A 57,671-nucleotide genomic window follows, 5' to 3' on the forward strand; every position below is an offset into this window, starting at 1 on the left:
GGCACCATGTACTCCGGCATCGCCGCGGCGACCGTGGCGCGCAGCTCGGCCGGCTGCGGACTCCGGCCGGGGGTCGGTACGACGTACCCGACCAGCCGCTGGTCGCCGGGGCGGTCCTCGCGGACGATCACCGCGCAGCGGGCCACGTCGTCGTGGCCGGCCAGCACCGCCTCGATCTCGCCCAGCTCGATCCGGAACCCGCGCAGCTTGACCTGGTCGTCGACCCGGCGCAGGAACATCAGTTCGCCGGTGTCGGTCCACCGCACGATGTCGCCGGTGCGGTACATCCGGGTGCCGGGCGCGCCGAACGGGTCGGCCACGAACTTCCCGGCGGTCTGGCCCGGGCGGGCCAGGTAGCCGCGGGCCAGGCCGCCACCGGCGACGTACAGCTCACCGGGCACGCCGGGCGGCACCGGCCGCAGCCGGGCGTCGAGCACGTACAGCCGGGTGTTGGCCAGCGGGCCGCCGATCGGCAGCGGGCCGGGCGGGATCACCGCACCCGGTGCGATCCGGTACTCGGTGCAGTTGACCGTGGTCTCGGTCGGGCCGTACATGTTGTACACCGCCACGCCCGGGTGCTCCCGGCGCCACTCGTCGACCACCTCGCCGAGCAGCAGCTCCCCACCGAGCAGCAGCTCAGCGGTCGGGGCGTAGTCGTCCGGCAGCGCGGCCAGCAGCGGCAGGTGGCTGGGAGTGGCCTTCAGGAAGGTGCAGGCGTGCCGGCCCAGGCGTTCCCGGGTCGCGGGGTCGTCGTCCAGGCCGGCGACGTGCACCGTGCCGCCGACGGTCAGCGGCACCCACATGCCGGTGACGCTGAGGTCGAACGAGATCGACGAGTGCAGCAGCGCGCTGCCGCGTACGCCCTGGTAGTCGCCGCCGGCGAAGGTGAGGTAATCGGTCAGCGAGCGGTGCTCGATCACCACCCCCTTGGGCCGGCCGGTCGAGCCGGAGGTGTAGATGACGTACGCGGGGTTGTTGAGCCGCAGCGGCGCGACCCGGTCGGTGTCGGTGACCGGTTCGGCCGGGAAGCCGTCCGGGTCGCAGTCGTCCACCAGCAGCCGCGGCACCCCGCCCGGCAGCTCGGCGGCCGTGGCCGTGTCGGTGAGCAGCAGCGCGGGCGCGGTGTCGGCGAGCATGAAGGCGATCCGGTCCGCCGGGTAGGCCGGGTCGACCGGCACGTACGCGCCGCCGGCCTTGAGCACCGCGAGCAGCCAGCCGATCAACCGGGCCGAGCGGGGCAGGGCCACCGCGACGAACCGCTCCGGACCGACGCCGCGCGCGATCAGCAGCCGGGCCAGCCGGTTGCTGTGCGCGTCCAGCTCGGCGTAGCTCAGCTCGGTGTCCGCGTCGACCAGGGCCGGCGCGTCCGGGGTACGGGCGACCTGCGCGGCGAGCAGCTCCGGCAGGGTGGCCGCCGGCACCGGGGCGGCGGTGTCGTTCCAGGTCACCAGCACCTGCTCGCGTTCCGGCCCGGTGAGCAGGTCCACCGCGCCGATCGGCTGGTCCGGGTCGGCGGCGAGCGCGGCGAGCATGGCGCGCAGCCGGTCGGCGATCCGCTCGACGGTGCCGTGGTCGAACAGGTCGGCGCTGTACTCGATCCGGCCGGCCAGCCCGGCCGGGGCGCCGGCGTCGTCCACCTGCTCGGCGAGGCTGACGTTCAGGTCGAACTTGGCCCCGCCGGTGCCCGCCGGCAGCCCGGACACCCGCAGGCCGGGCAGCGTCACGTCGAGGCGGGCGTGGTTGTGCACCGCCAGCACGACCTGGAACAGCGGGTGGCGGGCCACCGACCGGGCCGGGTTCAGCACCTCGACCAGCCGCTCGAACGGCACGTCCGCGTGGGCGTACCCGGCCAGGTCGGTGGCCCGGACCCGGTCCAGCAGTTCACCGAAGGTCGGGTCGCCGGAGGTGTCGGTGCGCAGCACCAGGGTGTTGACGAAGAACCCGATCAGCCCGTCGACGGCCTCGTCGACCCGGCCGGCGATCGGGGTGCCCAGCGGCACGTCGTCCCCCGCGCCGAGCCGGGTGAGCAGGGCGGCCAGGGCGGCCTGGGCCACCATGAACAGGCTCGCCTGCCGCTGTCGGGCCAGGTCGGTCAGCCGGGCGTGCAGGTCGGCCGGCACCTCGAAGGTGACGCTGCCACCGCGCCGGCTGGACACCGCCGGGCGGGGCCGGTCGACCGGCAGCTCCAGCTGCTCGGGCAGCCCGGCGAGGGTCTGCGCCCAGTAGCCGGTCTGCCGGCTGACCAGGCTGTCCGGGTCGGTCTCCGCGCCCAGCACGGCACGCTGCCAGAGCGCGAAGTCCGCGTACTGGACCGGCAGGGCGGGCAGGTCGGGCGCCCGGCCGGCCCTCCGGGCGGTGTACGCGGCGGCCAGGTCGGCCGAGAGCGGCCCGGCCGACTGCCCGTCGCTGGCGATGTGGTGCATGAGCAGCAGCAGGACGTGCTCGTCGGCGGCGAGCCGGAACAGGTCGGCGCGCAGCGGCGGCTCGCCGGCCAGGTCGAACCGGTGCCCGATCGCGGCGGCCAGCGCGGCGGGCAGGTCCACCTCGGCGACGTCGTGCTCGGCCAGCGTGGGCACCGCCGCCGCCGGGTCGAGGACCCGCTGGTACGGCTCGCCGTCGACCTCGACGAAGACGGTGCGCAGCGTCTCGTGCCGGGCCGTCACGTCGGCCAGCGCGGCCTGCAGCGCGGCCCGGTCCAGGTCGCCGTGCAGCCGCAGCGCCAGCGGCACGTTGTAGCTGACGTCGGAGTCGTCGAAGCGGTTGAGGAACCACAGCCGCCGCTGGGCGTAGGACACCGGCACCAGCTCCGGACGCGGCCCGGGGCGCAGCGGCGGGCGGCTCTCCCCGCCGGCCAGCAGCCGCGCGGCGAGGCCGGCGACGGTCGGGGTCTCGAAGACCGCCCGGATCGGCAGCTCCACGCCGAAGACCGCGCGGATCCGGTTGACGATCCGGGTGGCCAGCAGCGAGTGGCCGCCAAGGGCGAAGAAGTCGTCGTCCACGCCGACCCGGGCCACCCCGAGCACGTCGGCGAAGACACCGCAGAGCAGCTCCTCCTGCGGGGTGCGGGCGGCCCGCCCGCCGGCCGAGCCGAAGTCCACCGAAGGCAGCGCCTTGCGGTCGACCTTGCCGTTGGCGCTCAGCGGCAGCGCGTCCAGCCGGACCACCACCGAGGGCACCATGGCGTCCGGCAGCCGGGCGGCCACGTGGTCACGGACCGCCTCCGGGTCGGTGTCGCCGACGACGTACCCGACGAGGCGGTTGGTGCCGGCCGGGTCGGTGTTCACCGCAACGGCGGCGGCGGTCACCCCGGCCGCGGCCCGCAGCGCCGCCTCGACCTCGCCCAGCTCGATCCGCTGGCCGCGGATCTTGACCTGGTCGTCGTTGCGGCCGAGGAACTCCAGCTGCCCGTCGGGGCGGTAGCGGACCCGGTCGCCCGTGCGGTAGAGGCGGGCGCCGGGCCGGTCGGCGAACGGGTCGGCGACGAACACCGCGGCGGTGCGGCGCGGGTCGCCCAGGTAGCCGAAACCGACCCCGACGCCGCCGACGCACAGCTCGCCCGGCACCCCAGGCGGCACCGGCTGCAGGTTGGCGTCGAGCACGTACAGCTGGGTGTTGCGGATGGCCCGGCCGATCGGCACCCGGTCCGCGTCGGCGTCGGCCGGGGTGGCGATGACCGCGTGCGTCACGTCGTCGGAGCACTCGGTCGGCCCGTACGCGTTGAGCAGCGGGATCCCCGGGAATCGGGCGAGCCAGCGGTGGCACAGCTGCGGCGGCAGCGCCTCGCCGGTGACCAGCAGCCAGCGCAGCTTCGGCAGCTCGGGCACCGGGGCGCCGGCGTCCCAGGCGTCCAGCGCGGTGCGCAGCAGCGACGGCACCACCTCGAGGATGGTCACCCCGTGCCGCTGGACCCGGCCGAACAGGGCGCCCGGGTCGAGTGCGGTGTCGTCGTCGACCACGTCGACGCTGCCGCCGGTGAGCAGCGAGGAGAGCATCTGCCAGACCGAGACGTCGAAGGTGAGCGCGGCATTCTGCACCACCACGTCCGCCTCGGTGAGGTCCAGGTCCTCCACCTTGGCCAGCAGGTGGTTGAGCATCCCCCGCCGGTGCACCATGGCGCCCTTGGGCCGGCCGGTGGAGCCGGAGGTGAAGATGACGTACGCCAGGTCGGCCAGGCCGGCGGCCAGCGGCGCGGACCCGACCGGCGGGCCGGCCTGGGCCAGCGGCAGGACGGTGACCGGGACACCGGCGGCGGCGACCACCTCGGCGGCCAGCGCCTCGTGCGCCTGGTCGACCAGCAGCCAGCGGGTGCCGCTGTCGACCAGCAGGTCAGCGTTGCGGGCCACCGGCGAGCGCGGATCCAGCGGCAGGTAGGCGCCGTCGGCGGTGAGCGCGGCCAGCACCCCGGTGATCGCGTCGGCGCCCCGGTCGGTCAGCAGCGCGACCAGGGAGCCCCGCCCGGCGTCGGCGGCGCGCAGCCGGGCGGCCAGCTCGTCGGCGCGGGCGATCAGCCCGGCGTAGGTGAGGGTCTGCCGCGGGTCGGTCACCGCGACCGCGTCGGGCCGCGCGGCGGCCACCGCCCGGATCAGGGTCATCGGGTCCTCGCCGGGCACCGGCCGGCCGGTGGCGTTCCAGTCGACGAGCATCCGCTGCCGTTCGGCCGGGCCGACCACGTCGACGGCGCCGATCGGCGCGTCCGGGGTGGCGACGGCGGCCTCCAGCATGCGGAGGAACCCGGCGAGGATCCGCTCGGCGGTGGTCTCGTCGAACAGGTCGCGGCTGTAGTCCAGCCGGCCGTCGATGCCGCCGGCGCCCGCCGGCCGTTCGGTGAGGTCGATGGACAGGTCGAACTGGGCGGCGTGCGCCCCGACGTTGTCCACCACGACCCGCAGGCCGGGCAGGTCCAGGTCCACCGTGGCGTTGTTCTGCAGCACCAGCATGACCTGGAACAGCGGGTTGCGGGCCATCGACCGGGGCGGGTTGAGCACCTCGACCAGCCGCTCGAACGGGGTGTCCTGGTGCGAGTACGCGGCCAGGTCGGCCTCGCGGACCCGGTCCAGCAGCTGCCGGAAGGTGGGGTTGCCGGTGGTGTCGGTGCGCAGCACCAGCGTGTTGACGAACATGCCGACCAGCTCGTCGACGGCGTCGTCGGTGCGGCCGGCGATCGGGCTGCCGATCGGCACGTCGGTGCCGGCGCCGAGCCGGGTGAGCAGCGCGGCCAGGGCCGCCTGGAACACCATGAACAGGCTGGCCCCGGTGGCGTGCACCAGCGCGTTGAGCCGCTCGTGCAGCGCCGGTTCGACGACGAAGCCGAGCATCCCGCCCTGGTGGCTGGCGACCGGCGGGCGCGGCCGGTCGGCCGGCAGGGTCAGCTCGTCCGGCGCGCCGGCCAGCGTGTCCCGCCAGAACCGCACCTGCTCCGCGATGGCGCTGTCGGGGTCGGACTCGTCGCCGAGCACCGCGCGCTGCCAGAGGGCGTAGTCGGCGTACTGCACGGGCAGCGGGGGGAACTCCGGCGCCCGCCCGGCGACCCGCGCGGCGTACGCGGCGGAGAAGTCCCGGCCCAGCGGGGCCATCGACCAGCCGTCACCGGCGATGTGGTGCAGCACGAGCAGCAGGAAGTACTCGCCGCCGCCGAGGTCGAACAGCCGGGCCCGCAGCGGCGGGTCGACGGCCAGGTCGAACCCGCGCCGGGTCTCGGCGAGCATCAGCTCGCGTACCTCGGCCGGGTCGACGGCCTCCACGGTGATCGGCGGGCAGGCCGCGTCGGCGGTCAGGATCACCTGGTACGGGTCGCCGTCGGCGTCCGGGTAGATCGTGCGCAGGCTCTCGTGGCGTTCGAGCACGTCGCGCAGGGCGGCGCGCAGCGCGGCCACGTCCAGGTCGCCGGTCAGCCGCAGCAGGATCGGGATCTTGTACGGGGAGTCGGCGCCGGAGAGCCGGTTGATGAACCAGAGCCGGTTCTGCGCGTACGACAGCGGGATCCGCTCCGGCCGGGGCATCGGCGCCAACGCCCGGCGGGCCTGCTTCGCGCCGCCGAGCCGGGCGGCGAGCCCCGCCACGGTGGGCGACTCGAACAGGTCCCGGATGGCCAGTTCCGCGCCGAGCGCGGTGCGGATCCGGCTGACCAGGCGGGTGGCCAGCAGGGAGTGGCCGCCCAGGGCGAAGAAGCTGTCCTCGATGCCGACCTCGGGCAGGCCGAGCACGTCGGCGAAGAGCCCGCAGAGCACCTCCTCCTGCGGGGTGCGCGGCGCCCGCCGGGTGGAGCCGGCCGCGTAGTCGGGCGCCGGCAGGGCCCGCCGGTCCACCTTGCCGTTGCCGGTCAGCGGCAGGGCGGCCAGCACCACCACGGCGGCGGGAACCATGTACTCCGGCAGCACCGCGGCGGCGTGCGCGCGGAGCACGGCCGGGTCCGGCGGCGCCGCGCCGGCGGCCGGTACGACATAGGCGACCAGCCGCTTGTCGCCTGGCCGGTCCTCGCGGACCACCACGGCCACCTGCCCCAGGCCGGGGTCGCGGGCCAGCACCGCCTCGATCTCGCCGAGCTCGATCCGGAAGCCACGGATCTTCACCTGCTCGTCGGCGCGGCCGACGAACTCCAGGCTGCCGTCGGGCCGCCAGCGGACCACGTCTCCCGTCCGGTACATGCGGGAGCCGAGGTCACCGGTGCCGGCGGTGCCGAACGGGTTCGCCACGAACCGCTCCGCGGTCAGCCGCGGCCGGTTCAGGTAGCCGCGGGCCAGCCCGGCGCCGGCGATGTACAGCTCACCGGCCACCCCGGGTGGGGTGGGGCGCAGGTAGTCGTCCAGCACGTACAGCCGCATGTTGTCCAGCGGCCGGCCGATCGGCACCGAGTCCGGCACCTCGGCCACGGCGTGCATCAGGTGGTGCGAGGCGAACGTGGTGGTCTCGGTCGGGCCGTAGCCGTCGCCGACCACGAGGCCCGGGCAGGCGGCAAGCACCCGGCGCACCATCGGCGCGGGCACCACGTCGCCGCCGGTCCAGACCTCACGGACCTTGGCGAACGCCTCCGGGGTCTCCTCGGCCAGCAGCCGGAACAGGCCGGCCGTCAGCCACAGCGCGGTCACCTGGCCGCCGGTGAGGACGGCTCGCAGGTCGTCCATGCTCAGCTCACCGGGCGGGGCCACGACCAGTTCACCGCCGTTCAGCAGCGGCACCCACAGCTCGTACGTCGAGGCGTCGAAGGCCAGCGGTGAGTGCAGCAGCACCCGGCGCTGCCGGTCGGTCCGCCAGCACCGGTCGGCGGCGAGGCTGAGCACGTCGTACTGGGTGACCGCGACGCCCTTGGGGGTGCCGGTCGACCCGGATGTGTACATGACGTAGGCGAGCTGCCGGGGGTGGGCGGGCCGGTCCGGGTCGGCGTCCGGCCGGGCGGCGATCTCGGCGGCGGCGTCGCCGTCGACGGTCACCACGGTCAGGTCGTGGTCGAACCGCAGGCCGGCCATGGCCCGGTCGGTGAGCAGCACCGAGCTGGCGGTGTCGGCGGCGATGTGGGTCAACCGGTGGGCCGGGTAGCGCGGGTCCAGCGGCACGTACGCGGCGCCGGCCTTGAGGATGGCCAGCACGGACACCACCTGGTCGACCGAGCGTTCCTGGAGCAGGGCGACCCGGTGCTCGGCGGCGACGCCGAGCGCCAGCAGGTGCTGGGCCAGCCGGTTGGCCCGGGCGTCGAGTTCCCGGTAGGTCAGCGTGGCGCCGTCGGCGGCGCGGACGGCGACCTGGTCCGGGGTGCGGGCGGCCTGCGCGGCGAACCGGGCGGCCACCCCGCCGGTCAGCGCCGGCTCGGGCCGGGTGGTGTCGTTCCAGTCGGCCAGCACCAGCCGCCGCTCGGCCGGGTCGAGGACGTCGAGCCGGCCGGCCGGGGTGTCCAGGTCGGCGGCGACGGTGGTGAGCAGCCGCAGCAGCCGGTCGGCGAGGCGCTGCGCCGCGTCGGCCGGGAACAGGTCGGTGCGGTGGTCCAGCTGCAGCCGCAGCCGCTCGCCGGGGATCGCGGTGACGGTAAGCGGGTAGTGGGTGGCGTCCCGGCCGGAGACCCCGGTCAGCCGCAGCCCGGTGCCGGGCAGGGTCAGCAGCTTCGGGTCGAGCGGGTAGTTCTCGAAGACCACCAGGGTGTCGAAGAGTTCCCCGTGCCCGGCCAGCCGCTGCACCTCGGTGAGCGGCAGGTGCTGGTGGGCCATCAGCGCGGACTGCTGGTCCTGCAGGCGTAGCAGCATTCGGGCGACCGGCTCGGCCGGGTCCAGCCGCAGCCGGACTGGCAGGGTGTTGATGAAGAGCCCGACCATGGTCTCCACGCCGGCGATCTCCGGCGGGCGGCCGGAGACCGTGCCGCCGAACACCACGTCGCCACGTCCTGTCAGCGCGCCGAGCAGCACCCCCCAGGCGCCCTGCAGGATGGTGTTGAGGGTGACGCCGTGCCGCCGGGCCTGCGCCTGCAGGTCGGCGGTCAGCTCGGCCGGCAGGTCGAGGACAAGCCGGTCGGGCAGCTCCGGGGCCCGGGCCGGGTCGGCCGGGGCGAGCAGGGTCGGCTCGGCCAGGCCCGCGAGGGCCTCGGCCCAGGCCCGTTCCGCGGTCGCCCGGTCCTGCGCGCCGAGCCAGGCCAGGTAGTCGCGGTAGGGCGCCACCCGGGGCAGCTGCCGGTCGTCGCCGCCGGCGGCGTACAGGGCCAGCAGCTCCCGCATCAGCGTCGGCACCGACCAGCCGTCGAGCAGGATGTGGTGGTTGGTGAGCACCAGCCGGTGTGCGGTGTCGGCCAGCCGCAGCAGGGTGAACCGCAGCAGCGGCGGGCGGGTCAGGTCGAAGCCCTCGGCCCGGTCGGCGGCGAGCAGCTCGCGGACCCGGTCGGCCTGCTCCGCGCCGGCCAACTCCCGCAGGTCGTGCGCCCGCCAGCCGGCCCGGAGCCCGTCCACCACGACTTGCACCGACTCGCCGGACGGGCGCTGGCGGAACGCGGCCCGCAGGTTGGCGTGCCGGGCCAGCAGGGCGTCGGCGGCACCGCGCAGGGCTGCCGTGTCCAGCTCACCGGCCAGGTCGAAGCAGAGCTGCACGGTGTAGACGTCGCGGTCCGGCCCGTCGTACAGGGCGTGGAAGAGCAGCCCCTCCTGCAGGGTGGACAGCGGCAGCAGGTCGCTGGCGGCCGGTTGGGCCGCCTCGATCGCCTCGATCTCCTCCTGGGACAGGGGCAGCAGCAGGTCGGACGGGGTGTGCCCGCCGGCGCCGGGGGTGGCGGCGTGGGTGACCAGGGCGTCCAGCGCGGCCAGCCAGTCGTCGGCCAGCTCGCGGACGTCCGCCTCGCCGAGCAGGGTCTGCGGCCAGGAGAAGGTCGCCGACAGCCGGGGACCGTCGGCGTGGTCCCGGGTGACCGCGTTGACCTCGATGGCGTGCGGCACCGGCAGGGCACCGTCCGCACCGCCGCCGAGGGCCCGAGCGTCCGACGCGACCGTCCAGGCGGTGTCCCCGTCGTCGGCGGTGGCGAACCGGCCGAGGTAGTTGAAGCCGATCTGCGCGGCCGGCCGGTCGGCCAGCTGCCGGGCGGTGTCGGCGTTGAGGTAGCGGAGCAGGCCGTACCCGATGCCGTTGTCGGGCACCGCGCGGAGCTGTTCCTTGACCCGCTTGACCGCGCGCCCGGCGGCGGCGCCGCCGGCGAACGCCTCGGCCAGGTCGAGCCGGCCGAGGTCGAGCCGGACCGGGTACATGGTGGTGAACCAGCCGACGGTCCGGGACAGGTCCAGGCCGGCGGCGAGTTCCTCCCGGCCGTGGCCCTCCAGGTCGACCAGCAGGCCGGCCTCCTGGCTGCCGCGCCGGCGCCGCCACCGGGTGACCGCGAGGGTGAGCGCGGTGAGCAGCACGTCGTTGACCCGGCCGTGGAACGCCGCCGGCACCCGGGTCAGCAGCGGCGTGGTGCGCTCCGCGGGCAGGGTGACGGTCAGCAGCCGGCCGGCGTCCACAATGTCCCGGGCCGGGTCGAGCGGCCGCCCCGCGAGCGGGGTCTCGGCGACGCCGAGCCGGTCCAGCCAGCCGGCCAGCTCGGCGGTCCGCTCCGGGCGCGCGGCCTCGGCGACCAGGTGCTCCGCGAAGCGGCGCAGCGAGGTCCGCACCGGTTCCAGTTCGGGGGTACGCCCGGCGGCGACGGCCTGCGCGGCGGCGGCCAGGTCGGGCAGCAGGATCCGCCAGGACACCCCGTCGACCACCAGGTGGTGCAGGGCCAGCAGCAGCCGGCCGGGCCGGTCGGCCCCGGCGTCGAACCACAGCGCCTGCAGGACCCGCCCCTCACCCGGGGCCAGCCGGGCCTGCACCGCCTTGGCCTGCTCCTCGACCAGCCCGCGCAGCTCGTCGGCGTCCAGCCCGGCCGCGTCGATCCGGGTCACCACCTCGGCCGCGGCCACGCTGCCGCGCGGGCCGATCTCCTGCCGCCAGCCGCCCGCCGCGTCGCGGACCAGCCGCAGCCGCAGCGCGTCATGGTGGTCGACCAGCGCCTGCACCGCGGCGACCAGCTGCTCGGGCCGCAGCCCGGCCGGGCTGGTCACCAGCATCGACTGGTGAAAGCCGTCGATCGGGCCGCCCCGCTCGCGCAGCCAGTGCACGATCGGGGTCAGCGGCACCTCACCCGTACCGTCGTCGGTGGGCACCGGCACGGCGTCGTCCGCGGCGGCGGCGGCGAGGCCGGCCACCGTCCGGTGCACGAAGACGTCCCGGGGGCTGAACGACAGCCCCGCCTTGCGGGCCCGGCTGACCAACTGGATCGACACGATACTGTCACCGCCGAGGTCGAAGAAGCTCTCGTCGACGCCCACCGCGTCCAGCCCGAGCACCTCGGCGAACAGCCCGGCGAGCAGGGCCTCGCGGCCGTTGGCCGGGACCCGGCCGCCAGCGGAGCCGGTGAACCCGGGGGCCGGCAGCGCCCGCCGGTCCAGCTTCCCGCTCGGGGTCAGCGGCAGCGCCGGCAGGCCGACCACGGCCGCCGGCACCATGTACTCGGGCAGGCTGGCACCGACGTGCGCCCGCAGCGCGGCCGGGTCGACCAACGCGCCGGCGGCCGGGACCACGTACCCGACCAGGCGCTTCACGCCCGGCTGGTCCTCCCGCGCGATGACCGCGACCTGCGCGACGGCCGGGTGGCGGGACAGCACCGCCTCGATCTCGCCCGGCTCGACCCGGAAGCCCCGGATCTTCACCTGGGCGTCGGCCCGGCCGACGAACTCCAGCGTCCCGTCGGCGCGCCAGCGCACCAGGTCGCCGGTGCGGTACATCCGCCCGCCCGGCTCGGCGGCGAACGGGTCCGCCACGAACCGCTCGGCGGTCAGCGCCGACCGGTCCAGGTAGCCACGGGCCAGCCCGGCCCCGGCGATGTACAGCTCCCCGGGCACGCCGGGCGGCACCGGGCGCAGGAACCGGTCGAGGACGTAGGCGCGGGCACCGGCGACCGGGGCGCCGATCGGCGGGGCGCCGGCGCCGGGGACCAGCGGCGCGCTGAGCGTGGCGGCCACGGTGATCTCGGTCGGCCCGTACGCGTTGACCATGCGCCGGCCGGGGGCGAACCGGGCGACCAGGTCCTCGCCGCAGGCGTCGCCGCCAACCACCAGGGTGCGCAGCACCGGCGGCGCCACGGTGGGCAGGCCGGCGAGCGCGGCCGGCGGGATGAGCGCGTGGGTCACCTGCTGGCCGGTCAGCACGGCCGCCAGGTCGTCGCCGACGAGCGGCCCCGGCGGCGGTACGACCAGCGCCGCCCCGGCGCCGAAGGCGGCGCAGAGTTCCAGGACCGACGCGTCGAAGCTGGGCGAGGAGAACTGCAGCACCCGGCTCGTGGGGTCGACGTCGAAGCCGGCCACGATCGCGGCGGTGAAGCTGGACAGGCCGGCGTGGGTGACCACCACCCCCTTCGGCCGGCCGGTGGAACCGGAGGTGTAGATGAGGTAGGCGGGGTGCCCGGGCTGCACCGCTGCGCCGCGCTCGGCGTCGGTGACCGGGCCGGTGGGCCGGGCCGCCCAGTCCGCCACGGTGGCCGGTTCGTCGAGTAGCAGCCGGGGCACGCCGGTGTCGGGCAGGTCGATCCCGGTCCGCGTGGCCAGCAGCACCGGCCGGGCGTCGGTGAGCATGAACGCGATCCGGTCCGCCGGGTAGTCCGGGTCGACCGGCAGCCAGGCGCCGCCGGCCTTGCTCACCGCGAGCGCGGCGGTGACCAGTTCCGGGCTGCGCGGCAGGGCGAGGGCGACCACACGCTCCGGGCCGACGCCGCGGTCGACGAGCAGCCGGGCCAGCCGGTCGGCGGCGGCGTCCAGTTCGGCGTACGACATGGTGTCGTCGCCGATCAGGGCCGGCGCCTGCGGTCGGGCCGCGACCTGGGCGGCGAACAGTTCAGGGAAGGTGCGCGGCGGGACGGGCGGCGGTCCGGCGGCCCAGTCGCCGAGCACGGCGGCGCGCTCGGCGCCGTCGAGCACGTCGAGCGCGGCGACCGGGGTCTGCGGTGCGTCGACGACCTGGCTGAGCAGGCGGACCAGGCGGTCGGCGATGCGCCGGGCGGCCGCCGCGTCCAGCAGGTCCGGCCGGTGGTCCAGGCGCAGGGTGAGCTGTTCCCCGGGCAGCACGGCCAGGGTCAACGGGTAGTGCGTGGCGTCGTGCCCGGTGACCGCGGTGACCCGCAGGCCGGTGCCGGGCAGGTCCAGCGCGGCCGGATCGAGGGGGTAGTTCTCGAACACGGTCAGCGTGTCGAACAGGTCGCCGTCGCCGGTGCCGGCCAGCCGGCGGATGTCGGCGAGGCCGAGGTGCTGGTGCGCCATCAGCGCCGACTGCTCGTCCTGCACCCGGGCCAGCAGGGCGGCCAGCGACTCGGCCGGGTCGAGCCGGATCCGCACCGGCACCGTGTTGATGAACAGGCCGAGCATCGACTCGACACCGGGCAGCTCCGGCGGCCGGCCGGCGACGGTGGCGCCGAAGACCAGGTCGTCGTCGCCGGTGAGGATGCCGAGCAGCAGCGCCCAGGCGCCCTGGACCACGGTGTTGAGGGTGACGCCGAGCTTGCGGGCCGCGGCGGTCAGCCCGGCGGTGAGTTCGGCGGGCAGGGCCACGGTGAGCTGTTCGGGAGTGGCCGGCGGGCGCGCCGGGTCGGCCGGCGCGAGCAGGGTCGGCCCGGTCAGCCCGCGCAGCGCGTCTCGCCAGGCCCGCTCGGCGGCGGCCCGGTCCTGCCGCTCGAGCCAGCCGAGGTAGTCGCGGTAGGGGGTGACCGGTGGCAGGGTGCGGTCGTGCCCGCCGGCGACGTAGTGCGCGAAGAGTTCCCTGGCCAGCAGCGGCATCGACCAGCCGTCGAGCAGGACGTGGTGGTTGGTGAGCACCAGCTTGGCCCGCTCCGGTCCGGTCCGGATCAGCGCGGCGCGCAGCAGCGGTGGGCGGGCCAGGTCGAATCCGGCGGCCCGGTCGGCGGTGAGCAGCCGGGCCACTTCGTCGTCCCGGTCCGCCGCGGCGTGGCCGGTCAGGTCGTGCTCCTGCCAGGCCGGGGTGATCTCGCGCGGCACCACGGCGACCGACTCCCCGGTCTTGCGCTGCCGGATGCCGGCCCGCAGGTTGGCGTGCCGGGCCAGGATCGCGGCGAGCGCGCGGCGCATCCGGTCGCCGTCGACCGGACCGGTCAGGTCCAGGGCGAACTGGACGGTGTAGAGGTCCGACGCCGCTCCGTCGTACAGCGCGTGGAACAGCAGTCCCTGCTGCAACGGTGACAGCGGCAGGATGTCCTCGACGCGTGACTGCTTCACCACGTTACCCCCACTCCGCTTCCAGTTCGTCCTCGAACTCGTCGATCTCGTCCTGGGACAGCGAGGCCAGCGTCAGGTCGGACGGGGTGTGCCCACCGATTCCGCCCGCCGCGGCGTACGCCACGATCCCGGCCAGGGCCGTCCGCCAGTCGTCGGCGAGCTGACGGACGTCGTTGTCATCCAGCAGCCCGCCCGGCCAGCGCCACACCGCGGTGAGTCGCGGCCCGTCGGTGCCGTCGACGGTCCAGCTCGTGACCTCGATCGGGTACGCCACGGGCTGCTCCGGGTCCGCGCCGCCGCCGATCCGCGCACCGCCGCCCTCGGCGCCGCCCAGCCGGCCGAGGTGGTTGAACATGATCTGCGGCTCGGCCAGGTCCGCCAGCACGCCCGCGGTCTCGCTGTTCAGGTGTCGAAGCAGGCCGTAGCCGAGGCCGTCGTCGGGTGCGGCCCGCAGCTGCTCCTTGACCCGCTTCAGTGCGGTTCCGACGGCCGCACCGCCGTTGCGCACCTGGTCCCACTCCACCGTCCCGGGATCGAGCCGGACTGGAGCCAGGCTCGTGAACCAGCCGACGGTGCGGGACAGGTCGACACCCGGCACGTGGTCGGCCCGGCCGTGCCGCTCCAGGTCCACCAGCACCGCCGGGTCGTCGCCCAGGCCGCGCCGCTGCCGCCGGCGGGCCACCGCGAGGGCCAGCGCCGCCAGCAGCGCGTCGTCGACCCGGGCGTGGAACAGCGCCGGTACGGCGGTCAGCAACGGTTCGGTGTGCTCGGTGGGCAGCTCGACGGACAGCTCCGCGAGGGTGGCGACGGTGTCGCGGGCCGGGTCGAGCGGCCGCCCGGCCAGGGCCGGCTCCGGCTGGTCGAGCAGCTTGGTCCACAGTGGCAGCTCGGCCAGCCGGGCCGGGCTGTGCGCGTCCCGGACCAGGTGCTCCGCCCATTCCCGCAGCGAGGTGCCGACCGGGGTGAGTTGGGGCGACGTGCCGGGCGTGTGGCTGCCGGTGGCGGCCTCGCCGGCCGTCCCGTCGGGTGCGGTGGCGTCCAGCGCGGCGGTCAGGTCGGGCAGCAGGATCCGCCAGGAGACGCCGTCGACGGCCAGGTGATGCACCAGGATCAGCAGCTGGCCGGGCCGGCCGGGGCCGGCGTCGCACCAGACGACCCGCAGCATCCGGCCGGCGACTGGGTCCAGCTCGGCCCGGGCCGCCTCGGCCAGCGCGCTCAGGTCGGGTCCATCGGCGTCGGTCCCGCCGACATCGGACCCGTTGTCCGCGCTGGCTGGGCCGGTGTCCGCGGCGGGCACGGGCGTGATCAGGTCAGCTGCGGCCACGCTGCCACGTGGACCGATCACCAGCCGCCGCTGCCCGGCCGGGCCGGCCAGCCGCATCCGCAGCGCGTCGTGGTGATCGAGCAGCGCCTGCACCGCGCCGCGCAGCCGGTCGGCGGTCAGTCCGGCCGGCGCGGGCACCACCACCGACTGGTGGAACCCGCCCAGCGGGCCGGCCCGGTCCAGCCACCAGCGCACGATCGGGGTCAGCGGCAGCTCGCCGATGCCGGCGTCGGGATCCGTCGCGGCGCTGCCGGCCGCCTCCCGGGCCACCGTCGCCAGCGCCGCCACCGTCTTGTGGGTGAACACCTCGCGCGGGGTCAGCTCCAACCCGGCCTGGCGGGCCCGGCTGACCAGCTGGATGGAGACGATGCTGTCCCCACCGAGGTCGAAGAAGCTGTCGTCGACGCTGACCCGGGGCAGCCCGAGCACCTCGGCGACGAGCCCGGCGAGCAGTTCCTCGCGCGGCGCCGACGGCGCCCGGCCGGCCGCGCTGACCCCGGCGAAGTCGGGGGCCGGCAGGGCCGCCCGGTCGAGCTTGCCGTTGGCGGTCACCGGCAGGCCGGCCAGGGCCACCACCGCCGCCGGCACCATGTACTCGGGCAGCCGCCCGGCGACGTGCTCGCGCAGGACGGTCGCGTCGACCCGCTGCCCGGCGGCCGCTACGACGTACGCGACGAGGCGTTTCACCCCCGGCTGGTCCTCCCGGGCGAGGACCACGCACTGCCCCACCGACGGATGCTCGGCGAGGGTCGCCTCGATCTCGCCCAGTTCGATCCGGAAGCCGCGGATTTTGACCTGGTGGTCGGTCCGGCCCACGTACTCCAGCACCCCGTCGGCCCGCCAGCGCACCACGTCCCCGGTCCGGTACATCCGCTCCCCCGCCGTGACCGACGGGTCCGTGGCGGCCAGCGCGGCGGCGAACGGGTCGGCGACGAACCGCTGCGCGGTGAGCCCGGCCCGGCCCTGGTAGCCGCGGGCCAGCTGCACGCCGGCCAGGTAGAGCTCGCCGGCCACGCCCGGGGGCACCGGCCGGAGGAACGCGTCCAGCACGTACAGCCGGGTGTTCCAGACCGGCGCCCCGATCGGCACGGTCCGCTCCCCCGGCGGGCAGGCCCAGTACGTCACGTCGACCGACGCCTCGGTGGGCCCGTACAGGTTGTGCAGCTCGATGCCGTGCGCGCCGGCCGGGTCGAGGGTGGTGAAGAACCGCTCGGCCAGGTCGGCGGGGAGCGCCTCGCCGCTGCAGATCACCCGGCGCAGCCCGGTGCAGCCGGCGGCGGCCGGTTCGGCCAGGAACGCCTGCAGCATGGACGGGACGAAGTGGAGGGTGGTGATCTGCTCGGTGCGGATCAGTCCGGCCAGGTACGCGGGATCCTTGTGCCCCTCGGGCCGGGCCACCACCAGGGTGGCGCCGATGATGGTGGCCCAGAAGAACTCCCACACCGAGACGTCGAAGCCGGACGGGGTCTTCTGCAGCACCCGGTCGGCCGGCGTGAGCCGGTACTCGTGCTGCATCCAGCTCAGCCGGTTGACGATGCCCTGGTGCGGCACCAGCACGCCCTTGGGCCGGCCGGTGGAGCCGGACGTGTAGATCAGGTACGCCGGGTTGGCCGGGCGCAGCGGCCCGGCCCGGTCGGCGTCGGTCAGCGCGGCCGCGGCGTGTTCCGCCACGGCCTGGCGTACCTCGTCGCTGTCGAGCACCAGGGCGGCGGCGGTGCCGGTGGCCAGCGCGGCGGTGGCCCGGGTGGTGAGCAGCAGGGCGGGCCGGGCGTCGTCGAGCAGGTACGCGATCCGGTCGGCCGGGTAGTCCGGGTCGACCGGCAGGTATGCCGCGCCGGCCTTCAGCACCGCCCAGAGCGCCAGCACCAGCTCCAGTGAGCGGGGCACCGCCACGGCGACGAACCGCTCCGGCCCGGCGCCGTACCCGACCAGCAGCCAGGCCAGCCGGTTGCTCGCCTCGTCCAGCTCGCGGAAGGTCAGGCTGCTCCCCTCGAAGACCACCGCGGTGGCGTCCGGGGTGGCGGCCGCCTGCCGGGCCAGCAGCTGCGGCAGGGTGGCCGGGTCGACCGGCTGCCGGGTGCGGTTCCACTCGACGAGGACCTGCCGCCGTTCCGCCGGGGTGACCGGGTCGAGCCGGCCCACCGGGACGGACGGGTCGGCGGCGATGTCACTCAGCAGCCGGCACATCCGCTCCAGCAGCGCCCCGGCGGTGTCCGCGTCGATCAGGTCGGGCCGGTACTCCAACCGCAGCCCCAGCCGGTCACCGGGGACCAGCACCAGGGTGAGCGGGTAGTGCGTGGCGTCGTGCCCGTGCACCCCGCGCACGGCCAGGCCGGTGCCGGCGAGGTCGAGCACGGCCGGGTCGACCGGGTAGTTCTCGAAGACCACCAGGGTGTCGAAGAGTTCGCCGTGCCCGGCCAGCCGCTGGATGTCGGGCAGGCCGAGGTGCTGGTGCGGGTGCAGGGCGGCCTGCCGTTCCTGCAACCCGGCGAGCGCGGTGGCCACCGGTTCGGCCGGGTCGAGGCGTACCCGCACCGGCACGGTGTTGATGTAGAGGCCGACCATGGTCTCCACGCCGGGCAGCTCCGCCGGCCGGCCGGCGACGGTGGCGCCGAAGACCACGTCGTCGCGGCCGGTGAGGCTGCCCACGAGCACCGCCCAGGCGCCCTGCACGACGGTGTTCAGGGTGACGCCCGCCGTCCGGGCCGTGGCGGTGAGCGCCTCGGTGAGCGCGGCCGGCACCTCACGCAGCAGCTTGGCCGGCGGCACCGGACCCCGCTCGGCGGCCGGCGCCACCAGGGTCGGCTCGGTCAGCCCGGCGAGGGCCGCCCGCCACGCCGCCTCGGCCGCCGGCCGGTCCTGCCGGGCCCGCCAGGCCGGGTACGCCCGCGCGTCGGTGACCGGCGGCAGCCCGTCGGTACGGCCACCCGCGCGGTACAGCGCGAAGAGCTCCCCGGCGAGCACCGGCATCGACCAGCCGTCGAGCAGGATGTGGTGGTTGGTCAGCACCAGCCGGTGCCGCCCGCCGGGCAGCCGGGCCAGGGTGAAGCGCAGCAGCGGCGGCCGGGTCAGGTCGAAGCGTTCGGCCCGGTCGACGGCGAGCAGTTCGGCGAGCCGGCGGTCCACGTCGGCCGGTGCGAGCCCGGTCAGGTCCGGTTCGCGCCAGTCCACCTCGACGCCGTCCAGCACCACCTGCACCGGCCGGCGCAGGTCCCGGTGGGTGAAGCCGGCGCGTAGCCCGGGGTGCCGGTCGAGCAGCGCCTGGGCCGCGGTGCGCAGCCGCGCCGGGTCCAGCTCGCCGTCGAGGTCGAAGACGAACTGCACGGTGTAGATGTCCGGGGTCTGTTCGTCGTACGCGGACAGGAACAGCAGCCCCTCCTGCAGTGGGGCGAGCGGCAGCACGTCGGCCAGCGCCGGGTAGCTCCGCTCCAGCCGTTCCACCTCGGCCTGGTCCAGCTCGACCAGGGGCAGGTCCGACGGGGTACGCCCACCGGTGCCCGGGCGGGCGGCGTGTTCGGTGATCGCCTCGAGCGCGGCCAGCCAGCCGTCGGTGAGTTCGCGGACGTCGCCGTCGGTGAGCACCCCGTCCGGCCAGCTCCACTCGGCGGTGAGCCGAGGCCCGTCCGGTCCGTCGACCACCACCGCGTTGATCTCCAGCGGGTGGGCCATCGGCAGCGCGCTCGCCCCACCGGAAGCGACCTCGCCGTCGACCGTCAGCGGCGACCAGTCGGTGCCGTCGTCGGCGGTCAGCCGGCCCAGGTAGTTGAACCCGATCTGCGGCTCGCCGCCCCGTCGGCCGGGTGCCCGCAGCTGTTCCTTCAGGCGTTTCACCGCTCGGCCGGCGGCCGGACCGCCGGCCAGCGCCTCGGCCGGGTCGAGGTCGCCGAGGTCGAGCCGGGCCGGGGCCAGCCGGGTGAACCAGCCGACGGTGCGGGACAGGTCCAGCCCGTCGACGCCGTCCCGGCCGTGCCCCTCGACGTCCACCAGCAGTCCGGCTCCGGTGCCGGGCCGGTGCCGGCGCCGCCAGTCGGCCACGCTGACCGCCAGGGCGGCCAGCAGCAGGTCGTCGACACCTGCGTACCACCGGGGGGCGGCGGTGCGCAGCAACGCCTCGGTGCGGGCCACGGGCAGTCCGACGGTCCGGCGGCGGGCCGCCGCCTCGGTGTCGTCCGGGCCGACCGGTCGGCGCCCGAGCGGCGGGTCCACGATGGACCCGGCCGGCTCGACCGCCTGACCGGCGCCCGTCGCGGCCCCAGTCGGAGTTGCGGCCGTCACCCGCCGCGCCCAGGTGCGGTATGAGGTCGGGACCGGCGCCAACCGGGCTGGTTCACCCGCGGCGCTCGCTGCCACGGCGGTGGCCAGGTCGTCGAGGAGGATCCGCCAGGACACGCCGTCCACGGCGAGGTGGTGGACGGCGAGCACCAGCCAGCCCGGGCGGTCCGCCCCGGCGTCACCCCACACCGCCCGCAGCAGCTGCCCGTCGCCCGGGCGCAGCCCGGCCAGGGCGTCGGCGCGGGCGGCGCCGATCGCGGCGTCGGCGGCCACCCGGCGCAGGCAGTCGGCGGCGGACACCGTGCCCCGGGGCGGCACCGCCAGGCGCCACGCCGTGGCGTCGCGGTGCAGGATCATCCGCAGGGCATCGTGGTGGTCCAGCAGCGCCTGCAACCCGGCCGCCAGGTCCACCCCGCGCAGCCCGGCGGGGGTACGCACGACGATGCTCTGCGCCACCCCGTCGACCGGGTGGGCCTCGCCCGCCCGGCCGCGCAGCCAGTCGACGATGGGCGGCAGCGGCACCTCCCCCAGCGCGGCGTTCGGGTCCTCGGTCTCGGCCGAGCCGAACTCGCCGGCCACCCGGGCCAGGGCGGCCACCGTCCGGTGGGTGAACACGTCGCGCGGGGTGAGCCGCAGCCCGGCCTGCCGGGCCCGGCTGACCAGCTGGATGGAGACGATGCTGTCCCCGCCGAGGTCGAAGAAGCTGTCCTCCGCGCCGACCCCGGGCAGCCCCAGCACGTCGGCGAAGAGCCGGGCCAGCAGCTCCTCGCGCGGGCCGGCCGCGGCCCGGCCGGCGCCGGCCGCCGCGGCGAAGTCCGGGGCGGGCAGGGCGCCGCGGTCCAGCTTGCCGGTGGGGTTCAGCGGCAGCGCGTCCAGCAGCACGAAGGCTGCCGGCACCATGTACTCCGGCAGCGCCGCGGCAATGTGGTCGCGCAGCTGGGCGGGGGCCGGCGGGGTAGCCGGGTCGGCCGGCACCAGGTATCCGACGAGCTGGGCGGTGACCCCGGCGCGGGCGACCACCGCGGCCTGGGCCACGGCCGGGTGGGCCGACAGCACCGCCTCGATCTCGCCCAGCTCGATCCGGTAGCCGCGCACCTTGACCTGGTGGTCGATCCGGCCGAGGTAGTCGAGGTGACCGTCCGCCCGCCAGCGCACCAGGTCGCCGGTGCGGTACATCCGGGCGCCGGCCGCGCCGAACGGGTCGGCGACGAACCGCTCGGCGGACAGCCGGGGCCGGTCCAGGTAGCCGCGGGCCAGCCCGGCGCCGGCCAGGTACAGCTCGCCGACGGTGCCGGGCGGCACCGGACGCAGCGCGCTGTCCAGCACGTACACCCGCGTGTTGGTGATGGGCCGGCCGATCGGCGGGGTGCCGCCGTCGGCGAGGTCCCCGCCGTACCAGGCGGTGGAGTAGACGGTGGCCTCGGTCGGGCCGTAGATGTTCGCCACCCGGGCGCCGGGCAGTGCGGCGCCGATGTCCCGCACCGCCTGGGCAGACAGCGCCTCACCGGCGAGCACCACCAGGTCCGCGTGCGCGTCGACCGCCCCGCCGGCCAGCAGCTGCGCGAAGGCCGACGGGACGGCGCTGATCAGGCTGCCGGACCAGCCGTCGGCCCGCTCGGCGAGGGCGAGCAGGTCGTCGACCACCTCGATCTCCCCGCCGCAGGCGAGCGGGCCGAACATCTCGAAGACCGACACGTCGAAGTTGAGCGAGGTGCTGGCCAGCACCCGGGACAGCGCGGCCGGGCCGATCTCCGCGACCGCCCAGCAGGCCAGGTCGACCGCGTTGTCGTGGCTGACCACCACGCCCTTGGGCCGGCCGGTGGAGCCGGAGGTGTAGATGACGTACGCCGGGTGGGCGCCGCGCAGCGGTCGCAGCCGGTCGGCGTCGGTCAGGTCGCCGTCGTCCTGCGCGGCGAGCAGGGCGCGGACGGTGGGCTCGTCGAGGCGCAGCAGCCGGTCGCCGACCGGCAGCCCGTCGCCGGCGCCGCCGACGGTGAGCACCAGCCGGGGGTCCGCGTCGGCCAGCATGAACTCGACCCGGTCCGGCGGGTACCGCAGGTCGACCGGCAGGTAGCCGGCGCCGGCCTTGAGGACGGCGAGCAGGGCGACCATCATCTCCGCCGACCGGGGCAGCGCCAGCGCGACCAGCTGCTCCGGGCCGGCGCCGCGGGCGACCAGCAGCCGGGCCAGCCGGTTGGCGGCGGCGTTGAGCTGGGCGTACGTCAGGGTGGTCGGCCCGCAGGTGACCGCCGGGGCGTCGGGGGTACGCGCCACCTGCTGCTCGATCAGCGCGGGCAGCCGCACGTCCGGCACCGACCGGGTGGTGTCGTTCCACTCGTGCAGCACCAGCCGCCGTTCGGCGGGGCCGGCCAGGTCGAGCCGGCCGACCGGGGTGTCCGGGTCTTCCGCCGCGGCCCGGGCGAAGGTGTCGAGGAAGGCGGCGAGGCGCTGGGCGTGCCCGCTGACCTGCTCGTCGGGGTAGAGGTCGGGGTTGGCGTCCAGGTCCAGCCGGGCGTCGGCGTCGCCGCGCCGGGCGTCGAGCACGAAGGCCAGGTCGTCGACCGGGCCGCCGGCGAGGTTGTGGTCGGTGCCGGTGGCGGCGCCGAACCGGGTCCCGGCTCCGCCGCCGGCGTCGAGCAGGATGTTCACGTGCGGGCCGAGCACCGACGCTCCGGCGGTCAGGCCCAGGTCGCGGTGCAGGTCCTCGAAACGGTAGCGCTGGTGGCGCAGCGCGTCGTGCAGTTCCTGTGAGGCGCCGGCGACGAGCGCGCCGAGGGTGGCGTCGGCGCGGACCGCCACGCGCAGGGGCGCGATCGCGGAGACCATGCCGGGGGTGGCCCGCGCCGCGGCGTTCTGCCGGGCGGTCAGCGGCAGGGCGAGCACCACGTCCTCGTTGCCGGTCAGCCCGTGCAGGTAGGCGGTGATCGCGGCCACCACGACCGCCGGCACGGCGACGCCGCGCTCCCGGGCCGCCGCCCGCAGCCGGCCCATGGTGGCCGGTGCCACCGGGGCGGTACGCCGGGTGAGCCGGCGCGGGGTGGCCGGCCGCCGGTCGGCGAGGCTGGCCGGGGTGGGCCGGTCGGCGTACCGCCCGGTCCAGTACTCGCGGTCGCGGTCGAACCGCTCGCTGGTCCGGTAGGCGGCCTCCGCGTCGGCCAGCGCCCGCAGCGGCCCGAACGATGCCGGCTTCGGCTCGTCGCCGCCGCGCAGTGCGGTGTAGACCGCGGCGACCCGCCGGGCCACCAGGAGCATGCCGTACCCGTCCAGGGCCAGGTGGTGGTAGCACTGGTACCACAGGGTCCGGTCGTCGGCCAGGCGCAGCAGCGCGTACCGGAACGGCGGCGCCTGTCCCGGGTCGAGCGGCCGGGTGGCGTCGGCGTGCATCCAGTCCAGGGCGGCGTCGAACGGGTCGGCCTCCCCGCGCAGGTCGAGCACCGGCAGCGGCCAGTCGACCGTCGGCGACACCGCCAGCACGGGTCGGCCCTCGACCGGCTCCTGCACCCGGATGCGCAGGGCCTCGGTGTCGGCGATGGTCCGGCGCAGGGCCGCCTCGAACACCGCGTGGTCGAGCGGGCCGGTCAGGTCGGCGTACTCGGCGAGGAGGTAGATCGGGTTGTCCGGGTCGAGCCGCTGAGCCAGCCAGACCCCGAACTGCGCGGTGGTCAGCGGGCAGTGAACATCCTCGTGGTCGGGCACAGCAGTCCTCCGGAGCTACGGACGTGGTGTGTTCGCGGGGTGGCTGGCTGCTCGGTCGGGTGGCGAGCGGTTGGCCGCCCGGCCGGTCGGCGTACGCGGGCGCGGACCGGCCGGTCGGCGGCGGGGTCAGCGGCCCCGGGCGGCGGCCCGGTAGGCGTGGGTGGCCAGGGCCGCGCTGACCACCAGCAGCGCGGTGATCAGCAGCAGGGAGGCGGCGACCGGGTGCCGCATCGGCAGGGCGTCGCCGGCCGAGCCCGGGTTGCCGAACAGGTCCCGGCAGGCGGCGACCACGGCGGACAGCGGGTTCCACTCGCACACTGTGCGCAGCCAGCCCGGCAGCCCGTGCAGCGGGATGAACGCGTTGGACAGGAACGTCATCGGCATCACGACGAGGAAGGCCACGGCGCTGACCGCCTCGGCCGAGCGCAGCCGCAGCCCGAGGAGGACCCCGAGCCAGGAGGCGGCGAAGCCGAGCAGCAGCAGCAGCCCGAAGCCGGCGAGCACCTGCACCGGGCCGGCGTGCGTGCGCCAGCCCATCGCGAAGCCCACCACGGCCATGGCGACGCAGGCGACCACCACCCGGGTGAGGTCGGCCATGGTCCGGGCCAGCGGCACGGCGAGCCCGGCGATCGGCAGCGACCGGAACCGGTCGTCGATGCCGTTGCCCAGGTCGTCGACCACGCCGAGCGCGGTGTGCTGCAGGTTGGTGAGCATCATCTGGGCGAAGATGCCGGCCATCAGGAACTCCCGGTAGCCGCCGCCCTGCACCTCGATGACGCTGCCGAAGAGGTACCCGAAGATCACCACGTACGCGACCGGCATCACGGTCACGCCGAGCAGCCGCATCGGCACCCGGGCCAGGTGCCGCAGGTGGCGGCCCACCAGGGCCGAGGTCTCGACGGCGAGGGTGGTCATGCCGCTGCCTCCGGCTTCTCGGCGGTGCTCCGCCCGGTCAGGGACAGGAAGACGTCGTCCAGGGTCGGCGTGCAGCTGGCGAACGACTCGACGTCGATCCTGGCGGCGTCCAGCGCCGCCGCCACGGCCGCGATGCCGGCCAGCCCGTCGGTCAACGGCAGCCGCAGGCTCGCCTCGTCGTCGTCGGGCACCGGTTGGTGCGCCGCGACGGCGGCGAGGGCGGCGACGGCGGCGGAGCGCTGCCCGCCGTCCCGCAGCCGGATCTGCAGCTGCTCGTCGCCGACCTTGCGCTTCAGCTCGTCGGGGGTGCCCTCGGCGATCACCCTCCCGCCGTCGAGGACCAGGATCCGGTCGGCGAGCTGGTCGGCTTCCTCCAGGTACTGCGTGGTGAGCAGCACCGTGGTGCCGCGGGCCACCTGCTCCCGGACCATCGTCCACAGGGTGCGGCGGTTGGTGAGGTCCAGCCCGGTGGTGGGCTCGTCGAGCACCAGCACCGGCGGGTCGGCGACCAGGCTCGCGGCCAGGTCGAGCCGGCGCCGCATGCCGCCGGAGTAGGTCCGGGTGGCCCGGCCGGCGGCATCGGTGAGCTGGAACCTTTCGAGCAGTTCGTCGGCCCGGGCGCGGGCCGCCCGCCGGCCGAGGTGGTGCAGCACGCCGATCAGGACCAGGTTCTCCCGGCCGGTCAGCAGCTCGTCCACGGCCGCGTACTGGCCGGTGAGGCCGACCCGCCGGCGTACCTCGCGCGGCTGCCGGACCACGTCGTGCCCGCAGATCCGGGCGGTGCCCCCGTCCGGCGTGAGCAGCGTCGACAGGATCCGCACCATGGTGGTCTTGCCGGCGCCGTTCGGGCCGAGCAGGCCGAGCACGGTGCCCGCCGGCACGGCGAGGTCCACCCCGGCCAGCGCGGTGTGCGTGCCGTAGGTCTTGCGTAGCCCTTCGGCCTCGATCGTCAGGTCCACGTGCCCACCCCCTAGATCAGTTCGCCAGCGGGAAGAAGTCGGCGATCTCCCGGCCGCCGCCGGCGGCGCGTACCCGGTCGAAGGCCCACGCCCCGACGGCCAGGTCGAGCACGCCGAGGCCGAACGGCGCGAAGATCGCGGCCCGGTCGGGGTCCCGGCGGATCCGGCCGCGCAGCACGTCGGCGATGGTGCCGGCGACGAAGTCGCGGTGCCCGACCCGCTGCTCGGCCAGGTGCAGCGAGGTCCGTTCGCGGACCGCGTGGTCGACGTCGTCGGTGACGTTCTGCGCGGCGAGCACGATCTCCGGCGACAGGTCGCGCAGGGACAGGTGCAGCACCACCGGGTGGTGGGCGAGCAGCGCCGGGTCGTGCAGGTGCGGCTCGCCGGCCACGGTGGCGAGCACCACGAGGTCGGCGGCGAAGGCGTCGGCGGCCTCGGGGACCACCTTGGCCGCGGCCACCCCGTCGGCCTGCACGGTGGCGGCGAACCGCTCGGCTGCCGCCGGGTCGAGGTCGAACAGCCGGTATTCGCCGATCTCCCAGTCCAGGTCGCGTAGGAACCGGCGGACGTGCTCGGCGATCAGGCCGGTACCGATGAAGCCGACGCTGCCGACCCGCCGGCCGCCGACCAGTTCCTCCGCCCCGAGCACCGCCGACGCCGCGGTCCGAGTCGCCGAGATCAGCGAGGACTCCAGGCAGGCGTACGGGTAGCCGGTGGCCAGGTCGTTGAGCAGCAGCACCGCCGACGCCCGGGGGATGCCGTGCGCGGTGTTCCCGGGGAAGCTGGCGATCCACTTGATGCCGGCCACCTCGAACTCGCCGCCGAGGTAGGCGGGCAGCGCGATGATCCGGTCCCGGGGCAGCTGCGGGAAGCGCAGGAAGCTGCTGTGCGGCAGCTCGCTGGTCGCCTCGTCGTGGGCGAGGTAGCAGCGGCGTACCGCGTCCAGGCAGGCCGCCCGGTCCGCCTCGATGGCCGCGGCCACCTCGGCCGCGGTCACCACCGTGAACGGCCGGACGGTCGGTCGGTGCGTCTCGGTCATGCTGTTCCTCTCACACCAGGGCCACGGACTGGCCGCGGTCGCGTTGGGCGACGAACCGGTCGACCCAGTCCGGGTCGTACACGGTGTCGGCGTAACCGGTGCCGCGGTCGGCACACAGGAAGGCGACGGTCGGGCGGGGTCCCCGGTGATCGGCGAAGTACCGCTCGATCGCGCTGTAGACGCTGCCGGTCGATCCGCCGGTGTACAGCCCGTGCCGCTCGAACAGCTCGTGGCAGCCGCGTACCGCGTCCACCTCGGGCACGATCACCACGTCGTCAATGCTGGCCTTGCCCACCAGCGGCGGGACGATGCTGGAGCCGAGCCCGGGCAGGCGCCGCTTGGCCGGCGGGCCACCGAAGATGACGGACCCCTCGGCGTCGACGCCGACCACCCAGGCGTCCGGGTGCAGCCGCTTGAGCCGGGTGGACAGCCCACCGATGGTGCCGCCGGTGCTCACCCCGACGAACAGGTAGTCGATGTGCGGCAGGTCGGCGCAGAGTTCCGCCCCGGTGAGCCGGTCGTGCGCCTCGATCGCGTCCGGGTTGGCGTACTGGTTGGGCCAGTAGACCGAGGGCAGCTCCGCCCGCAGCTCCTCCACCCGCCGCAGCCGGGTGGACAGGTACCCGCCCGTCCCGTCCGGCTCGGTGACCTTCTCGACCCGGTCGCAGAGCCGGCGCAGGTACGCCTCGGTGCTGGCGTTGACGTTCGGATCGATCACCGGGACGAAGGTCAGCCCGATCCAGCGGCAGAACGAGGCGAGCGAGATGGCGAAGTTGCCCGACGAGGACTCCACGATGGTGGTCCGCTCGGTGATGTCGCCGCGCTCGACCGCCCGCTGCAGGATCCAGTACGCCGAGCGGTCCTTGGAGCTGCCGTTCGGATTGACGTACTCCAGCTTGGCGAACAGGTCCAGCCGGTCGTGCCGCAGCTGCACCACCGGGGTGCGGGGCATCGCCCGCCCGACCATGGCCAGGCGCGCCAGCAGCGCCTCACGGCTCATGGCGATCACTTCCGCACTGGAACATCTCGGCTACTCCCGGTCCGGCTCGATGAAGGCCCGGCGGCTCAGGTCAGGCACCGGCGGGCGGATGGGAACGCCGCTCACGGTCGGCCACCCGGCTCGGGGTGGGCTCGGATCGAGGTCGGGGACGGCTAGCAGCCGGCTCGAGCCGCCGGTCAGACCGCGGGCAGCCGGGCCGAAGAGAGTGGGCGGCCGGGCCGGGGTCCGCCGCCGTGCCACCGCCGTCGAGCCACGGTCGATCCCGGCTCGAGGGTGGCCGGGCAGCCTGGTTCCCGTGCGACACCGGCGGCCGCCACGAGAGGCCGTCCGGGCCGGAACCGACCGGAGTCCGGCCCGGGTCGCACCGCGGCAGGGCGTGGACGCGGACCAGGCGCCGACGATCTCGGTCCCGGCACTCGACGGCTCCCCGGACACACCCGCGGGGTTGACGCGGCCCGCCTTGCTGCCAGTCCGGCCCGGACCGCCCGTCCGGGGCTTCCCCCTTCGGCCCCGGACGCGGCGCGAACCGGCGCCGCCCGGCACCCGACGCCCCGGAGGGCGGCGGACGCCGGGCGGCGCCGGGCGGTCAGCGGTGGCTCAGGGACAGCGGATCACCTGGCCGGCGTACGTCAGCCCGCCACCGAACCCGAGCAGCAGCACCGGCGCGCCACTGGCCACCTCCCGCCGTTCCACCAGCTTCGCCAGGGCGATCGGGGTGCTCGCCGACGAGGTGTTCCCGGACGACACGATGTCCCGGGCGATCACGGCCTGCTCGGCCCCGAGCTCCCGGGCGATCGCGTTGATGATGCGCAGGTTCGCCTGGTGCGGCACGAATCCCGCCAGCTCCGCCGGTTTGATGCCGGCCCGCAGGCAGGCCTCCTCCGCGATCGGCGCGAGCGCAGTGGTGGCCCAGTGGAACACGGTCGCGCCGTCCTGCTCGATCCGCGCCGACCGGCCCTCGATCCGGATCGCCGGCCCGCGCTGGGCGGACCCGCCCCACACCACCGGGCCGACGCCCGGGTCGTCGTCCCCGACCAGCACCGCCGCGCCGGCGCCGTCCCCGAACAGGATGCAGGTGCTGCGGTCCTGCCAGTCGATCCAGTCGGTGAGCCGCTCCGCCCCGATCACCAGGGCCGTGCCGGCGGCGCCGGCGCGGATGGCGTGGTCGGCGGTGGCCAGCGCGTACGAGAAGCCGGAGCAGGCGGTGTTGATGTCGTACGCCGCCTGCCCGGCCATCTCCAGGCTCGCCGCCACCCGGCTCGCCACGTTCGGCACCCGGTCGATGGACGTGCAGGTGGCGACGACCACCAGGTCCACCTCGGCGGGCATGATGCCGGCCGCGCCGAGCGCCTTGCCGGCGGCGGCGGAGGCCATGTCGGCCACCGACTGGTCCTCCGCGATGTGCCGCTGCTGGATGCCGACCCGGCTGCGGATCCACGCGTCGTCGGTGTCGACCAGTTGGGTGAGCTGCTCGTTGGTGAGTACCCGCGGCGGTTGGTAGTAGCCGAGACCGGCGATGCGGGATCCCTGCCAGGTGCGCACTGTCATCTCCTCCCCTCGCCCGGTCAGCCGCAGCCGCCGGGCTCGTCGTGGTCGAACGAGCCGACCGTGGCGAGCGCCGCCACCGGGAGGCTCGCCAGCAGGTCGGCCGACTCGACCGCCGGGCCGGCACCGCGCAGCGCCAGTACCGCCGCCTCGACGTCGGCGATCCGGTCCACGCCCCAGTAGCGCTGGCGGTCGACGAGGAACAGCGGGATGCCGAACACCTCGTCGTGGTGCGCGCTGACCAGCGCTGCCACGCCCAGTTCGCGGATCCGGTCGTCGTCGACGGCGGCCATCAGCTCGGCACCGGGCAGGCCCGCCGCGTCGCAGGCGGCCCGCAGCACCGCCGGGTCGCTGATGTTGTCGCCCCGGTCCCAGCGGGCCTCGGTGACTACCTGGTAGAACCGCCGTTCACAACCCAGTTCGCGGGCGCGCAGCCAGCCCAGCGCGGACGGCTCCCACCAGGGCGCGACGTCCACCGGCCAGACCAGGCGGTAGCCGAAGCCGGCGGCGAGCCGCTTGGTGTCGTGCAGGATGTACAGGTGCTTGGCCTTGCTCATCACGGTGTAGTGGAAGTCCGCACCGTGCGCGTCGAGGCCGGCCCGGGTCCGGTCGTCGGGGTCCCAGAAGGGTACGTACTCGAACAGGTCCGCGAAGTCCGGTACGCGCTCTTCCAGCTGCCGCAACGCCATCCAGCTGAACGGGCTCTGGAACGAGAAGTACACCCTCGGCCGGCCGGTCACGGCGCGCTCCACAGCAGCGCGGCCTGCGTCTGCGGGTCCATGACGGCGACCTGGCCGGCGTCGGGGCCGCTGGCCACCCCGTACCCGTGGGTGATCGACCCGGTGGCGGTGTGCACGATCCGGCCGTCGCGGACCACGTAGCAGTCCATCCGGCCGCTGAACATGACGTCCTTGACGATGTCGTCGACGGTGAACACGGTGTGCAGCTCCTCTTCGAGGTGCGCGTCGGCGAGCAGCCGCACCTGGGAGCGCGTCACGGCGGGGATCCAGTTGCGTTCGGTGAGCATCCGCCGGATCGAGATGCCCCGCTCGGCCAGGTACCGGTGCACCACCTCCTCCAGGTCGCGCACGTAACCGGAGTGCTGGATCCGGTCGGAGAACTGGCAGTGCGGGTACGGGATGGTCTCGCTCCATGTGAAGCCGGGTCGGAAGGCGGCGGGCGGCTCGGCCGGTGGGCGCAGCGCGGCGACGCCGGGCACTACCCGGCCGGCCAGCTCCGCGGGCAGCTCCCCGGTGACCCCGGTCGGCGCGACGAACGCGACCCGGACCTTGCCCTTGAGCACGGGCACCGGCTGTCCGTGCCGCTCGACGGTCAGCGTGACGGCGAAGGTGTCCTCGGCGTCGTTGCCGCCCGGCACGGGCGTCGCCTCGGCGTGCACCTCGTCGTCGACGAAGACCGGGCCGGGCAGCCGCACCGAGTGCTCCACGATGGACAGCTGGACCCCGGCCCCGTGGAACAGCTGGCCGGGACCCGTCCCGCGGTCGCGGTAGTACTGCAACACCGCGTCCTCGGCCAGGTAGACGAACTGTTTGAAGCCGACCCAGGTGCCGATGTTGGCACCCTCGTACCGCGGCCGGCCGCGGTAGGTCGTCGGGTGGGCGTCGAGCAGGACGGTCATGCGGAAACCTCCAGGGTCGGACCGGCCGGCGACAGTGCCGGCACGACGCGGTCGAGGAACTCGGCACACTCGGCGGCCACCTCGGTCGCCTGCGTGATGTGACAGAAGTGGCCGTAGTGCGGGCGGACGTGCACCTGCGCCGCCGGCAGCACGGCGAGCGAGTTGGCCCGCACCCCGGCCAGCCGCTGGTCGTCCCGCCCGGCCAGGACGAGGATCGGGGTGCGGACCTGCCCCAGCGCGGGCCGCGGCGTGGCGAGCAGCCGGTCGAGCACCAGGTCGGCGGCACCGTCGGGCACCCGCTGCAGGGCCTTGTCGACCATCGCGGCGAGCAGGTCGTCGGCGACGTGTGCGGCGCGGGGGCCGAGCCGGGCCCGCAGCCCGTCGGCCACCACCTGCCGGATCGCCGCCCGGGTGCGGGCGATCAGCACCGGGTGCGGGGCCCGGTCGGCGGGGCGGACCAGCGGCGCGAGCAGGACGGCGGCGCAGACCGCCGGTGGCGCTCCGGTGGCCAGGTGGTCCAGTACGGCGTTGGCGCCGAAGGAGTGGCCGACGAGCACGTCGACGGGTTCGGGCACGGCCGCCAGGGCCCGTCGCAGCCACTCGGCGGGACCGGCCGAGTCCACCAGGGACTGACCGGGGTCGCCGCTCCACGGGGCGTCGACGGCGTAGCAGCGGTAGCCGGGGCCGAGTCGTACGGCCAGGTCCTGCCAGGTGCTCCCGTGGTCGGCCAGGCCGTGCACGGCCGCCACCACCCGGGCCCGCCCGTGCTCCGGGGCGGCGCCGGGCGCGGCGAGCAGCCGCCAGGTCATGTCCGGTCCCCGTCGCGGCACAGCCGTGCGGTGGCGAATCCGTCGCCGGTCGAGCCGCAGGTCAGCACCGCCTCGACCGCGTCTTCGACACCTTCCGGTCGGGTGGCCGGGTCGGTCAGCCACCGGGTGGCGAGCGCGGTCTGCAGCACCCCGGCCGCACCGTATCCGCCGCCGAGCAGGGCGGCCAGGTCCTGGTCCGGGCCGTCGCCGGTGCCGCAGGCGAGCCGGATGGTCCGCGGCCCGCCGGCCGGGACCGGCTCCGGGGCCCGGTGCCGGCGTACCGAGTGCAACCGGACCGGGCCCGGCTGCTCGGCCGGGACGAGCACCACGCAGGCGGCCATCCCCTGCGGCGGCCCCGGCGGGATCCCGCCGGCGGCGCGCAGCCCGGCCGCGATCTCGTCGGCCGGTTCGGCGCCCACCACGACGGCACGGTCCGCTCGGCCGCTGCGCACCAGCAGGGCACCGAGCCGCACCGCGTCGAGCCCGCCGGTCGCGCCGGAGCAGACCATCAGGTTGGGGCCGGTGAAGCCGTACCGGATGGCGATGCTGCTGGCGATGATGTTGCTCGACGCGTTCGGCGCCTGCATCGGGCTCACCCCGCGCAGGCCGCCCGCGCGTACCTGGTCGACGATGTCGCAGACGGTGGCGACGTTGCCGAGATTGGAGCTGACCACGACGGCGGTCCCGGCGGCGCCCGGCACCGGCCCGGTCGGCCGGCCGGTCGGCAGGCCCAGGGCCCGGTGTACGGCGCACATGGCGAGCCGCACCGCCGGCTCCTTGAACAGCAGACCCTTGCGGCCGAGCAGGGTGTGCGCCTCGTCGGGGCCGCAGTCGGGCTCGGTGGCCGAGGCGATCAGCCGCTCCGGCGCGATCCCGGGCACGTGTACCGCCGCGGCCCCGACCACCACCCGGTCACCGTCCATGCCGCACCTCCACCAGGCAGACGGCGTTCACGCCGCCGAATCCGAACGCGTTGACCTGGGCCACCCGGGCGTCGATGCCGGCCGGCCCGCCGATCACCAGGGGCAGCGGGGCCGCCTCGGGGATCGGGGTCCGCAGTCCGACCACCGGCGGCACCTGGCCGTGCCGCAGCGCCTCGACGGCGACCAGCAGGCTCATCAGCCCGGCGCTGCCGGAGGTGTGCCCGATCGCGCCCTTGATCCCGGTGACCAGCGGTCCGGGGCGGGCGTCGGCGAACAGCCCGGCCAGCACGCCGGCCTCGGTCGGATCGTTCAGCGCGGTGCCGGTGCCGTGCGCCAGCACCAGCCCGACGTCGGCCGGGCTCAGCCCGGCCCGCCGGTACGCGTCGTCCATCGCGGCGCGCAGGCCGGCCGGGTCGGGCGCCGTCTCGTGGTACGCGTCGCACGACATGCCCACCCCGCGCAGCAGCACCGTGGCGTCGTCGGGGGCCCGCTGCAGCACGACGGCCACCGCGCCGTCGCCGAGCAGCACCCCCTTGCGGTCGGCGTCGAACGGCCGTACCGCGTCGCTGGACTCGTCCCCGACCCGCCCGATCATGGCGAGCATGCTCTCGGTCATCGCATCGGCGCCACAGGCCAGCACCGCGTCCGCCTCGTCGAGCTGCAGCAGGTCGGCGGCGAGCGCGAGCGCGTGCGAGGAGGCCGAGCAGGCGTTGGAGACCGTGACGACGTCCTCGACGCCGGGCAACGCGGCGCGCACGGCGGCGCCGAAATGCAGCGCGTCCAGGTCCGCCGGCTGCCCGTCGGCCCGCCACCGTTCCACCGCCCGCAGCTCACGCAGCCCGGTGCCGACCAGCACGACGACGCGCTGCCGGGCGCAGTCGAGGCCGGCCTCCCGGGCCGCCGCCGCCACGCACTCGGCCAGCCAGGCGCTGGCCCGGTACGGGCGTTCCGGGCCGGCCGCGTCGACGTGGTAGCCGTGGCGGACGTTGACGCCGTCCGGGGCGACGTACCGCAGCGGTTGCCGGCCGGACTCCCCGGACAGCAACGCCTGGTACGTCTCGGCGGTGTCGCCGAGGCTGGTGCGCATCGCGCTACCGGTGATCGCGAGCCGCACGCCCGGTTCCCTTCAGGACGGCAGCGCCGACGGAGCCGTCGGCGGTGCTGGCGACGATCAGCGAGAGGCACCCGTCGTGCTCCGGCGCGCCCCGCTGGTGGGCCAGCACCGCGGCGACCTGGAGCGCGCCGGCGGCGGTCGGGCAGTTGCCGGCAAGGTCGGTGATGGCCACCCGGTCGGCGTCCGGGCCGACCACCTCGTCGAGCGCCTGCTCCTCGGCGGCGGCCCCGGAGGTGACCACGGTGGCGAGGTCCTGGGGGTGGACGTCGGCCTGGTCCAGCACCCGGCGTACCCGGTCGGCGAGCGCCGCGGCGAGGTCCGTCCGCCCTCCGGTGTGGCCGAGGTCGACGAGGATCTCGGCGACCGGCTCGCGGCCGGCGGCGCGCATGGCGGCCGCGTCCTCGACCAGGAAGACCGCGCCGCCCTCGCCGCCGACCGCGGTCGGCGACGCGGCGGTGGCGTGCTCGGTCCACGCCAGCTGCGGGGTGTACTCGTCCACCGCGCCGACCAGCAGCGCCTCCGCGCGGCCGCGCCGCAGCACCGTCGTGGCGTAGCGGAGCGCGGCCAGGGTCGCCATCCCGCCGCCGGCGAGGGTGGTGTTGACCCCGCGCAACTGGTGCCAGATGGCCGCCTGGCCGGCCGCACAGTTGAGCACGGTGTTGGGGAACAGGATCGGGTTGACCAGGTAGGGCTTCTCCTGCACCAGCGTGTCCCGGCTGTAGTCACTGGTCGACTGGAGGCTGCCGACGCTGGTGCCGAGCACGACGCCGACCCGGTCCCGGTTGTCGTCGCCGACCACGAGGTCGCTGTCGGCCAGCGCCTGGCCGCAGGCCAGCACCGCGAACGCGGTCCGCCGGTCGAGGAAGCTGGTGCCCTTGCGGCCCAGGTGTTCCCGGGCGCGGAACCCGACCAGGCCGTACGCCCGCGGGTCCGGCACCGGCTCCTCGGTCAGCGCGGTCGCGTCGACCGTGCCGTCCCGCCCGGTACGCAGCCCGGCGGTGAACTCGTCGGCGCCCAACCCGAACGGGGAGAGCACGCCCCACCCGGAGACGCCGAGCACGAAAGCCTCGGTACGCGAATCGGTGGTCACGGTCATGCGAGCCGTCCAAGAATCGTGATGGCGTTGTTGCCGCCGAAGGCGAAACCGTTGACCTGGACGATGCGCGGCTGCTCGGGACGCGACTCGTTGGGTACGACGTCCAGGCCGGTCATCGCCGGGTCGGTGGTCACGTGGTTGATGGTCGGCGCGAGAAAGCCGGACGAGATGGCCAGCGCCCCGGCCAGGGCGCTGAACCCGCTCGCCGCGCCCATCGTGTGGCCGAGCATCGACTTCACCGAGCTCATCGGCGGCAGCCGGTCGCCGAAGACGTCGCGGACCGCCTCGTACTCGGCGGCGTCGTTGGCCGGGGTCGCGGTGCCGTGGGCGCAGATGAAGTCGACCTCGTCGGGCTTGACACCGGCGTCCTGGTGGGCCAGCCGCATGCAGCGGGCCACGCTCGTCGCGTCCGGCGCGGTCGGGTGCTTGGCGTCGCAGGTGAGCCCGTAGCCGAGCACCTCGCAGTAGATCCGGGCGCCGCGGGCCCGGGCCGAGTCCAGGCTTTCCAGGAACAGCGCCACGCCGCCCTCGGCGGTGATCACTCCGGCCCGGTCACGGTCGAACGGCGCGCACCGCTCGGCGGCGAGCGCGCCCAACCGGTAGAAGCCGGCGTGGGCCCACCGGCACACCGAGTCGGCCCCGCCGACCAGCATGTAGTCCTGTTCGCCGGTGGCGATGACGTCGAGGGCGTAGCCGAGGGCGTAGTTGCTCGCCGAGCAGGCGGTCGAGACGGTCAGCGCCGCGCCGGTGAGGCCCAGTTCCCGGCTCACCGCCTCGGCGACGCGTCCCGCGGGCAGCTGGCGGGCCAGCCGCTGCGGCGTGTCCGGGTAGCCGTGGGCCAACCAGTGTTCGGTGAGCCGCTCCACCACCTGGGACTCGCCGCTGGTCGTACCCATGCAGACGCCGATCCGGTCGGACTGGTCCGGGAGGTCGGTGGCCCCCGCGTCGGTGAGCGCGAGCCGGGCCGCGGCGGCGGCGAAGAGACTGCTGCGGCCCCAGTCCGCCGGGTCGAGCCGGGTCAGCATGGCCTCCGGCGCGAACTCGTGCACCTCGCCGGCCCGGTCGGTCAGGAAGCCGGTGGTGTCGAAGCTGGCGATCGGCGTGATGCCGCTGCGCCCGGCGCGCAGTGCTGTCGTGAAGGCGTCGACGCCGATGCCGATGCTCGACACCGGCCCGAGCCCGGTTACCACAACCCGTCGGTTCATCACCCAGGAGTCCTTCGTGAGTCCTTGGGCCGCGTCCGTCGGCGAGCGCCGCGCGCCGCCCCGTCATCCGCAGCGTGGTCGGGTTCTCACCGTCGAGCTGTCGCCTTGTGACGGCCTCGCGGCGGCCTCGACGGCGCCTCGAACCCCCGGCCGCGACGTCGAGCCATCGTGGAGGCCGCTTCGAGGGCTGCGGAAAAGCCTTGCCACGGAAGGCGGACGCGGCCGCACCGACGTCCACCGATACGATGCCGATCGACGAACCCGACCACGGGAGGACCGGTGACCCGGAGCACCGCAGCCAGCACCGACGGCCAGCGCAGCGGCGGTTCCGCCGATCCGGCGCGGCGGGCCGGTGGACGAGCTGGTCCCTGGGCCGCGTACGGCGCCTGCGTCTGGTCCGTGCTGTTCGCCGCGCTCAGCTTCTACTGGGCGGCCGGGGGTCGGGTCGGCACCGGCACCATCGGCCCGGCCGTCGAAGGCCCGGCACTGGCCCGGGAGCCCGGTTTCGTGGCCCTGCTGTGGGCCACCGCGGTGCTCAAGCTGGTCGCCGCGGCGCTCGCCCTGGCGCTCGTCGACGGGCGTCCCCGCTGGCTGCCGCGCTGGATGCTGCTGCTCGCCGGCTGGGGCGCCGCCGCCCTGCTGTCCCTGTATGGTGTGGCGAACCTGGCGCAACACCTGCTGATCGTGGCGGGGTTGGTCGAGGTCCCGGCCGGGCTTGGCCGGGCGGCACTGCCCTGGCACCTGCTGCTTTGGGATCCGGTGTGGCTCTCCGGTGGTCTGCTGTTCACCCTGGCGGCAATCCGCTACTCGAGGCTTAGCATACGAACTCTACGGCACAAATAGGTAAACTAGTTCGATCATGTGTCACAAGACCTTGCCCATCCGGTGCGAAACAATGGAGACTTGCCGTTCGCGGGGACAGTTCGGCGAAAGGTAAGAGACCAATGGATCCAAGCGCGCTCGCCACGGGATTCTTTATCGCGAGCGCGTTCCAGGCCCGCCACGACACGGTTTTGGACACTTTCCGTAAGCGTCTGATCGGGGCCTGCGGCCCGATTGGCATCGAGGAAACGCTTCTCAACCAGGCAATTATCCAGGCCCGGCAGGTGCTGGCCGACGTCACTGAGAGCATCCGAACTGGACAGATCCAGGTCGACGAGACGGCGATCGCCCTCGCCTGGCAGGCCGGCGCGGCCCGCGCCATGGGCAACCTGCACCCGGTCGAGTCCCTGCGGGCCGCGACCGAACTGTTCGATCCGGTGCTCGACGCGGTGATCGAGACCGCCGCCGGCCAGCCGGACGCCGCCTGCATCGTCCGGACCGCCACCCAGGCCCTGCAGCGCAGCGTCATGACCCGCGTCCGCTGGGCTTCCGAGGCGTACGTCGGGTTCCTGCTCGACCGGGTCCAGCAGGCGCAGCTCGCCGAACGGCGCCGGATAGCCCGCGAACTGCACGACCGCGTCGGCGGATCAGCCAGCGTCGTGACCCGCAACCTGGAACTGGCCAAGGCGTACGCGGACACCGACCAGGACCGGTCGCACGACAAGGTCGACGTCGCCTATCGGGCCAGCGTGCAGACCCTGGAGGCGGTCCGGGGGGTGGCCACCGACCTGCGGCTGGAGTCCAAGTTCGACAACCTGGAGCAGGCCCTGCGCGGCTTCCTCGACGTCATGGGCGAGGGCAACGCGGCGGTCGACCTCGCGGTCAGCGGGGACGAGGCCTGGATCCCCGCCGAGGTGCTGGCCGAGGTCTTCCTGGTGGTCCGCGAGGCGCTGCGCAACGCCTTCCGCCACTCCGAGGCGCAGACCATCCTGAGCCACGTGGACATCGCGCCGCACGAGATCCGGGTCTGGGTCAGCGACGACGGCGTGGGCTTCGACCCCGACCACGGCGGCTGCACCGGCGGCAGCGGGCTGGCCTCCATGGGCGAACGGGTCGAACTGCTCGGCGGCAAGCTCTTCCTGCACAGTTCGCCAGGTCGCGGCACCCGGGTCGAGGCCTTCATCCCACTCTCAGGGACCTCGCGATGACATCGTCCGGCCAGCCTCCCGCGCCCACCAGGATCCTCCTCGTCGACGACCACGCGCTGTTCCGGCACGGCCTGCGCGAGCTGCTGTCGATGGAGCCGGACCTGACCGTGGTCGGCGAGGCCAGCACCGGGGCCGAGGCGGTGGCCTTCGCCGCCGCGCACCGGCCCGACGTGATGCTGCTCGACGTCGGCATCCCCGGCGACCACGCCGCCACCACCATCGCCCGCACCCTGGCGGCGGCGCCTGCCACCCGCATCGTCATCCTGAGCATGTTCGACGAGCCCACCGTGGTGCGGGAGCTGCTCGGCGCCGGAGCCCGCGCGTACCTGCTGAAGAGCGTGACCCGCGACGACCTGGTCGCCACGCTGCGCAGCGTGCGCACCGACGCCGGCCGGATCATGCTGTCGATCTCGCGGGAGAGTTTCGAGCAGGTCAGCGACGCCGGCGCGCGGATCCTGTCCGACCGCGAGGTGGAGATCGTCAGCCTGGTCGCGCAGGCCTACAGCAATTCGCAGATCGCCCGGCGGCTGGACATCACCGAGGGCACGGTCAAGCGGCACCTGCGCAACGTGTTCACCAAGCTGGGCGCGGTGTCCCGGATCGACGCGGTGAACAAGGCCATCGCCATGAACCTGGTCAGCCCGGAGAAGCCGGCCGTCCCGCGGCCACGTGGGTGACCGCAGGCGGCGACTGACGCCGTCGGCGCCCTCGATCCGCATCCGGGACCGAGGGCGCCTGCCCGGCGGTCAGCCGGCGGCGACGAGGAGCCGGGCGGGGCTGCCGTTCAGCACCTGCCGCTGGAGTTCCTGCAGCTCGGGCGTCGGTTCCAGGCCCAGTTCGTCGGAGAGGGTCTGCCGCAGGCTCCGGTACGCGTGCAGCGCCTCGGCCCGCCGGCCGCACCGGTTCAGCGCGGTGATCAGCTGGGCGTGGAACCATTCGTTGAACGGGTGCGCCGCGACCAGGGCCCGCAGCTCGGTGATCAGTTCCCGGTAGCGACCCAGCCGGGCGTCCGCCTCGATGCGCAGCTCCAGCGCCCGCATCCGCAGCTCGGCAAGGTGCGCGAGGTCGGCGGCCATCCAGTCCTCGACGTTGACGTCGTCGAGCACCGGCCCCCGCCACAGGGACAGGGCGGTACGCAGGCGCTGCGCCGCCTCCGCCGCCTGCCCGGCGTCCAGCAACGCGCCGCCCTCCTCGCACAGGCGGGCGAATACGGTCGCGTCGAGCTGCTCCTCGCCGAGTGACAGCAGATATCCCGTCGGCCGGGTGATCAGCAGCTGGTCGGCGGAGCCGGCCACGCCCACCCGCTCGAAGAGCGCCCGGAGCTGGTAGACGTACGTCTGGGTGGTGGTGGCGGCGCTCCGGGGTGGCCGGTTGCCCCACAGCCAGTCGAAGATGGCGTCCTGGCTCACCGTCTGATTGGCCCGGAGCAGCAGCAGCGCGAGGACCGCACGGACCTTCGGCGCGGTGGGGGTGCAATCCACGCCGTGGTGTCGGACTTCCAGGCTGCCGAGGATGTTGAAGCGGAGCATTTTGTACCCTCTTCTCTACGCATCTGACGTAGACGCTAACTGCCCGTGAGCCCGTCTCAAGCCCTTCTGCGTCCAAGGTGAACGTACCCGCTACTCATCGGACCTCATCGATACCACTTTGGTGGTACGCCACCACCCCCCTAAAGGCCTTGACTTTTCCGGCATCGAAGGCGCTGGGTGTGCAGGACAGTTTCACAAACAGTTCCCGAGCAGGCCGCCGGGCGTCGACAACGGATACCCGCAGCCGGGGGAATGCGATTGCGATTCGCGTTCACTCCCATTTCACCGACGCGCCCGCCGCCAACCGGCGCCCGCACATCCACGGTTCACTCCGCCTGGGCAGACCGCTCGGCGAGAGCCTTGATGGTGAGCAACTGCTTGCGGCCCATGAGCGCGTCACCGACCGCCAGCGCCGCCCGCCGAGCCTGCTCGAAGACGGTGGTGGCACCGACGTCGAGCCGCCCGACCAGCCGGGTGCCACCCGCGGCCGGCGTCACCCGGTAACTGACCGCCACCTCGCCGTAGCTGCGCCGGTGCCGCTGGGCGATCATCCCAGTGAGATGCCCGTCCGGAACGAACTCGACCACTTCGAAGATCAGGAACTTCTGACCCAGCGCCAACTCCTCGGCGCCCGGGGTGAGGGTCCGGGGACTGCGCCGGCCCAGGTTGTCGACCAGGTCGTAGCTGTACGGCGCGACCTTGAGTTGACACAGCCACCGGTACACCAGCGGGACGGGCGCCGCCACGTCGACGGCCCGGACGAACGAGCGGAACGGCACCGTCATGTGGCGGTCGCACGGATAGTCGGCCGCCACCTCCTCCGGGGTGGCATTCCACACCCGGGGGTCCCACCGCCGGAGTCTCTCTCGCAGCACAGCTGATCGCCTCTATCCCACCGGCCTGGCCGCACCATCGCCGGTCGTTGGTCGGATGATCCTGGAAGCATCGACCTGACCACGACCGGGTCGAGGCAGCATCGACGACCGGTCGCACGCCGGCGGCGGCAACAAGCTGGTGAGCCGCACACCAGGGAGCGCCGGGTGGCATCATCGGCCCATGCCTGTGGTCGAAGTTGTGCTCGGTGACATCACCCGCGAGCGCGTCGACGCCATCGTCACCGCGGCGAACAAGTCGCTGCTGGGCGGCGGCGGGGTGGACGGGGCGATCCATCGGGCGGCCGGGCCGCGACTGGCCCGGGCAGGTGCCGCGCTGGCACCCTGCGCGCCGGGCGACGCGGTGGCCACGCCCGCGTTCGACCTGGACCCACCGGTACGCCATGTCATCCACACGGTCGGTCCGGTGTGGGAAGGTGGCGACCACGGCGAGGCCGACATCCTGGCGTCGTGCTACCGGCGCAGCCTCGAGGTCGCCGACCAGATCGGCGCCCGCAGCGTGGCCTTCCCCGCCATCGCCACCGGCGTCTACGGGTTCCCCGCCGACCAGGCGGCGACAATCGCGGCCTCGACCATCCGGGCAACCCCGACGACGGTCGAGCAGGTCCGCCTCGTCGCCTTCGACCAAGCCACGTACGACCTGCTGACCGCCGCGCTGCACGGCTGACGTCGGCACGGTCGCCACGAGCAGCCCCGCCCGGAGGCACGTCTCACGCCCCCGGGCGTCGCGGCTGGGTTCGGGTCAGTCCACGAGCGTGACGTGGCCGGTGTCGAGGTCGTACCGGCCGCCCACCACGCGCAGCACACCCTGGTGCACCCGCTCGGCGATGATCGGGCTGCGCTCGACCAACCCCCGCACCTGCGCCCGGACATTCGCCCGCACGGCGTTGTCGACCGGGTCCCCCGGCTGCTCGAGAACCGGCGCCACGATGGGACGCAGGGCCTCCACGATCATGCCGATGTGGCCCGGCGCCGTGCCGCCGGAGCGGATGGCGTCGATGGTGGCCGTGATAGCCCCACAGCGCTCGTGCCCGAGGACGATGATCAGCGGGCTGTGGAACTCCTCGACCGCGAACTCCACGCTGCCCAGCAGCAGGTCGTCGACGATGTTCCCGGCCACCCGGTTGTCGAACAGGTCGCCCAGGCCTTGGTCGAACAGCACTTCCGGGGCCACCCGGGAGTCGGCGCAGCCGACGGTGACGGCGAACGGGTGCTGGCCCGCGGCCAGCCGATGCAGGTCGTCGAGGCTCTGGTGAGGGTGCCGGCCGTGCCCGGTGACGAACCGGTGGTTGCCGCGCAGCAGGCGGCGCAGGGCCTCGTCCGGCGTGACGGCGGGCTCCTCAGCCGGCGCGGCGACGGCGGGTTGAGCGGCCGCCGCGGCGACGACCGCGGCGCCACCGGTCGCGAGCAGCGACCGGCGGGAGAGACGAGAGAGCTTCACGGTGATCTCCTGGAGGTAGGCGTCAGCTATTTCCTACCACCGCCGTCCACAGCGTCCAGTGTGTCGCGGAGCACCTCAGACGAGACGGCCCGGTGGTCGGCATCGCCAGTCGAGCGACGCCGAGGATGAGGAGCACCAACACCATCTCTGCGGCCCAGCCACCTACGATCACGCCATGACGGAGGCCGCGATCGGTTTTGGCTACAAGCTTCAGTGGCTCGCGGTGCGTGGCCAGGGAGTTGCTGATGTCGCCGCGGCGCTGCGCCTCAGCCGTCCCGCTCCGTCCACCTGGCGTGCGGCGGTGGCTGCTGCCTATGACGGGCCCGGCCGCTGGCTTCTCACACCACCGCTCGATGGCTGGACGCTCGCCGCTTCGCGGGATGTTCCCGCTCCCGAGGACGACCGGTTCGCCGCCTGGCTGGCGGGGCTGAGCCGCCTCCTCGGTGAGGTGCAGTACTTCGGAACTCATCGCGTTGTCGAATATCACGGATGGGGTCGCGCCCGCGACGGGGTCGTGGAGCGAGCATTCGCCTACCTCGGCGAGCGCGGTGAGGTGCTGTTTCAGGTAGGAGATCCGACAGCGGACGAGCAGGCCCTCGGAGTCGGGACCGCCCACGGCGAGGACCAACCGTGGCCCGAGGGCGACGATGAGTCTTGGCCGTGGCCCGATGAGGAAACCGTACTCACACTTGCGGGGCGATGGAGCATCGACCCCCGGGACCTGGAGGGTGCCACGGTTCCCGGGCATCCCTGGATCGCCTCGACGGTCCAGACACTTCGATAGTCACTCGCACCCGCCGTCATTCGGTCAGGCACTCAAGCCGATGATCGCTGCACGCACCGCAGCACGACCAGCAGGGCCGCGATGTCGAGGATCATGGCCACCCGTGTCTGCGGCCCGGAGCCACCCACCGCCCACCCGGTGAGCTCCGGTAGCCCTATCCTCGCTTGGCCGTCAGGTCGGTAGGGCGTCACCGATCGGATCGCGCAGTGAGGTCGGGGAGAGCAACGGCCGGAGTGGGCCGTCGTCGACAATCCCCGGCAACCGCCGGGCCACCCCGGCGAGCAGGTCGGCGACCTGGACGCGCGGATCGTCCCGGGAGTCAACCATCACCAACCCGGCCAGCGGCGACCCTTCGGCCGGCGACAGTCCGGCGCTGTCGGCCAGCACCTGCTGCAGGCGGCGCAACCGGTCGGCCGTGAGGGCGCTCTGCTCGTCGTGGATCACCAGCACCCGCCGCCCCCCGCCGCTCCAGAACAGGACGGTCTCGGCCAGCGCCGGCAGCATCGGCTCCAGCGGTGGCGGGATCGACCGGTCGTTGCCGTGCAGCCGGGCCTGGACGTTGGCCACCCGGGTCCGGTCCAGTCCGAGAAGGATGGCCTCGGCCGGCGCGCCCAGCGCGTGTCGTAGCAGCACATCCCGTGCCTGGAAAAACCGTTCCACGCTGCGGTGATCCGGCCGGTCTCGCCGTTTGGTCCGGAGCATCTCGACGAAGGCCGCTAGGAAGACCCCCCAATCGGAGCCGGCCGAGCGCCTGGCCCGATACAACGCGAGGGCCGCCGAACGGTGTTCCTGGGTCAGGCGGGTACCGGCCGCGTACGACGGCTCGGTCAGCAGCAGGTCGACGATGCGGGTGACGAGGAAGTACTGCTTGTCGACCAGGTGGACGTGTGCCCGGCCGCGCAGCGCCGCCAGGAACCACTCCAGCACCTCACCCGCTTCGGGCCGGCGGAGGAACTGCCGGGACTTCAACTCGTTCGGCGAGAACCGGAAACCGGACCGCAGTGTCGCGATCAGCCCCGCCGCCTCCTCGCCACACAGATCGACACTCGCGTGGGTGATCACCGGGGTGGCGGGATCAAGCAGATTGGTGCCGGAGAACCCTGACTCGTCACAGGCGACCTCCACGACCGTGCCAGCCACCGCGTCCACCGGCGGCAGCCCACCCTGAAGCGGCAACCTCATGCCCGGTCCCTTGCCATGCCGACCATGGTCGCCGACCCATCCCGATCGGGCCACCTAGTTAGGCTCCACGGGCACAGGCGCTGCATCAACGGCGGGGCTTTGCGGTGACACTCAGTTAGTAACCAGCTATGGAAAGGGGGCATATCCATCGGTGGGTGTGCCCTCCCATGCTGTGTCGGGACGGCCGGATTCGCTGCCCTGGGCTAGCCAAGTCGCCCGATGCCCACGCCCCGACCGCCTGCGCTGCACGGCAATTTTCATGGCGCTGAGCGATTGGCTGTTGTGGCCGACAGCGAAGGAGGTCTCATGGGCTACAGCTTCGAGTCAGATGCCTATCAGTTCCATCTGAACATCGCTGGCATGGCCTTCTGCCGCGACGGTATGCGCCGGACGGGCATGACCTACCAGGCAACCGCGCAACCCTTCCCTGCCTGGCCGTTCGATGACATCGACGACTGGCGGTCTGCGGATCAGAGCCGGCGTGACGCATACAACGAGGCCGAACGGGCGGCGTCGGCCCAGACGGTCGCTGGAATGGGTGGCATCCCGGAGTTCAAGCTGACGAGTAACGGCCCGTGGCTGGTAGGTGCGCGAGAGATCGAGCAAGCGCTGAACCTCTACCAGGCTTCATCACCCAGCCTGCGGGCGGAGTTGGAGGGGGATGGCCTGTGGGTGGCCTGGCTCGACTGGCTGAGGCGGACCGTTAGCCACGGCGGCTTCACCGTAGGGTGACCGGTCCGCCATTCCTAGATCGTCTAGCCGGACGTGTCACGCACGTCCCGAGACGATCTGTCGTGCAGGTCCTGAGACCCGGCATGGGACATGGCGTGGTGCTTGCATTCCCGCCGCGCCCGGCCTCAACCATCGCGGCGACGGGAGGCGTTCTAACGTGCGAGGGGGTGGGCATGACCGAGACGTTCCATCAGTTCGTGGTGCACCGGTCGCCGGCGCTGTCCCGGAGGGCCTACCTGCTCACCGGTGATCATCAGCTTGCCGAGGATTTGTTGCAGACCGCCCTGGCCCGGACGTACCGGCATTGGCGGCGGATCCACGGCGGCGACCCCGAAGCGTACGTGCGGCGGGTCATGTACCACCAGCAGGTCTCCTGGTGGCGTCGCCGACGGCTGGCCGAGCGGCTGGAGTCGCAGCCCACCGACCGGGCCGGTGACGACCACTCAGACGCTACGGCGCTGCGGCTGAGCCTCGCGGCTGCGCTGCGTCAGCTCACTCCGCGCCAGCGTGCCGTGGTCGTGCTGCGGTTCTACGAAGACCTGACCGAGTCGCAGGTCGCCGAGGTGCTCGGCTGCTCGGTCGGCACGGTCAAGCGGCACAGCCACGACGCCGTTCGCCGGCTACGCGCCATCGCCCCCGACCTGGTCGACCGGACGGCGGAAAGGAGCCCACGATGACTACTCGACTTCGCGAGATGCTGCACACCGCCGCGGCCGACGTCCCCGCCTACCCGGTCTACGAGCAGGCGCTCGCCACGGCCCGCCGTCACCGCCGCCGTACCGTGCTCGCGGCCGGGGCGGCGCTGGTGCTGGTCGCGCTGGCCGGGGCGGTGCTGCCGCTGGCTCGTACCCCCGCGGTCGGCCCGGCGGCCGGCGCGGACGCCGCGCTGCCCGACCGGGTCGGTCTGCCGCCCCTCGGCAGCCTGCACGCGACCGACTGGCCGCGGCTCGGTCCCGCCTCAGTGATCTTCACAGGCCAGGCTCCGGGTCTGGAGTACGGCGACGAGGGCAGCATCGTCGTGGTCGTCGGTGCGGACTCCGATCGTTACCGGATCATCAAGGGCGGAAGAGAGGCGCACGCCGGTGGGGACACGATCTTGTCCCCCGACGGTCGTCGGGTCGCCTTCACCTCGGGGTCCCGGGTGGAGATCGTCGACCTGGTCACCGGACGCAGCCGTACCGTGTCCAGCGGCGTCCCCGACACGGTGCTGACCGGACCGGCCGGCTGGTCGCCGGACGGCCGGGCGCTGCTCATCGGGGACGCCGTGCCGGCCAACCCGGAGCGCAGCGCCTACCGGAGAGTGCTGAGCATCGTCTGGCTGGACGGCAATCGCCGGACCCGGCTGGCCGACGAGTCCGATGGCATCGCCTGGCCGGCATTCGCCCCGGACGGCGCACGGCTCGCCTTCCAGACCGGACGGACGGTCACCGTCACCGACCTGGACGGCCGGCGGCTCTCCTCGTTCAGCCTCGCACCCGAGACGGAACTGGCCGGCAAGGGTGCCTGGAGCACCGACGGCCGGACGCTGACGGTCACCCGGCGGGACGGCGACAGCTGGAGTCTGCGACAGATCGACCCGGCCACCGGCCGGGACCTCGGCGCGATGGACACCCCCGCCGTCTCTGGGGTGACCGCCATCCGGCTGCTCGGGTGGGCAGCGGACGGATCCGCGCGGGTCGTCGCCTACCACCCTGCACCCCACGCGCCGGCCGCGTTCGACGTCCCCCTAGAGATGGATCAGCGACTTGCGTACGGCAACGTCGGGACCGTCCGGGTGCTGGCCCTCGGCCGGGGCGCAGAGGTTCCCACCACCCTGCTCACCGCTCCACAAGACGTCGTCTCGATCGACGTTTCCAACGACGTGATCCGCAGCGGCCGCACCCGCGGCGCAAGCCCGCCGCACGGGGTGGGTCCACGATTCTGGTATTGGACGGTCCTCATCACCGTCCTGGTGGCCGGTATCGCGGCGTACCGCAATCGCGAAGGGCTGGCGCTCTGGTTCCACAACCGGCAGGCCAGGCAAGCACGTCGACGGGGTGGGCGATCCTCATGATCGGAGCCGAGTCTGCCGCAACCGACCCGGCAAGTCTCATTAGCGACCCACAGGAACAGACACGCCCAATGCTGCACAACGGAGTGGAACCACTACCGACGGCAATGGCTCCACTCCGTTGTCAATGTGCCTCGCACCCCGGCGGCCGCTGACCCCGAGTCGAGGCATCCTGCCACCGCGCATGCCCTCTCGTGCGCGCGCTGAACTTCCGGTTCACACGCGTCACACGATGGAGATCGACCGCACCTGGGTGTTGCCCTTCGTGTCGACGTATACCTTGTAATCGCCGACGGTGTAGGTGCCAGCAGCGTTGTTGTCGATGGTGAACGTGGCCGTCACAGGAGACTCGCTGCCGTCGATGTGGGTCTGCGTCACCGTGATGGTCAACTCATTCGTGTCGCCCGTCAGCTTCTTCACCACCGCCGACGGCTTCGCATCGATGACCGCGTTGGCGACTGTCACGTAGACCGCGTCGGGCGAAGAGAACTCCGCGTTCTTCTGCCCATCACCGAACACGAAGAAGCCCCGTTGTTCGATGGCCCCGCGCCCGGGGAACGGATCCGGGTTTGAGGCCAAGTACGACGGATTGACCGTGTACAGGTCCGTCTTGGAATCCGCGAGGATGGCCTGCACCCCGGTGTACGGGGCATCGGTGACCGCGAGGTTGACCGACAGGTAGATGGCGTTGGGGTTGTTGGCCGAGATGCGCGAGGAGAAGAACTTGTCCGCACTCTGCCCGGCAGGAACGGCCAGCGGCACAACGGTGTCGCCGACGAGAATGTTGAACTGGAAGTCGCCGTAGCCGCCGGCGACGAACTTCGCCCAAGCCGCGTCCGACATGTAGTCGGGGCGCTCCACCTTGAACTCCAGACGCATTGGCGCCACGTACGTGGAGTTCAGGTACTCGGTGTCGGTCAGGGGCAAGTAGACCCCTCCCGGGGCGTGCCCCAGTTCGAAAGCCGATGCCGTCGGGGTCGAGTTGCCGCGCCCGTTCCACATCGGGATGTTGAACGAGGTGGCGCCGAGCAGGGCCTGGGAGCCCAACTGGCTCGTGCCGACCGCGGCCGACGCGTCCTTGTAGGTTCCGATCGTGACGTCGAGCAGGTCGAGGTCCGCCCGGTCGGCGTTCAGCCCCGGGATGTTTGCCCACATGAACTTGGCACCGGCTGGCCCGGAGTACCGGGCCATCTCCAGCATGCCATCGGCCATGATCTTGGTCATCTGCACCGCCGAGTCGACCTTCATCCGCTCGTTGGCCGTGTGCCACCAGCGCTCGTTACCCGGGATGACGGCGCCGAAGGCGGTCATCTTGTTGCGGAAGCTGCTGGCCAGGGTGCCGCCGGTCGTGCCCTGCGGATAGACCACGTCCCTGAGGGAGTATGGATCCGCAAACCCCTCCGGGTTGCGGTTGATCGAGGCTTGGTAGCTCCCGAACTGAAGAGCCGTCAGCGGGTTGTCGTGAGTGACGTACAACCCGGCGCCGACGGGCGAGCCGAGGTTGCCGATGGTGAACCCCTTGGCCTGGAAGGCGGCCGTGACCGCCGTCGTTGCCTGGCTGGAGTCAGCCGCGGTGACGTGCATGCTGCGCACATACATCGGCATGCTGAGGATGCCGGAGGCGTCCGTGTAAAAGCTCGTCGGCGTCTCCGAGTTGATGCCTCCCATGAGGGCAAAGGTCAGGTTCGGGGTGCCGTTGCTCGGGTTGCGCAACAGGCTCGCCGGGATGCCCATGTACTTGCCGATATAGGCTTCGCCTTCGACACCGTCACGGAAGAACAGGTCGGCGATGCCGTCGGCGGCCTTCTTCAATTGCATGTCGGCGGCCGTGGTTCCCAGTGCGCCGAGTCCCTTGGCGAGGAGGAACATTCCCCACACGACGGCATTCTTGCCGTACTGCGGGGTCGGCATCTCCATCGCCACATCGGTGTTGATCTCCAGCGTGAGCGAGTCGCCGGTGATCGTGGTCTGCACCTTGGGCGTGGTGCGGGGAGCGGCCGGGAGCCAACCCTTCGTGGTCGCAGCAGCGGTGATCGCCGCTACGAATCGGTCGCGCTCGGCGGAGCCGGCCCCCGCCACGTCGAGGGTGAAAATGGCCCGCGAGGCGATCTGCGTGGTGCTGCCGTAGGCGATGTCCTTGAGCGTCGGGTCGCCTTCGCGCAGGGTGACGCCGGCTGTGGCATTCGTCAGCCGGAAGGCCTTGGTGCTGTCTGCGGCCAAGCTCATCGACACCGGCGGGGTCACCGCTCCGGAGTTGCCGACGATGACCGGGAACCGCGAGTCGGAGGTGTAGGCCGCGATCGGGATCTCTTCCCGGTTGAGGTTCTTGTAGGCCCAGTTGTCGTAGAAGCTCGGGTTCGAGTTGTACGGGATGGACTGGAAGGTGGCGGTGTTCGTCGTCGAGGGCGTGCCGGGACCGCCGTCTTCGTAGATTCCCATGACGATGCGGATGCGTCGGTCGAGGGGCAACCCCGCCTCGAGCAGCGCCTTGGCCGCGAGCAGCGTCGCCAGCGTCGGGCCGCTGTCGTCCTGGATGCCCGCCCCGTAGACCCAGCCGTCCTGGACATAGGGCGAGTGGTACGCACCAGGAGTGCCGAGGTTGCCATCGGCGTCCCGCCAGCGCGCCAGCTGGGCTGGCGAAACGGAGGCCGTCGGCGAGTCGAGGTGGCTCAACGCCATGACCATCTCCGGGGCGTCCGGGTCACCGATCTCTGCGTAGACGTACTTGTCGGGCTGGCGTTGGACGACCACCGGGAAACCCAGGTCGGTGGCCAGCTTGACCACCCAGGCGAGCTTGGCGACCTTGCGGTCGTACTCGTACTGGTTGGCCGCGGTGTTGCTGACCGGGAAGGGGTACGCCGTGGCGGCCGTGCCGCCTCTGGAGATGGAGTCGTAGCTCGACCCGTCCAGCATCGCCCCGACCAGACTGAGCGGGTCGTAGGTGCCGTCCCCCGCCCGCGCGCTCTTGACCCGTCCAGCCAACGCCTCGACTTCCGCGTGGATCGCGTCGCGCTCGGCGTCGGTCACCGACAGATCGTAGGTGACACTCGGCTGGAAGCGCTCCTCGCCGACGCTGGCCGCGGACGCGTTGGGCGTGGGCGCAACGGTCGCCGCGAGGGTCGCGGCGAGCAGGACGGAGAAGGTGATCGTCCGTCTGTCTCTCATAGAAGCTCCAGAACAGGGGGATGACACGGTGGGGTCAGCACACGCCAGCCGTGCCGCCAGCGGCCGACCGGGCGGGTTTTCTTGAGGATGATCTGAGAATCGGCCCGTGCCGTCAGCTCGGCCGCAGCCGGTAGCCCACCCCGCGTACGGTCTCCACCAGGCCGGCGTCATCGAGCTTGCAACGCAGAAAGCCTATGATCAGGAACTTCGGGACCGGTCGAATGAACTTCTTCACCGGCCTGACCGGTTGGGAGTTCGGCGTTCAGCTCGTGCTCCAGCCGGACTCGAACCTTGTGGTGTAGACGGAGGACAGTCGCGCGGTCTGGGCGACCGGGATCCGTTGCAACAACGCCGCCGGTCAGGGTTCAGTCCTAGCGTTGCAGAACGACGGGAACATGGTCGTCTACTGCACGCCCGGCTGGGGATATCCGCAGATCGTCTGCGTAGCCTGGACGAGCGGCATCACCTGAGGCGTGTCCTCCTGAGCGCGGTCTCCCGCCACACGCCAAACGTGGCAACCTGGCCTGTGGACCGACAGCGGAAGTCGCGTTCGCCACCGCGGTTGGCGAGGCCGTGGCGGCGTCAAAGCCAGTCGACGCTGCGCCCACGCAGGGCGCTGCGCGTGGATCTCGGGGTCGAGGGTCGGTGGCCAGCCGTCCTTCGGCCCCTTTTTCGCACCGGCAGGCGGCCTGGAGTCGAACGAGAGCGGAACGGTGGCGGGCCCCGCTGCGGGGCGCGGCAGAACGCGGGCCGTCGAGGCTGGCGGTGGCCAGCACGCACCGGTCGTCCTCGACGGCGGGCGCGGGCAGGTTCGGCACGTCGGCCGACGTCAAAGGCCTTGGTGAAGCGGGTCGGTGACCTGACCCCGCTCGGCCAGCTCCTGCTGCTTCCGGTTGGCTTCGTTGGTGCAGAACAGGCCGACCGCCACCAGCAAGCAATGCTCAAGACCTGTGGATCCACCGGGACGGGCGTACCTTCCCGGTGATCGATTCGTGTAGGCCTCGAGCATGGCCGACGTTGGCGCGTCGACGCGCGCGCGCAAAGGCACGCCCGGGTTGGCTGTAGTCGCTGAGGATGGGCAGCGACGTGATGGTATCTAGCTGCTGGACGAGGACGTTCGTGAGGGGGCGCGGCAGATGTTGGCCATTGCGCCTGCACTGCCGAGCCCGAGGAGGCCGGGCATGACCGACATCGCTGGACAGCAGCGCCGGTCCGCGTACGCCGTGAACGTCGCCGCCGCCGCGGCCGCACTGGGACTGCTGGCCTTCGCCGCCGACTCTGTCGACGGTGTTGCCGGCCACGTGATGATCGCGCTGACCTCCAGCGGATTCGCCTGGGGGCTGGCCGCCGTCCTGGCCGGCCGGTACGCGGATACCACGCGGCGGGCCGTCACGGGCGCCACCGGCCTGCTGGTCCTGGCCACCGTGTTGTACTACCTACTCATCCTGCTGGTTAGCCGCCGGTGGAGCGGTGCCACCTTGGCGGACGGCAGTTCGGCCAATATGGCCGGACTGCGCTCCGTCGCGGTAATGACTGCGGTGTGGCTGGCCGGGTCGCTGCTCACCGGCCCGCTGCTCGGACTGCTCGGTTACGCAGTACGCGCCAACACCACCCGCCGCGCCGCCCTCGCCGCCGGTATCGCATGCGGGCTGCTATCCGCCGAGGGCTGGCACGCGATCGTGCAGGCGCCGCCTTGGCGCCTGCTCGCCCTTGGTGATCCATTCTTCTACGGCGTCGCGTTCGGCGAGATCGTGCGAGTGGTGCTGCCGCTGGCTGCTCTGGCGTGGCTGGTCGCGGCACACCGTCTCGGCCGGGCCTGGCCGATGCTGCTCGCCGCCGCCGCCGCAGCCGCTACGGCCGGCACCCTGCTGTGGTACGCCTTGGGGCTGGTCCAGGGTGCTTGACTTGCAGCCCGCTCCGGCCCGTACGGCTGTAGAAACCGACCACGACGAGGCCCTAGAGCTGCTGAAGGCCGCAGCCCGAAAGCCTTCCACGACGTCGTCACCCTATTACCCACCGCAACCGCTGATGCAGTCGACGCTGCCGAGCCAGCAGACGGCCTGGCCAGTTCGTTCGGATGTACCGGCCAGGCCGTCAAGGTCACAGCGGGCCCCAACCGAGGGCGGCAGTCACCTGAACACGCGACCAGCCGCTGTCGTGCTGATGGACGATCCGGCCGGTTCGGCCTGGGCCGGTGGGGTGGGCTCGGGCCGTGCGGTGGCCACTGCCAGGACCTGGTCGGCGACGGTGTCTGCGAGGGCCCGATCGTGGGTGACCAGCACCAGGGCGCAGCGGGACCGTTCGACCTGGTCCATAAGGCAGCACATTGTTTCTTCCTGGGTCACGGGGTCCAGGCGTGATGTCGGCTCGTCGGCGAAGATCAGCAGCGGGTCCAGGAGCATGGCGCGGATGATCGCTAGGCGCTGCAGTTCGCCGCCGGAGACCTGGCCGGGCCTGCGCTTCAGTAGACCCTCGTGCAGGCGCATCGCCGCCATCAGCGACGGGAGGCGCTCTGGCGCGGGCCGGTGCCGGCGTACCACGTCCGCCAGCGCCGCCTCGATGGGTACGCGGGCGGGGAATGCCACGGCGGGGTCCTGGTACAGCTTCTGCAGGCGTCCGCCGGCAAGTTCCTCGGCGTGCCGGACGCTGCCGGTGTCGGGGTGGAGCAGACGCAGCAGGATGTTGCCCAGGGTCGTCTTGCCCGAGCCGCTCGGACCGGAAAGGGCCAGCCGGTCCCCCGGGTGGATGGTGAGCGACACGTCGGAAAACAACGTCCGGCCGGCGTAGCCCTTGGTGACCCGGTCGGCCTGCACAAGCGGCGGCGCTGCGGGCTCCACGGTCCGCTCCTGCGTCCCGCTCCCCCGTCCGCGTACCCACGGATGTTGCCACCGGCCGGGCTCAGCGGCCAGCAGCCGCCGGGTGTAGGAGTGCGACGGCGTGGTGAGCACCTGGTGGGCGGCCCCGCGCTCGACGATGCCGGCCTCCCGCATCACCAGGACGTCGCCGCCCAGGTCACGGCCCAGGTCGAGGTCGTGGGTGATCGTGAGCAGGATCCCGCCGGCTGCCACGTGCCGGTGCAGCAGCGCAGCGAGGTCGTTGCGTGCCTGGTCGTCGAGCCCCTTGGACGGTTCGTCGGCGATGAGCATTCGGGCTCCCCCGATGGTCGCCGCAGCGAAGGCGACCCGCTGGGCCATTCCGCCCGAGAGGGTGTGCGGGTAGCTTCGTCCCGCGCCTGCCACACCGAGTTCCTCGAGCACCTTCTCGGCGGCGCGGTAGGCGGACCGCCGGTCCGACCAGAATTCGGCGGAGCCCTCGGCGACCTGTCCGCGCACGCGCATGGTGGGGTCCAGCGCCAGCACCGGTTCCTGCGGCAGCAGCGCCATCACGCGGCCCCACAGGCCCCGGCGGGCCCGCCGCTCGGCCACGTCGTAGCTGGTTCCCTCGACGACCACGCGGCCACGCGCCTCCAGGCTCGCAGCGAGGGTTCCCATGACGGCGTGCGCGAGCAGCGACTTGCCAGAGCCGCTCTCGCCGACGATCGTCACCGCCCGGCCGGGCTCGAGCCGCAGGTCAGCGACGTCCAGCAGGATCCGACCGGCGTGGGTGACGACCAGGTCCTGTACGTGCACGGTCATGACGTGCTCTCCTTGCTCCGCAGGCCCAGGAGCCCGACCAGGACCGTAACGAGGACAAGCGCCGGTGCCAGCGACATCCACGGTGCCTCGTCGTAGAACGGAAACGCCTCGGTGACCATGAGGCCGAGTTCGGGGGTCGGCGGCGCGACGCCGACGCCGACGAAGCCGAGGGTGGACAGGGCCAGCACCGAGGTCCCGATGCCGAACGTGGCCATGGTGGTCAGCAGCGGGCCGAGGTCGGGCCACAGGTGGCGGCGCAGCACGTGCACTGCGCCCAGTCGCAGGAGTTGTGCCGCCTCCACGGCCGGTCCGCTCAGCAACAGGGCACTGCGCGCCCGCACGACGCGGAAGTACTCGACCCACTGCGCCAGCGCGAGGCCGGCGTACAGCGCCCACAACTCGCCGCCGGACATCGCGGACACGATGAGGACTATCAGCAGTGCGGGGAGCGCCACGAACGCCTCGGACATGCCGTGCAGCACGGTGTCGACGATGCCGCCTCGCCAGGCGGCGAGGATGCCGACCAGCGTCCCCGCGGTGATGGCCGTCGCCACGCAGGCGACCGCCATCACCAGGGACAGCCGGGTGGCTGACGCGAGCCTCCCCGCGACGCTTCGCCCGAGGTGGTCGCGCCCCAGAGGCTCGGCCAGGCTGGGCGGCTCCAGGAAGCGCGTCAGGTCCTGCGCGGCTGGGTCCGGCCACACCCACGCCCCGATCACGGCGAACAGGCCCAGAAGCATCAGCGCTGCCGCGGCGCACCGTTGCGCCGGTGAGAGCCGGCGCAGCCGCTGCCCTGCCCGCCGGCGGACCGATGTGGTCATCGTGGTGGTACTCACGAGGCCACCTGCCGCCGTCGCGGGCGTGGATCGAGGGCGAGGCCCGCCACGTCGACGACCGTGTTGATCAACACGACGAGCAGGGCGAGCGCCACCGCGGCCGCCTGGATGACGGGCACGTCCCGCCAGAAGACCGCGTGGACCAGGGTGTGCCCAAGCCCGGGCCAGGCGAACAGGCTCTCCACCACGACGACCCCTTCGATCAGGATCAGCGCCTGCGCGCCCACGTAGGCGGCGAGGGTGACGCCGGCGTTGCGCAGCACGTGCCGGGCCAGGACGGCTCGGCCGCGAAGCCCCTTGGCCTCGGCGAAGGCGATGAAGTCCGAGCTGCGCAACTGCGCCACGGTGTCGCGGGTGACCCGGGCGAACAGCCCGGACAGCCCCACCGCCAGGGCCGCCGCGGGCAGGACGACGTTGGCAGCGCCGCCGTGCCCGACGGCCGGGAGCCAACCGAGATGCACGGAGAAGAGCATGATGAGCAGCAGCCCGAGCAGGAACGGTGGCAGCGCGCGGGCGCCGGCGACCCAGACCGTGGTCAGCCGGTCGAGCGGGCCACCGGGACGCCAGGCGGCGGCCACGCCCACCGGCGCGCCGACGGCGACCGCGAGGGCGAGCGCCGTGGCGGCCAACTGCAGGCTGCTGGTCACCGGCAGCAGCAACTCGTGCGCCACCGAGCCGCCGGTCACCAGGGACGTGCCGAGGTCGAACTGCGCGAGGTCAGCCCACCAGCGAGCCAGCTGCTGCCACCCCGGGGCGTCGAGACCGAGGTCGGCGCGCACGGCGTCGGCTGACGCGGCCGTGACCCGGTCGTAGCCGTAACGGCCGGCGGCGATCCGGAACGCGATGTCCCCTGGCAGGTTCTGCACGATGGCGAAGCACGCCGTTGACACCAGCAGCGTGACCGAGACCGCCTGCAGGGCCCGCTGTGCCAGCACCCGGGCGACGGGAGGGGTGGTGCGCCTGCGTCCGACCGCAGGTCTGCGAACCGCCAGTTCGACCTCGTCGGTGGCGACCGGTGGCGGTGCGGGCGTCACGACGACCACCTCAGCTTGTCGAGCATCCAGGAGCGCTCGAGTGGGTCGAGAGTGAACCCGTCGACGCGGTCGCTGACCACCGCGCTCTGGCGGTACCAGGCCACGGGGATGACGGGCAGCTCGCTCTGCAGGATGCCGGAGATCTTCTCGCGTCCGGCCGCCGCCGCGGCGGGGTCGGTGCCGTCGGCGAGGGCACCCAGCGTGCGGGTAAGTTCGGCATTGCTCCACCCCATGGCGCCCCAGTCCGCGCCCTGGGGACCGTAGTCGGTGCGGAGGGTGACCAACGGGTCGGGGACGAGCGCGAAGTTTCGGGCGTACAGGCCCAGTTCCATCGTGCCGTCCTGGTGGCCGGCGGGGATTTCACTGGAGTTGCCCACCTGCACGTTCACGCGGATGCCGACCTCCTTCAGCGCGGCCTGCACGGCGGTGGCCAGGATCGGCAGCTCCGGGCGGTCGGGAAAGGTACGCAGCGAGATCTCGAACCGCTTGCCGTCGCGGGTCAGGATTCCGTCGGTTCCCGGCGCCCACCCTGCCTCGGCGAGCAGGTTGCGAGCCTGTCCGGGGTCGTGCGCGAGCGGCGGCACGGAGTCCTGGTGCCACTCCGGGAGGGACGGCGGGAAGAGCTGGGTCGCGGCCATCTCGGGGTCGCGCAGCAGGGCCGTCGCCATCGCCTTGCGATCCAGGGACGCGCTGATCGCGCGCCGCACCCGTAGGTCGCCGAGCACCTCGTGCCCGGCGTTCGCCTTGAGCAGGATCGTGCGCGGAAGGGTCACCGACGAGATCTCGACGCCGGCGGCCCGCTGGATTCGCTGCCGGCTGACCGGGTCGATACCGAAGGTCACCTCGGCCTGCCCGCTCTCAGCCATCAGCGTGCGCGTCTCGGCGCGACCGACGGCCTGGTACGAGATGCGCTTGATGTTCGGCTTCTCGCCGTTCCACCGCTCGAACGCCACCACCTCGAGTTTCGATGGCTGCTCGATCCGCTCCACCCGGTACGGTCCGGTGCCGATCACCTTCCCGACCTTGCCGTCCGCGCCGTAGGAGGCCGGCGCGAGCACCTGCGTGCTGGCGTGCGCGAGGACAGCCGGGAGCGGAGCGTACGGCCGTTCGAGCTGGACCCGCACCTCCCCGCCGTCGGCCGTGATCGCAGCCACCGGCGCCTCACCCCACGGCGTCCCAGGCTCGTCGCGGGCAGTCTTGAGCGAGGCGGCGACCGCCTCGGCGGTGACCTTCGTGCCGTCGTGGAAGACCGCGTCCGGGCGCAGCACGAACGTCCACGCCCGCTGGTCGCCCGACACCCGCCACCCGGTTGCGAGTCCCGGCCGCAGGACACCCTGTCCATCGGCGTCCACCAGGGTCTCGGCCACCTGCAGCCGGGTGAAGAAGCCGTCGCTCCGCGACGGCTCAAGGCTGTGCAGTTCGAACGGGCCGACGACGCGGAGCAGCTCCGCTCCGCCACGAGGCTGTCGCCCGCCCTCGGGCGGTCCGCTGCAGGCCACCAGCACCGCTGAAACCGCCATCGCCACGGCCGAGGCCGCCAGCCTGCGCCACATCATGTTGATCTCCTCCCGCATGTGCAGCCCACAGGCTAATTGGTGATCGTTTTCATTCTCAAGTTGCCATGAATGCACCAACCCGCGCCGCCGCTCCGCCTGCCCGGGGACGAAGGCATTCGGCGAGAGGGGACCCGATGGGGGTAGGTCACGGCGGCGTTGACGGCGCCGCGGTCCAGGCCAAGACCACGGGTGAAGGTGTGCAGGTGGGGTAGGTCGGCGGCTTGGGCGTGGGCTATCCAGGTGGTAAGGCCGCCACGGAACTTCTGGCCGAGATCCGCTAGCGGACCGATAGGTGATGCATGACCGGGGCGACGTGCTATGCGCCCTCGACGGTCGACCTCGGCCTGGCGGATCGGGCTACGTAACGCTTCGTGATGCACGCCGAGCTGCTCGGCCAGCCGGCGAATCACCGGCTTTGGGTCCGACTCGCGATACAGCTGCACCGCGCGCTGCCGTACCTCGTCGGGCACTTCGGCGTGCAACGGGGGTTAACCAGCTCGACACCCCTGTTAACTGCCTCGACACGTGTTCCTGCCAATTGACGAAACGCGGTGGCTCCAGGGTGATCCCCATCGGGGATTCAGGATCCAGAACTGGTCTACCAGGAAAAAGAGGCGCACCGTGAACCTACTGATAGCCCGCCGCATAGCGGCCAGGCTGGTGGCGGCGAGCGCTGTCACCGTACTGGCAATGACGACCGCCGCATGCGGAGCCGACCCCGGCGCCCAGACCGCCGAGGCCGCGGTCAAGCCTCCTGCTGAGCTGGTAACGGACGGAGCGCTGACGTACGGCGTAGCCGCCTCCTTCCCGCCCTTTGAGTTCAAGGGCCCCGACGGCGAGCCCACCGGCTTCGACATCGAGATGATGGACGCGCTCGCCGGATACATGGCGCTAAAGGCGACCCCGCTCGACATCGACTTCGACGGCCTGATTCCCGCTCTCGGCGGCAAGCGCGTCGACATCATCAACTCCGCCATGTACATCAAGCCGGAGCGGGAGCAGAAGGTCGACTTCGTACCGTACATGGTGATCGGCGAGACGATCATGGTGCCCAAGGGCAACCCGAAGGGTATCGCCCGGGTGCCGGAGGACCTGTCCGCCAAGACCGTGGCCGTCACCCGTGGTGCGATTGGCGAGACGTACATGACCGGCTTCAACAAGCAGCTCAAGGCCGCGGGCAAGCCGGAGATGAAGATCCTCGCGCTGCCGAACAACCAGGATGCCCTTCTGGCCGTGCAGTCCGGCCGGGCCGATGCCTTCGACACCTCCACCCCGGGCGCGGCGTACACCGCGAGCCAGAACGACAAGGTGGAGGTTGCCGCGACGTTCGACGTCGGCACGAAGATCGGCATCGCGGTACGCAAGGGGGACACCGCCACGGCAGCGTCGATCGAGCAGGCACTGGACAAGTTCGTCGCCAACGGCGACTATGCCAAACTGCTGGCGAAGTACCATCTCCCGCCCGAGGTCAACTACTTCACTGCCCCGTCGGCCTCGGCCACCACATC

General features: G+C 73.3%; 33 protein-coding genes (2 of these 33 running past the window's edge). 10 read left to right on the forward strand and 23 right to left on the reverse strand.

Annotated elements, in window-relative coordinates:
* From ACGF4F_RS27190 to ACGF4F_RS27255, 14 genes are all read right to left on the reverse strand, one after another.
* A protein-coding gene (locus tag ACGF4F_RS27190) for an amino acid adenylation domain-containing protein (protein ID WP_393081570.1) crosses the window boundary here: on the reverse strand, positions 1-13,760 show its 5' portion. Its footprint begins 1,168 nt before the window's first position; the window shows 13,760 of its 14,928 coding nt (coding positions 1-13,760); the start codon lies at positions 13,758-13,760; the stop codon falls past the left edge of the window.
* Between the two features lie 4 nt (positions 13,761-13,764).
* The gene (locus ACGF4F_RS27195) at positions 13,765-23,052 is read right to left on the reverse strand and encodes an amino acid adenylation domain-containing protein (protein ID WP_393081573.1); all 9,288 of its coding nucleotides are present in this window, start codon (positions 23,050-23,052) and stop codon (positions 13,765-13,767) included.
* Between the two features lie 126 nt (positions 23,053-23,178).
* Positions 23,179-23,967 carry an ABC transporter permease gene (locus ACGF4F_RS27200; RefSeq protein ID WP_357441523.1) on the reverse strand — a complete coding sequence of 263 codons (789 nt, stop codon included), beginning with the start codon at positions 23,965-23,967 and terminating at the stop codon, positions 23,179-23,181.
* Entirely contained in the window at positions 23,964-24,926 is a 963-nt protein-coding gene (locus ACGF4F_RS27205) for an ATP-binding cassette domain-containing protein (protein WP_357441525.1), read from the reverse strand. Before ACGF4F_RS27205 ends, ACGF4F_RS27200 begins: the two co-directional genes overlap by 4 nt.
* A 16-nt stretch (positions 24,927-24,942) precedes the next feature.
* Positions 24,943-25,965, reverse strand: coding sequence for a 2,3-diaminopropionate biosynthesis protein SbnB (sbnB, locus tag ACGF4F_RS27210; protein ID WP_357441526.1), 1,023 nt, complete (start codon positions 25,963-25,965; stop codon positions 24,943-24,945).
* 10 nt (positions 25,966-25,975) lie between these two features.
* On the reverse strand, positions 25,976-26,965 hold the full coding sequence (sbnA, locus tag ACGF4F_RS27215; RefSeq protein WP_357441527.1) for a 2,3-diaminopropionate biosynthesis protein SbnA: 990 nt from the start codon (positions 26,963-26,965) through the stop codon (positions 25,976-25,978).
* Positions 26,966-27,562: 597 nt separating this feature from the next.
* A complete protein-coding gene (locus tag ACGF4F_RS27220; protein ID WP_393081578.1) occupies positions 27,563-28,507 on the reverse strand; it encodes a beta-ketoacyl-ACP synthase 3 in 945 nt (314 codons plus the stop codon).
* A 23-nt stretch (positions 28,508-28,530) separates the two neighbouring features.
* Positions 28,531-29,250, reverse strand: coding sequence for a DsbA family protein (locus ACGF4F_RS27225; RefSeq protein ID WP_357441530.1), 720 nt, complete (start codon positions 29,248-29,250; stop codon positions 28,531-28,533).
* Positions 29,247-30,149, reverse strand: a complete 903-nt coding sequence (locus tag ACGF4F_RS27230) for a thioesterase (protein WP_357441532.1) — start codon at positions 30,147-30,149, stop codon at positions 29,247-29,249. The genes ACGF4F_RS27225 and ACGF4F_RS27230 overlap by 4 nt, the downstream gene beginning before the upstream one ends.
* Complete coding sequence (locus tag ACGF4F_RS27235) at positions 30,146-30,958, reverse strand: alpha/beta fold hydrolase (protein ID WP_393081582.1); 813 nt, start codon at positions 30,956-30,958, stop codon at positions 30,146-30,148. The genes ACGF4F_RS27230 and ACGF4F_RS27235 overlap by 4 nt, the downstream gene beginning before the upstream one ends.
* Positions 30,955-31,881 (reverse strand): beta-ketoacyl synthase N-terminal-like domain-containing protein, encoded by a 927-nt coding sequence (locus ACGF4F_RS27240; RefSeq protein WP_357441534.1) that lies wholly within the window; start codon positions 31,879-31,881, stop codon positions 30,955-30,957. The genes ACGF4F_RS27235 and ACGF4F_RS27240 overlap by 4 nt, the downstream gene beginning before the upstream one ends.
* Complete coding sequence (locus tag ACGF4F_RS27245) at positions 31,871-32,995, reverse strand: beta-ketoacyl synthase N-terminal-like domain-containing protein (protein ID WP_393081587.1); 1,125 nt, start codon at positions 32,993-32,995, stop codon at positions 31,871-31,873. The genes ACGF4F_RS27240 and ACGF4F_RS27245 overlap by 11 nt, the downstream gene beginning before the upstream one ends.
* Positions 32,973-34,091, reverse strand: coding sequence for a beta-ketoacyl synthase N-terminal-like domain-containing protein (locus tag ACGF4F_RS27250; protein WP_393081590.1), 1,119 nt, complete (start codon positions 34,089-34,091; stop codon positions 32,973-32,975). Before ACGF4F_RS27250 ends, ACGF4F_RS27245 begins: the two co-directional genes overlap by 23 nt.
* Positions 34,088-35,296, reverse strand: a complete 1,209-nt coding sequence (locus tag ACGF4F_RS27255; protein WP_357441537.1) for a beta-ketoacyl-[acyl-carrier-protein] synthase family protein — start codon at positions 35,294-35,296, stop codon at positions 34,088-34,090. Before ACGF4F_RS27255 ends, ACGF4F_RS27250 begins: the two co-directional genes overlap by 4 nt.
* A gap of 279 nt (positions 35,297-35,575) precedes the next feature.
* Here ACGF4F_RS27255 and ACGF4F_RS27260 point away from each other — a divergent pair, with 279 nt between their 5' ends.
* The 3 genes from ACGF4F_RS27260 (at position 35,576) to ACGF4F_RS27270 (ending at position 38,003) form a co-directional block, all read left to right on the forward strand.
* Positions 35,576-36,139 (forward strand): DUF3995 domain-containing protein, encoded by a 564-nt coding sequence (locus ACGF4F_RS27260; RefSeq protein WP_393081593.1) that lies wholly within the window; start codon positions 35,576-35,578, stop codon positions 36,137-36,139.
* Positions 36,140-36,240: 101 nt separating this feature from the next.
* A complete protein-coding gene (locus ACGF4F_RS27265) occupies positions 36,241-37,326 on the forward strand; it encodes an ATP-binding protein (protein ID WP_357441542.1) in 1,086 nt (361 codons plus the stop codon).
* Positions 37,323-38,003: a response regulator transcription factor gene (locus ACGF4F_RS27270; RefSeq protein ID WP_357441544.1), complete on the forward strand. Its 681-nt coding sequence runs from the start codon at positions 37,323-37,325 to the stop codon at positions 38,001-38,003. The genes ACGF4F_RS27265 and ACGF4F_RS27270 overlap by 4 nt, the downstream gene beginning before the upstream one ends.
* Before the next feature lie 69 nt (positions 38,004-38,072).
* Here the strand turns inward: ACGF4F_RS27270 and ACGF4F_RS27275 are convergent, their stop codons facing one another.
* Positions 38,073-38,855, reverse strand: coding sequence for a BTAD domain-containing putative transcriptional regulator (locus ACGF4F_RS27275; protein ID WP_393081598.1), 783 nt, complete (start codon positions 38,853-38,855; stop codon positions 38,073-38,075).
* Between the two features lie 326 nt (positions 38,856-39,181).
* Entirely contained in the window at positions 39,182-39,694 is a 513-nt protein-coding gene (locus ACGF4F_RS27280; RefSeq protein ID WP_357441548.1) for a hypothetical protein, read from the reverse strand.
* A gap of 217 nt (positions 39,695-39,911) precedes the next feature.
* Between ACGF4F_RS27280 and ACGF4F_RS27285 the strand changes: the two genes are divergently transcribed.
* A complete protein-coding gene (locus ACGF4F_RS27285; protein WP_357441549.1) occupies positions 39,912-40,415 on the forward strand; it encodes an O-acetyl-ADP-ribose deacetylase in 504 nt (167 codons plus the stop codon).
* 75 nt (positions 40,416-40,490) lie between these two features.
* Here ACGF4F_RS27285 and ACGF4F_RS27290 read toward each other — a convergent pair whose 3' ends face one another.
* Entirely contained in the window at positions 40,491-41,189 is a 699-nt protein-coding gene (locus ACGF4F_RS27290; protein WP_357441552.1) for a carbonic anhydrase, read from the reverse strand.
* A gap of 175 nt (positions 41,190-41,364) precedes the next feature.
* Between ACGF4F_RS27290 and ACGF4F_RS27295 the strand changes: the two genes are divergently transcribed.
* Positions 41,365-41,973: a hypothetical protein gene (locus ACGF4F_RS27295; protein ID WP_357441554.1), complete on the forward strand. Its 609-nt coding sequence runs from the start codon at positions 41,365-41,367 to the stop codon at positions 41,971-41,973.
* Positions 41,974-42,144: 171 nt separating this feature from the next.
* Here the strand turns inward: ACGF4F_RS27295 and ACGF4F_RS27300 are convergent, their stop codons facing one another.
* On the reverse strand, positions 42,145-43,155 hold the full coding sequence (locus tag ACGF4F_RS27300) for a hypothetical protein (RefSeq protein WP_357441556.1): 1,011 nt from the start codon (positions 43,153-43,155) through the stop codon (positions 42,145-42,147).
* A gap of 306 nt (positions 43,156-43,461) precedes the next feature.
* Between ACGF4F_RS27300 and ACGF4F_RS27305 the strand changes: the two genes are divergently transcribed.
* The 3 genes from ACGF4F_RS27305 (at position 43,462) to ACGF4F_RS27315 (ending at position 45,940) form a co-directional block, all read left to right on the forward strand.
* Positions 43,462-43,887, forward strand: a complete 426-nt coding sequence (locus ACGF4F_RS27305) for a hypothetical protein (RefSeq protein WP_357441557.1) — start codon at positions 43,462-43,464, stop codon at positions 43,885-43,887.
* Between the two features lie 173 nt (positions 43,888-44,060).
* Complete coding sequence (locus tag ACGF4F_RS27310; RefSeq protein ID WP_357441558.1) at positions 44,061-44,564, forward strand: SigE family RNA polymerase sigma factor; 504 nt, start codon at positions 44,061-44,063, stop codon at positions 44,562-44,564.
* Entirely contained in the window at positions 44,561-45,940 is a 1,380-nt protein-coding gene (locus tag ACGF4F_RS27315) for a hypothetical protein (protein ID WP_357441560.1), read from the forward strand. The genes ACGF4F_RS27310 and ACGF4F_RS27315 overlap by 4 nt, the downstream gene beginning before the upstream one ends.
* A gap of 222 nt (positions 45,941-46,162) precedes the next feature.
* Here the strand turns inward: ACGF4F_RS27315 and ACGF4F_RS27320 are convergent, their stop codons facing one another.
* Positions 46,163-49,102 carry a hypothetical protein gene (locus tag ACGF4F_RS27320; RefSeq protein ID WP_357441562.1) on the reverse strand — a complete coding sequence of 980 codons (2,940 nt, stop codon included), beginning with the start codon at positions 49,100-49,102 and terminating at the stop codon, positions 46,163-46,165.
* A 1,181-nt stretch (positions 49,103-50,283) separates the two neighbouring features.
* Between ACGF4F_RS27320 and ACGF4F_RS27325 the strand changes: the two genes are divergently transcribed.
* On the forward strand, positions 50,284-51,006 hold the full coding sequence (locus ACGF4F_RS27325; protein ID WP_393081605.1) for a hypothetical protein: 723 nt from the start codon (positions 50,284-50,286) through the stop codon (positions 51,004-51,006).
* A gap of 225 nt (positions 51,007-51,231) precedes the next feature.
* Here the strand turns inward: ACGF4F_RS27325 and ACGF4F_RS27330 are convergent, their stop codons facing one another.
* From ACGF4F_RS27330 to ACGF4F_RS27345, 4 genes are read right to left on the reverse strand one after another with little or no spacing between them, the layout of a single operon-like run.
* Positions 51,232-52,737, reverse strand: a complete 1,506-nt coding sequence (locus ACGF4F_RS27330; RefSeq protein WP_393081608.1) for an ABC transporter ATP-binding protein — start codon at positions 52,735-52,737, stop codon at positions 51,232-51,234.
* The gene (locus ACGF4F_RS27335) at positions 52,734-53,573 is read right to left on the reverse strand and encodes an ABC transporter permease (protein ID WP_393081611.1); all 840 of its coding nucleotides are present in this window, start codon (positions 53,571-53,573) and stop codon (positions 52,734-52,736) included. Before ACGF4F_RS27335 ends, ACGF4F_RS27330 begins: the two co-directional genes overlap by 4 nt.
* The gene (locus ACGF4F_RS27340; RefSeq protein ID WP_393081614.1) at positions 53,570-54,607 is read right to left on the reverse strand and encodes an ABC transporter permease; all 1,038 of its coding nucleotides are present in this window, start codon (positions 54,605-54,607) and stop codon (positions 53,570-53,572) included. Before ACGF4F_RS27340 ends, ACGF4F_RS27335 begins: the two co-directional genes overlap by 4 nt.
* Entirely contained in the window at positions 54,604-56,238 is a 1,635-nt protein-coding gene (locus ACGF4F_RS27345; protein ID WP_393081617.1) for an ABC transporter substrate-binding protein, read from the reverse strand. Before ACGF4F_RS27345 ends, ACGF4F_RS27340 begins: the two co-directional genes overlap by 4 nt.
* A 615-nt stretch (positions 56,239-56,853) precedes the next feature.
* Between ACGF4F_RS27345 and ACGF4F_RS27350 the strand changes: the two genes are divergently transcribed.
* Positions 56,854-57,671: the 5' portion of an ABC transporter substrate-binding protein gene (locus ACGF4F_RS27350; protein WP_393081620.1), read on the forward strand. 37 nt of this gene lie beyond the right edge of the window; 818 of the gene's 855 nt are visible here — the first part of the coding sequence; its start codon is at positions 56,854-56,856; its stop codon lies off the right edge, out of view.

The sequence above is a fragment of the Micromonospora sp. NPDC047740 genome, assembly GCF_043204735.1.
GTDB lineage: Bacteria > Actinomycetota > Actinomycetes > Mycobacteriales > Micromonosporaceae > Micromonospora.

Coding starts and splice junctions, on each gene's coding strand:
- ACGF4F_RS27300 (WP_357441556.1), bottom strand. CDS start 43,155: ATGAGGTTGCCGCTTCAGGGTGGGCTGCCGCCGGTGGACGCGGTGGCT.
- ACGF4F_RS27200 (WP_357441523.1), bottom strand. CDS start 23,967: ATGACCACCCTCGCCGTCGAGACCTCGGCCCTGGTGGGCCGCCACCTG.
- ACGF4F_RS27320 (WP_357441562.1), bottom strand. CDS start 49,102: ATGAGAGACAGACGGACGATCACCTTCTCCGTCCTGCTCGCCGCGACC.
- ACGF4F_RS27315 (WP_357441560.1), top strand. CDS start 44,561: ATGACTACTCGACTTCGCGAGATGCTGCACACCGCCGCGGCCGACGTC.
- ACGF4F_RS27235 (WP_393081582.1), bottom strand. CDS start 30,958: ATGACCTGGCGGCTGCTCGCCGCGCCCGGCGCCGCCCCGGAGCACGGG.
- sbnA (WP_357441527.1), bottom strand. CDS start 26,965: ATGAGCCGTGAGGCGCTGCTGGCGCGCCTGGCCATGGTCGGGCGGGCG.
- ACGF4F_RS27325 (WP_393081605.1), top strand. CDS start 50,284: ATGACCGACATCGCTGGACAGCAGCGCCGGTCCGCGTACGCCGTGAAC.
- ACGF4F_RS27255 (WP_357441537.1), bottom strand. CDS start 35,296: ATGAACCGACGGGTTGTGGTAACCGGGCTCGGGCCGGTGTCGAGCATC.
- ACGF4F_RS27285 (WP_357441549.1), top strand. CDS start 39,912: ATGCCTGTGGTCGAAGTTGTGCTCGGTGACATCACCCGCGAGCGCGTC.
- ACGF4F_RS27275 (WP_393081598.1), bottom strand. CDS start 38,855: ATGCTCCGCTTCAACATCCTCGGCAGCCTGGAAGTCCGACACCACGGC.
- ACGF4F_RS27240 (WP_357441534.1), bottom strand. CDS start 31,881: ATGGACGGTGACCGGGTGGTGGTCGGGGCCGCGGCGGTACACGTGCCC.
- ACGF4F_RS27305 (WP_357441557.1), top strand. CDS start 43,462: ATGGGCTACAGCTTCGAGTCAGATGCCTATCAGTTCCATCTGAACATC.
- ACGF4F_RS27330 (WP_393081608.1), bottom strand. CDS start 52,737: ATGACCGTGCACGTACAGGACCTGGTCGTCACCCACGCCGGTCGGATC.
- sbnB (WP_357441526.1), bottom strand. CDS start 25,965: ATGACCGAGACGCACCGACCGACCGTCCGGCCGTTCACGGTGGTGACC.
- ACGF4F_RS27250 (WP_393081590.1), bottom strand. CDS start 34,091: ATGACCGTGACCACCGATTCGCGTACCGAGGCTTTCGTGCTCGGCGTC.
- ACGF4F_RS27265 (WP_357441542.1), top strand. CDS start 36,241: ATGGATCCAAGCGCGCTCGCCACGGGATTCTTTATCGCGAGCGCGTTC.
- ACGF4F_RS27295 (WP_357441554.1), top strand. CDS start 41,365: ATGACGGAGGCCGCGATCGGTTTTGGCTACAAGCTTCAGTGGCTCGCG.
- ACGF4F_RS27230 (WP_357441532.1), bottom strand. CDS start 30,149: ATGACCGTCCTGCTCGACGCCCACCCGACGACCTACCGCGGCCGGCCG.
- ACGF4F_RS27270 (WP_357441544.1), top strand. CDS start 37,323: ATGACATCGTCCGGCCAGCCTCCCGCGCCCACCAGGATCCTCCTCGTC.
- ACGF4F_RS27310 (WP_357441558.1), top strand. CDS start 44,061: ATGACCGAGACGTTCCATCAGTTCGTGGTGCACCGGTCGCCGGCGCTG.